Annotated in this window: 53 protein-coding genes and 1 riboswitch (2 of these 54 running past the window's edge); of the genes, 21 read left to right on the top strand and 32 right to left on the bottom strand. The window is 70.1% G+C overall.

Annotated features, from left to right (window positions below; translation table 11 throughout):
• Positions 1-1,314, top strand: partial view of a YifB family Mg chelatase-like AAA ATPase gene (locus ACYCO6_RS24505; protein WP_459764168.1) — the 3' portion only. The gene continues 225 nt to the left of window position 1, outside the view; 1,314 of the gene's 1,539 nt are visible here — the last part of the coding sequence; its start codon lies off the left edge, out of view; its stop codon occupies positions 1,312-1,314.
• A gap of 14 nt (positions 1,315-1,328) precedes the next feature.
• Positions 1,329-3,068 (top strand): protein kinase domain-containing protein, encoded by a 1,740-nt coding sequence (locus ACYCO6_RS24500; protein ID WP_459773710.1) that lies wholly within the window; start codon positions 1,329-1,331, stop codon positions 3,066-3,068.
• Between the two features lie 15 nt (positions 3,069-3,083).
• Here the strand turns inward: ACYCO6_RS24500 and ACYCO6_RS24495 are convergent, their stop codons facing one another.
• The 5 genes from ACYCO6_RS24495 to ACYCO6_RS24475 all read right to left on the bottom strand — a co-directional run bounded on the left by ACYCO6_RS24495 (position 3,084) and on the right by ACYCO6_RS24475 (position 7,837).
• Positions 3,084-3,803, bottom strand: coding sequence for a glutathione S-transferase (locus tag ACYCO6_RS24495; protein WP_459764166.1), 720 nt, complete (start codon positions 3,801-3,803; stop codon positions 3,084-3,086).
• A gap of 48 nt (positions 3,804-3,851) precedes the next feature.
• Positions 3,852-4,301 (bottom strand): hypothetical protein, encoded by a 450-nt coding sequence (locus tag ACYCO6_RS24490; protein WP_459764164.1) that lies wholly within the window; start codon positions 4,299-4,301, stop codon positions 3,852-3,854.
• Positions 4,302-4,435: 134 nt separating this feature from the next.
• Positions 4,436-4,807 carry a hypothetical protein gene (locus tag ACYCO6_RS24485; RefSeq protein ID WP_459764162.1) on the bottom strand — a complete coding sequence of 124 codons (372 nt, stop codon included), beginning with the start codon at positions 4,805-4,807 and terminating at the stop codon, positions 4,436-4,438.
• A gap of 40 nt (positions 4,808-4,847) precedes the next feature.
• A complete protein-coding gene (locus ACYCO6_RS24480) occupies positions 4,848-6,737 on the bottom strand; it encodes a methylmalonyl-CoA mutase family protein (RefSeq protein WP_459764160.1) in 1,890 nt (629 codons plus the stop codon).
• Positions 6,738-7,033: 296 nt separating this feature from the next.
• Complete coding sequence (locus ACYCO6_RS24475) at positions 7,034-7,837, bottom strand: undecaprenyl-diphosphate phosphatase (protein ID WP_459764158.1); 804 nt, start codon at positions 7,835-7,837, stop codon at positions 7,034-7,036.
• A gap of 255 nt (positions 7,838-8,092) precedes the next feature.
• Here ACYCO6_RS24475 and ACYCO6_RS24470 point away from each other — a divergent pair, with 255 nt between their 5' ends.
• The 3 genes from ACYCO6_RS24470 to ACYCO6_RS24460 are packed head-to-tail and all read left to right on the top strand — an operon-like array spanning position 8,093 to position 10,820.
• On the top strand, positions 8,093-8,785 hold the full coding sequence (locus tag ACYCO6_RS24470) for a glutathione S-transferase family protein (protein WP_459764156.1): 693 nt from the start codon (positions 8,093-8,095) through the stop codon (positions 8,783-8,785).
• A gap of 29 nt (positions 8,786-8,814) precedes the next feature.
• Positions 8,815-9,960: a tRNA epoxyqueuosine(34) reductase QueG gene (gene queG, locus ACYCO6_RS24465; RefSeq protein WP_459773709.1), complete on the top strand. Its 1,146-nt coding sequence runs from the start codon at positions 8,815-8,817 to the stop codon at positions 9,958-9,960.
• Positions 9,957-10,820 carry an SDR family oxidoreductase gene (locus tag ACYCO6_RS24460; protein ID WP_459764154.1) on the top strand — a complete coding sequence of 288 codons (864 nt, stop codon included), beginning with the start codon at positions 9,957-9,959 and terminating at the stop codon, positions 10,818-10,820. The genes queG and ACYCO6_RS24460 overlap by 4 nt, the downstream gene beginning before the upstream one ends.
• Here the strand turns inward: ACYCO6_RS24460 and ACYCO6_RS24455 are convergent, their stop codons facing one another.
• From ACYCO6_RS24455 to ACYCO6_RS24445, 3 genes are read right to left on the bottom strand one after another with little or no spacing between them, the layout of a single operon-like run.
• Positions 10,821-11,645, bottom strand: a complete 825-nt coding sequence (locus ACYCO6_RS24455) for a metal ABC transporter permease (RefSeq protein WP_459773707.1) — start codon at positions 11,643-11,645, stop codon at positions 10,821-10,823. It lies immediately after the preceding gene.
• Between the two features lie 47 nt (positions 11,646-11,692).
• Positions 11,693-12,508, bottom strand: coding sequence for a metal ABC transporter ATP-binding protein (locus ACYCO6_RS24450; protein WP_459764152.1), 816 nt, complete (start codon positions 12,506-12,508; stop codon positions 11,693-11,695).
• Complete coding sequence (locus ACYCO6_RS24445; protein ID WP_459764150.1) at positions 12,505-12,639, bottom strand: hypothetical protein; 135 nt, start codon at positions 12,637-12,639, stop codon at positions 12,505-12,507. The genes ACYCO6_RS24450 and ACYCO6_RS24445 overlap by 4 nt, the downstream gene beginning before the upstream one ends.
• A 125-nt stretch (positions 12,640-12,764) precedes the next feature.
• On the opposite strand from ACYCO6_RS24445, the gene ACYCO6_RS24440 reads away from it, so the two are divergent.
• Positions 12,765-13,250, top strand: coding sequence for a transcriptional repressor (locus ACYCO6_RS24440; protein ID WP_459764148.1), 486 nt, complete (start codon positions 12,765-12,767; stop codon positions 13,248-13,250).
• Between the two features lie 4 nt (positions 13,251-13,254).
• On the opposite strand, the gene ACYCO6_RS24435 is transcribed toward ACYCO6_RS24440, so the two are convergent.
• Positions 13,255-14,760, bottom strand: coding sequence for an undecaprenyl-phosphate glucose phosphotransferase (locus ACYCO6_RS24435; RefSeq protein ID WP_459764146.1), 1,506 nt, complete (start codon positions 14,758-14,760; stop codon positions 13,255-13,257).
• A gap of 355 nt (positions 14,761-15,115) precedes the next feature.
• The gene (locus tag ACYCO6_RS24430; RefSeq protein WP_459764144.1) at positions 15,116-15,463 is read right to left on the bottom strand and encodes an antibiotic biosynthesis monooxygenase family protein; all 348 of its coding nucleotides are present in this window, start codon (positions 15,461-15,463) and stop codon (positions 15,116-15,118) included.
• A gap of 381 nt (positions 15,464-15,844) precedes the next feature.
• Between ACYCO6_RS24430 and ACYCO6_RS24425 the strand changes: the two genes are divergently transcribed.
• Complete coding sequence (locus ACYCO6_RS24425; RefSeq protein ID WP_459764142.1) at positions 15,845-16,252, top strand: helix-turn-helix domain-containing protein; 408 nt, start codon at positions 15,845-15,847, stop codon at positions 16,250-16,252.
• A gap of 96 nt (positions 16,253-16,348) precedes the next feature.
• On the opposite strand, the gene ACYCO6_RS24420 is transcribed toward ACYCO6_RS24425, so the two are convergent.
• From ACYCO6_RS24420 to cbiE, 4 genes are read right to left on the bottom strand one after another with little or no spacing between them, the layout of a single operon-like run.
• Positions 16,349-17,668, bottom strand: a complete 1,320-nt coding sequence (locus ACYCO6_RS24420; RefSeq protein WP_459773706.1) for a cobyrinate a,c-diamide synthase — start codon at positions 17,666-17,668, stop codon at positions 16,349-16,351.
• On the bottom strand, positions 17,662-18,438 hold the full coding sequence (gene cobM, locus ACYCO6_RS24415) for a precorrin-4 C(11)-methyltransferase (RefSeq protein WP_459764140.1): 777 nt from the start codon (positions 18,436-18,438) through the stop codon (positions 17,662-17,664). The genes ACYCO6_RS24420 and cobM overlap by 7 nt, the downstream gene beginning before the upstream one ends.
• Positions 18,435-18,839: a cobalamin biosynthesis protein gene (locus ACYCO6_RS24410; protein ID WP_459764137.1), complete on the bottom strand. Its 405-nt coding sequence runs from the start codon at positions 18,837-18,839 to the stop codon at positions 18,435-18,437. The genes cobM and ACYCO6_RS24410 overlap by 4 nt, the downstream gene beginning before the upstream one ends.
• A complete protein-coding gene (gene cbiE / locus ACYCO6_RS24405; protein WP_459764135.1) occupies positions 18,836-20,068 on the bottom strand; it encodes a precorrin-6y C5,15-methyltransferase (decarboxylating) subunit CbiE in 1,233 nt (410 codons plus the stop codon). Before cbiE ends, ACYCO6_RS24410 begins: the two co-directional genes overlap by 4 nt.
• A 13-nt stretch (positions 20,069-20,081) precedes the next feature.
• On the opposite strand from cbiE, the gene ACYCO6_RS24400 reads away from it, so the two are divergent.
• Positions 20,082-20,864 (top strand): cobalt-precorrin-6A reductase, encoded by a 783-nt coding sequence (locus tag ACYCO6_RS24400; protein WP_459764133.1) that lies wholly within the window; start codon positions 20,082-20,084, stop codon positions 20,862-20,864.
• Here the strand turns inward: ACYCO6_RS24400 and cobJ are convergent.
• The 13 genes from cobJ to secG all read right to left on the bottom strand — a co-directional run bounded on the left by cobJ (position 20,831) and on the right by secG (position 34,960).
• Positions 20,831-21,592: a precorrin-3B C(17)-methyltransferase gene (cobJ, locus tag ACYCO6_RS24395; RefSeq protein WP_459764131.1), complete on the bottom strand. Its 762-nt coding sequence runs from the start codon at positions 21,590-21,592 to the stop codon at positions 20,831-20,833. The genes ACYCO6_RS24400 and cobJ overlap by 34 nt on opposite strands.
• A complete protein-coding gene (locus tag ACYCO6_RS24390; protein WP_459764129.1) occupies positions 21,589-22,368 on the bottom strand; it encodes a precorrin-2 C(20)-methyltransferase in 780 nt (259 codons plus the stop codon). Before ACYCO6_RS24390 ends, cobJ begins: the two co-directional genes overlap by 4 nt.
• Positions 22,368-23,060, bottom strand: a complete 693-nt coding sequence (locus tag ACYCO6_RS24385) for a precorrin-8X methylmutase (protein ID WP_459764121.1) — start codon at positions 23,058-23,060, stop codon at positions 22,368-22,370. The genes ACYCO6_RS24390 and ACYCO6_RS24385 overlap by 1 nt, the downstream gene beginning before the upstream one ends.
• Entirely contained in the window at positions 23,057-24,337 is a 1,281-nt protein-coding gene (locus tag ACYCO6_RS24380) for a precorrin-3B synthase (RefSeq protein ID WP_459773705.1), read from the bottom strand. The genes ACYCO6_RS24385 and ACYCO6_RS24380 overlap by 4 nt, the downstream gene beginning before the upstream one ends.
• Positions 24,338-24,417: 80 nt before the next feature.
• Positions 24,418-27,786 carry a cobaltochelatase subunit CobN gene (gene cobN / locus ACYCO6_RS24375; protein ID WP_459764119.1) on the bottom strand — a complete coding sequence of 1,123 codons (3,369 nt, stop codon included), beginning with the start codon at positions 27,784-27,786 and terminating at the stop codon, positions 24,418-24,420.
• A 73-nt stretch (positions 27,787-27,859) separates the two neighbouring features.
• Complete coding sequence (cobW, locus tag ACYCO6_RS24370; RefSeq protein WP_459764116.1) at positions 27,860-28,894, bottom strand: cobalamin biosynthesis protein CobW; 1,035 nt, start codon at positions 28,892-28,894, stop codon at positions 27,860-27,862.
• Positions 28,891-29,292: a DUF1636 domain-containing protein gene (locus ACYCO6_RS24365; RefSeq protein ID WP_459764114.1), complete on the bottom strand. Its 402-nt coding sequence runs from the start codon at positions 29,290-29,292 to the stop codon at positions 28,891-28,893. The genes cobW and ACYCO6_RS24365 overlap by 4 nt, the downstream gene beginning before the upstream one ends.
• Complete coding sequence (locus tag ACYCO6_RS24360) at positions 29,285-30,022, bottom strand: CbtA family protein (RefSeq protein ID WP_459764112.1); 738 nt, start codon at positions 30,020-30,022, stop codon at positions 29,285-29,287. The genes ACYCO6_RS24365 and ACYCO6_RS24360 overlap by 8 nt, the downstream gene beginning before the upstream one ends.
• 16 nt (positions 30,023-30,038) lie before the next feature.
• Positions 30,039-30,221, bottom strand: a complete 183-nt coding sequence (locus ACYCO6_RS24355; RefSeq protein WP_459764110.1) for a CbtB domain-containing protein — start codon at positions 30,219-30,221, stop codon at positions 30,039-30,041.
• 34 nt (positions 30,222-30,255) lie between these two features.
• A riboswitch (cobalamin riboswitch) is annotated at positions 30,256-30,450 on the bottom strand.
• Positions 30,451-30,637: 187 nt separating this feature from the next.
• A complete protein-coding gene (locus ACYCO6_RS24350) occupies positions 30,638-32,230 on the bottom strand; it encodes a S10 family peptidase (RefSeq protein WP_459764108.1) in 1,593 nt (530 codons plus the stop codon).
• Positions 32,231-32,232: 2 nt separating this feature from the next.
• Positions 32,233-32,685, bottom strand: a complete 453-nt coding sequence (locus ACYCO6_RS24345) for a DNA polymerase III subunit chi (RefSeq protein WP_459764106.1) — start codon at positions 32,683-32,685, stop codon at positions 32,233-32,235.
• Positions 32,686-32,755: 70 nt separating this feature from the next.
• Complete coding sequence (locus ACYCO6_RS24340; protein WP_459764103.1) at positions 32,756-34,384, bottom strand: CTP synthase; 1,629 nt, start codon at positions 34,382-34,384, stop codon at positions 32,756-32,758.
• Positions 34,385-34,543: 159 nt separating this feature from the next.
• The gene (secG, locus tag ACYCO6_RS24335; protein WP_459764101.1) at positions 34,544-34,960 is read right to left on the bottom strand and encodes a preprotein translocase subunit SecG; all 417 of its coding nucleotides are present in this window, start codon (positions 34,958-34,960) and stop codon (positions 34,544-34,546) included.
• A 259-nt stretch (positions 34,961-35,219) separates the two neighbouring features.
• Here secG and ACYCO6_RS24330 point away from each other — a divergent pair, with 259 nt between their 5' ends.
• Entirely contained in the window at positions 35,220-35,666 is a 447-nt protein-coding gene (locus ACYCO6_RS24330) for a nuclear transport factor 2 family protein (RefSeq protein WP_459764099.1), read from the top strand.
• A 4-nt stretch (positions 35,667-35,670) separates the two neighbouring features.
• On the opposite strand, the gene tpiA is transcribed toward ACYCO6_RS24330, so the two are convergent.
• Positions 35,671-36,432, bottom strand: coding sequence for a triose-phosphate isomerase (gene tpiA / locus ACYCO6_RS24325; RefSeq protein WP_459764097.1), 762 nt, complete (start codon positions 36,430-36,432; stop codon positions 35,671-35,673).
• Between the two features lie 187 nt (positions 36,433-36,619).
• On the opposite strand from tpiA, the gene ACYCO6_RS24320 reads away from it, so the two are divergent.
• The 7 genes from ACYCO6_RS24320 (at position 36,620) to ACYCO6_RS24290 (ending at position 44,569) form a co-directional block, all read left to right on the top strand.
• On the top strand, positions 36,620-38,521 hold the full coding sequence (locus ACYCO6_RS24320; RefSeq protein WP_459764095.1) for a peptidyl-prolyl cis-trans isomerase: 1,902 nt from the start codon (positions 36,620-36,622) through the stop codon (positions 38,519-38,521).
• A 3-nt stretch (positions 38,522-38,524) separates the two neighbouring features.
• Positions 38,525-40,045 carry an anthranilate synthase component I gene (gene trpE, locus ACYCO6_RS24315; protein ID WP_459764093.1) on the top strand — a complete coding sequence of 507 codons (1,521 nt, stop codon included), beginning with the start codon at positions 38,525-38,527 and terminating at the stop codon, positions 40,043-40,045.
• Positions 40,046-40,276: 231 nt separating this feature from the next.
• Positions 40,277-40,891 (top strand): anthranilate synthase component II, encoded by a 615-nt coding sequence (locus ACYCO6_RS24310; protein WP_459773703.1) that lies wholly within the window; start codon positions 40,277-40,279, stop codon positions 40,889-40,891.
• A gap of 35 nt (positions 40,892-40,926) precedes the next feature.
• Positions 40,927-41,964 carry an anthranilate phosphoribosyltransferase gene (gene trpD / locus ACYCO6_RS24305; protein ID WP_459764091.1) on the top strand — a complete coding sequence of 346 codons (1,038 nt, stop codon included), beginning with the start codon at positions 40,927-40,929 and terminating at the stop codon, positions 41,962-41,964.
• Positions 41,961-42,848 (top strand): indole-3-glycerol phosphate synthase TrpC, encoded by an 888-nt coding sequence (gene trpC / locus ACYCO6_RS24300; RefSeq protein WP_459764089.1) that lies wholly within the window; start codon positions 41,961-41,963, stop codon positions 42,846-42,848. Before trpD ends, trpC begins: the two co-directional genes overlap by 4 nt.
• Positions 42,849-42,851: 3 nt before the next feature.
• Complete coding sequence (gene moaC, locus ACYCO6_RS24295; RefSeq protein ID WP_459764087.1) at positions 42,852-43,343, top strand: cyclic pyranopterin monophosphate synthase MoaC; 492 nt, start codon at positions 42,852-42,854, stop codon at positions 43,341-43,343.
• Positions 43,340-44,569, top strand: a complete 1,230-nt coding sequence (locus tag ACYCO6_RS24290) for a molybdopterin molybdotransferase MoeA (RefSeq protein ID WP_459764085.1) — start codon at positions 43,340-43,342, stop codon at positions 44,567-44,569. The genes moaC and ACYCO6_RS24290 overlap by 4 nt, the downstream gene beginning before the upstream one ends.
• Positions 44,570-44,573: 4 nt before the next feature.
• Here ACYCO6_RS24290 and ACYCO6_RS24285 read toward each other — a convergent pair whose 3' ends face one another.
• Complete coding sequence (locus ACYCO6_RS24285; protein ID WP_459764083.1) at positions 44,574-46,346, bottom strand: hypothetical protein; 1,773 nt, start codon at positions 46,344-46,346, stop codon at positions 44,574-44,576.
• 163 nt (positions 46,347-46,509) lie between these two features.
• On the opposite strand from ACYCO6_RS24285, the gene ACYCO6_RS24280 reads away from it, so the two are divergent.
• From ACYCO6_RS24280 to ACYCO6_RS24270, 3 genes are all read left to right on the top strand, one after another.
• Positions 46,510-48,012, top strand: a complete 1,503-nt coding sequence (locus ACYCO6_RS24280) for an NAD(P)/FAD-dependent oxidoreductase (RefSeq protein ID WP_459764081.1) — start codon at positions 46,510-46,512, stop codon at positions 48,010-48,012.
• Positions 48,013-48,134: 122 nt separating this feature from the next.
• Positions 48,135-49,418, top strand: coding sequence for a PQQ-dependent sugar dehydrogenase (locus tag ACYCO6_RS24275; RefSeq protein ID WP_459764079.1), 1,284 nt, complete (start codon positions 48,135-48,137; stop codon positions 49,416-49,418).
• A 221-nt stretch (positions 49,419-49,639) separates the two neighbouring features.
• Entirely contained in the window at positions 49,640-49,957 is a 318-nt protein-coding gene (locus tag ACYCO6_RS24270; RefSeq protein ID WP_459764077.1) for a c-type cytochrome, read from the top strand.
• Between the two features lie 61 nt (positions 49,958-50,018).
• On the opposite strand, the gene lepA is transcribed toward ACYCO6_RS24270, so the two are convergent.
• The 3 genes from lepA to ACYCO6_RS24255 all read right to left on the bottom strand — a co-directional run bounded on the left by lepA (position 50,019) and on the right by ACYCO6_RS24255 (position 53,102).
• Entirely contained in the window at positions 50,019-51,821 is a 1,803-nt protein-coding gene (gene lepA, locus ACYCO6_RS24265; RefSeq protein WP_459764075.1) for a translation elongation factor 4, read from the bottom strand.
• A gap of 233 nt (positions 51,822-52,054) precedes the next feature.
• Positions 52,055-52,291, bottom strand: a complete 237-nt coding sequence (locus tag ACYCO6_RS24260; protein ID WP_459764073.1) for a hypothetical protein — start codon at positions 52,289-52,291, stop codon at positions 52,055-52,057.
• 25 nt (positions 52,292-52,316) lie between these two features.
• Entirely contained in the window at positions 52,317-53,102 is a 786-nt protein-coding gene (locus tag ACYCO6_RS24255) for a HugZ family pyridoxamine 5'-phosphate oxidase (protein ID WP_459764071.1), read from the bottom strand.
• Positions 53,103-53,390: 288 nt separating this feature from the next.
• Between ACYCO6_RS24255 and ACYCO6_RS24250 the strand changes: the two genes are divergently transcribed.
• Positions 53,391-54,101, top strand: a complete 711-nt coding sequence (locus ACYCO6_RS24250) for a response regulator transcription factor (protein WP_459764069.1) — start codon at positions 53,391-53,393, stop codon at positions 54,099-54,101.
• Between the two features lie 67 nt (positions 54,102-54,168).
• Positions 54,169-55,123 carry the 5' portion of a stimulus-sensing domain-containing protein gene (locus tag ACYCO6_RS24245; protein WP_459773701.1) on the top strand. 800 nt of this gene lie beyond the right edge of the window, so the window shows 955 of its 1,755 coding nt (coding positions 1-955); its start codon is at positions 54,169-54,171; the stop codon falls past the right edge of the window.

Here is a 55,123-nt window from a genome sequence, read left to right as displayed (position 1 = left end):
GAGGGCTCGCATTACGACCTGCCGATCGCGCTCGGCGTCATGGCGGCGATTGGCGCGATCCCGGCCGACGCGCTCTCCGGTTACTGCGTGCTCGGGGAGCTGGCGCTCGACGGCAGCATCACGGCGGTCAACGGCGTGCTGCCGGCCGCCATCGCGGCGGCCGCCCGCGGGCTCGGACTGATCTGCCCGGCATCCACAGGCCCGGAGGCGGCCTGGGCTGGCGGCGATCTCGACGTGCTCGCCCCGCGCTCGCTGATCCAGCTCGCCAACCACTTCAAGGGCAGCCAGGTGATGGCGCGGCCGGAGCCTTCCGTCGCGGGCCTCGCGGGTCCGTTGCCGGACCTCGCCGATATCAAGGGCCAGGAGGGCGCCAAGCGTGCGCTCGAGATCGCCGCGGCTGGCGGGCACAATCTGCTGATGAACGGGCCGCCGGGCTCGGGCAAGTCGATGCTCGCCGCACGGCTCCCGTCGATCCTGCCCCCGCTCGGGCCCCGCGAGCTCCTCGACATCTCCATGATCCAGTCGGTGGCGGGCGAATTGAAGGACGGCGCGCTCTCGAACCGCCGCCCTTTCCGGCAGCCGCACCATTCCGCCTCCATGGCAGCCCTGGTCGGCGGCGGCCTCGGCGCGCGTCCGGGCGAGGTCTCGCTGGCCCATGGCGGCGTGCTGTTCCTGGACGAGCTGCCGGAATTCGCCCCGCAGGTCCTCGACAGCCTGCGCCAGCCTATGGAGACGGGGGAGGTGATGATCGCCCGGGCCAATCACCGGGTGACGTATCCGGCCCGATTCCAGCTCGTGGCGGCCATGAACCCCTGTCGTTGCGGGCAGGGTCTGGAGCCGGGCTACGCCTGTCGGCGCGGCCCGAACGAGCGCTGCATGGCGCAGTACCAGGCGCGGGTCTCCGGCCCGCTGCTCGACCGGATCGACCTGCGTATCGAGGTCCCGGCGGTGACGGCGGCCGATTTGATCCTGCCGCCGCCCGCGGAAGGTTCGCGCCAGGCGGCCGCCCGGGTGGCGGCGGCCCGTGGACTCCAGAACGCGCGCTATGCCGGGCATGGCCTGCCGGCCTCCATCACCAACGCGACCTGCCCGGCGAACCTGATAGAGGAAGTTGCGAGCCCGGACGCGGACGGGACGGCGCTGATCCGACAGGCGGCCGAGACCATGCGGTTGTCCGCCCGCGGCTTCCACCGGACGCTCCGCGTGGCCCGGACCCTCGCCGACCTCGACGGCGAAGCGCAGGTGCGCCGGCTGCATCTGGCCGAGGCGCTCTCCTATCGCGGACGCGGCGACAGCACGGCGGCTGCCGCTTGAGCACCCGCGGAGCGATGGCGCGCGACCTGACGGTCTCGATCGGGCAGTACAGCGCGGCCGGGTTGAAGGACGCCAACCAGGACTTCCACGGCACCCTCGTTCCGACCCAGCCGGCGCTGGGTCTGAAGGGGATCGCGGTTGCGCTCGCAGACGGGATCAGCAGCAGCGCCGCCGGCGCGGCGGCGAGCGAGACCGCGGTCAAGAGCTTTCTCAGCGATTACTACGCCACGCCCGACACGTGGTCGGTGAAGAGCTCGGCACAGCGGGTGATCGCCGCGGCGAATTCCTGGCTCTACGCCCAGACCCGGCGCGGCCTCGATCCGAACGATGCCGAAAGGGGCTACGTCACCACCTTCGACGCCCTCGTCCTGAAGTCGCGCACCGCGCACATCTTCCACGTGGGCGATGCCCGGATCTGGCGCGTGGCGGGGCGCTCCCTCGAGCAGCTCACCGAGGATCACCGGTTGGTGGTGTCTGCGGCAGAGTCCTATCTCGGCCGTGCCCTGGGGGCGAGCGGCCGGGTGGAGATCGACTACCACACGCTCGGAATCGATCCCGGCGACATCTTCGTGCTCACCACCGACGGCGTTCATGAGCACGTCCGGCCCCGCGACATGGTGGCGGCGATCGCCGCCGCGGCCGACCTCGATGCTGCGGCCGAGGCGATCGGCGGGGCGGCACTCGCGGCCGGCAGCCCGGACAACCTGACGATCCAGATCGTGCGCGTCGAGACCGTGCCGGAGGGCGGGCCGGCCGACCTCCTCGGGGATGTCGAGGGTCTCGATCCCGCGCCGCTCCTCGATCCGCCCGCCGAGTTCGACGGCTACCAGATCCTGCGGATCCTGCATTCCGGCCCGCGCAGCCGCGTCTACCTCGCCGTGGACGCGGAGACCGGCGCCCGCGTCGCCCTCAAGGTCCTGGCACTCGACCTGCGCGACGACCCTGCGCAGCGGAAGCGGTTCGTGATGGAGGAGTGGATCGCCCGCCGCGTCGACAGCCCGCACGTGCTCAAGGCTTGCCCGCAGACGCGCCGCCGCAGCCACCTCTACACGGTTATGCGTCACGTCGAGGGGCAGACCCTGACCCAGTGGATGCACGACCACGCTGCGCCAGAGCTCGAGAAGGTGCGTGGCCTTGTGGAGCAGCTCGCCCGAGGCGTGCAGGCTTTCCACCGGCGGGAGATGGTCCACCAGGATCTGCGGCCCGACAATATCCTGATCGACACGTCCGGGACCGTGCAGGTGATCGATTTCGGCGCCACCAAGGTTGCCGGCGTCATCGAGGGCGATCCTCGGATCGACCCGGACGAGATCCTCGGGACGGTCCAGTATACGGCGCCGGAATGCTTTCTCGGAGAGCCGTCGACGCCCGGGTCGGACGTGTTCTCGGTCGGCGTCATCGCCTATCAGATGCTCACCGGCCGGCTTCCCTACGGCGACGCGGTGCCCCGGGCGCGCACACGCGCGGCCCAGCGCAGGCTGCGCTACGTGTCGGCGCTCAACGCGCGGCCGCTGCTCCCGGTCTGGGTCGACGGCGCACTGCGGAAGGCCGTGCACCCCAATCCATTGCGGCGCTACCAGACCGTCTCGGAGTTCGTCCAAGACCTCCGGTATCCCAATCTGGCCTTCGTGGACGGGCGCCGGGCCTCGCTTCTGGAACGCGACCCGCTGCTGTTCTGGCGGCTGCTGTCGCTGGTGCTGGGGATCGTCGTGCTGGTGCTGGCGGGCATCCTGATCGCCCACCCGCCGCATTGAGCGGCTCGGCCGAACTCAGCCGTCGAGTTCGGGATAGCGGCGGAAGATGCCGTCCTCGCCGAAGGGGATCCGCCGGTCGCTCTTCAGATAGGCCGCGATCCGCGGCCGCTGCGCCACCGTTTCGTGCAGCCGCGCCACGTGGGGCGTGACGCGCAGCGCCGCAGCCGCCGCCTTCGGAAAGGCGTAGAGCAGCCCCTCGACGAGCTGGAACAGGGACAGGTCGGCGTAGGACAGATCTGGCCCCACCAGCCGCGCGCCGCCATTGGCGGCCAGAACGCGCTCGAAATAACCGAGGAACTTCGGGATGCGAGCCTCGCGGAACTCCTTGGCCCGGCGCAGGGCCTCGGGTTTCTGCTCCGCGTAGTACAGTCCGACGCCCACGGGATGGTGTGTGTCGTGCGCCTCGTTCACCGCATCCGCGATGGTGAGCTGGAGCTGGTGCGTCCAGATCCGGTCGCGCTCGGTCTCACCGACGAGGCCCAGGCGCGGGCCGAGATACAGCAGGATCGCGGCGGTCTGCCCGATGACGATGCCGCCGTCCCGCAGGAATGGTGGCGCCAGGGGCGGCCTCGGATTGCCGGGATCGGAGAGCCGCGCGAGCATCGGCTCGATGCCGCCCGCGTCATCATCCTGGCGGGCCACATCGATGTAAACGGCGCCGGCTTCTTCCAAGGCGAGGCGAATGAACTCGCCGCGCCCCTGGATCATCGGCCAGTAGTGAAGCTCATAGGGCATCGCCGACTCCTCCGCCGAGAAGACGGTGGACTGACGGTCAGTTCCCGCTCAGTTCTCCGGCGTCCCGTCCTCGACGGCGGCCTTCTCGGCCGGCGGCTCGGCGCTGGCGACGGCCTTGCGGGCGAGCATCGGCTGGAGCCGTTCGGCGAGCTGCTGGTCGAGGTGCTTGACGTAGGCGCCCTTGAAGTAGCGCTCGCCCGCCTTCGGGCCGTAGAGCCGATCATGCGCCTGGATCATCGCGGCGACCTCCGGGCGACACAGGAAGCCCGTGATGCCGACCGCCTCATACCAGTGGCCAGCGCGGGCCTCGGCCGTGGCCTTCGGGTTCGACAGCACCGTATCGGCGAAGCATTCCGTGGCCGCCTGCCGCAGGGGCGCCAGCACCTTCTCGGCCTCGGCGGCGTTCACAGCCGGAACTGCCGGGTGACGATGCGGGCGCGCCTGCGCCGTCGAGACGAGAGCAAGGACGGCGAAAGTGGCGAGGATCGAAGTCTTCATACGGGCGGCCTCGTCGGGTGTCCGAACCGGGTTCAGTATTCCCTCATGATTGCGTCGGGAACGGGGCTGAGCGCGCGGTGTGCGTGCCCGATTCCGGGCGAGATCCGGACCGTTTCGCGACAGCGGGGCCGCATTCAGCCGCGCCGCTCGGCGTTCCAGTGGCCCCGGCACTCGAGCGCCCCGGAGGCGACCCACGTTCCGGCACCGAACCCGTCCGAGCCCAGGCGCCCGCTCACGTTGGCCGTCGAGGAGCCGTTCGAGATCGAACCCCGAACCACGCCATTTCCCGCGACACTGCCCTGGACCGTGAAGGCAGTCCCGATGAAGCGCGCCCGGCCGTGCTCGATCTTCACCGGGTAGCGATAGGCGCGGTCGCAGGTTCCGGCTTCGGTGATGATCTCGACGCTCCACGTGCCGTCGAACCGGTCCGGGACAGCCGCCCTGCGCGGAGCGGCGGATGCCGGGACCGTGCCGGCGAGGATCATGGCTGCGATGAGGCGCGTCATGCGGCTCCGGTTCGGCACGGAAGGCGGGTCCGGTGGATCGTCATGCTTCCGGCCGCGGCGCCGGCGCGCGCATGGCTGCGCGAAGCGCCGCGTTAAGCAGGGCGAGCAGGTCGCAGCCGACATGCAGGAAGGCGTGCACGCCCGCCTGTTTCAGCGGCTCGATCAGATCGGCGGGCCTTCCCGCGAGATAGATTGTGCCGGCACCGGCACGCGCCAGCGCTTCCGCTGACTCGACGGCCCGCTCCGCGTAGATTGCGTCGGTGGAGCAGATGCAGGCGAGTGCGGCACCGGAGTCCCGGAAGGCCGCCGCGAGCGAATCCGCATTCGTGAAGCCCTCGTTGGACAGGGCCTCGATGCCACCCGCCGCGAAGGCGTTGGCCGCGAAAGTCGCCCGGGCGTTGAAAGCAGCTACGCTACCGAGGTTGGCCAGGAACACCGCCGGCCGACGGCCGGTCTTGGCAATATAGGCATCGGAAGCGTCGCGCAGCGCCTCATAGGGTTCGGCAAGGCGCTGGGAGGGCAGGGCATCGCAGGCGACCGCCGAGCCGGAGCCGAAATTCGAGCCGGGCGGCGCGGCCACCCGCGGGACGTCCAGGACGGTGACCGGCTTCTCCGCAAGGTTCGGGAACTCGCTCGCACCGGTGAGCGGCTCGCGGCGGGTTGCCACTGCCTTCGTTCGGGCCTCGCGGGTCAGCTCGATCCGCCGCTGCAGCTTGCCAACGCTGAGCGAGGCGATGATGCCGCCCTCCGCCTCGATTGCCTGGAACGCCTGCCAGGCCGCCTCGGCGAGTTCACCGGTCAGAGCCTCGAACCCGCCCGCACCCGCAGCCGGATCGCTGACCCGTGCGAGGTGCGACTCCTCGATGAGGACGATCTGACTGTTGCGCGCCACGCGCCGGGCGAAGGCATCGGGCAGGCCGATCGCCTGCGTGTAGGGAAGAATGGCGACGCTGTCGGCGCCGCCCATGCCGGCTGCGGCCGCGGCCATGCCGGTGCGCAGGATGTTCACGAAGGGATCGCGCTTCGTCATCATACGCCACGCGGTCTCGGCGTGGAGGCGCAGGGGCTTCGGATCGAGGCCGCAGACCTGCTCGACCCGTGCCCAGAGGCGCCGCATGGCGCGGAACTTCGCCACCGTGACGAACTCGTCGGCATCGGCCGCCAGCAGCACCGCGATCCGGTCGCGGGCGGTTGTGAGGTCGCGACCGGCGGCCTCTTGGGCGCGCAGATAGGCCACAGCGGTCGCCAGCACGGCGCCGAGTTCGGCCGCCTCGCCGGCCCCGGCTTCGTGGTAGGGGCGCCCGTCGGCCAGGAAAGCCCGGCCCCGGAAACCCGCCGCCTCCAGATCCGATACGGTCGCCGCGAGCCGTGGGGCGATCTCGCTCCACACCGCCCCAAGGCTGCCGGTTGCGGCGAGAACGCCGATCGGGTCGATACCGAGGTCGAGATCGTAGGCCGAGAGATCCTCGCCCCGCCGCTCCGCCAGCGCCTTCACCAGCCGTGCGGCTTCGAGCCCGCGGCCGCCGGCATCCAGGCGCACGGCGATGATCGGAAGCATCACCCCGTTCAAGGCCGCGTCGAGAGCCTCGACCGTCGAGGCGGTCAGGCCATAGCCGCGGGCACCGGGCGCTCCGGCGAAGGCGAGGACCAGCGCGTCGGCGCCCCCTTCGAGATCGGTCAGCACCTGCGCATTAACGGTCGCGAGATCCGGAAGGTCGACCCTCTGGGCGATCCGCCAAGGCCCCGGCTCGCGCACCGGTTGGACCGTCGGCTCGGCCGGGCCGTAAAGCGGCTCGATCCGCAGGCCGTCCGCTGTCCGAGATACCAGCCGCTTCTCGAAGTCGGCACCCTTCAGGACGCCTTCGACAAGGCCGAGCCAGCGCGCCCGGTCTGCGGGCTCGAAGAGGTCGGCGAGCGGTCTGTCTTCCATCGGATCGTCCCAGAACGCGGCGTCTTATGCGCCGCTTTCATGGGATTGCCTCGCACGCCGTTCCGCCGGAGGCAATCGCCCGAAGGTTCAGGAAAGCTCAAGCCGCACGTGACGATATTTTGAGGGGGCAGCGCCGTGCCTGCCCCACCCGAGAGGCTCGCCCGCCTGCAGCCACACCCGATCGCGTTCAATCGATCGTGGCTCTCAGCCCTTGTTTTGACCCGCCCTCTGCCGCCGAACCGGCATCCCCTTCGGCGGAGAGCGCGCTCGCTCCGGGACCGCTGCGACGGCGCGCGTCAGCCGAGGATGATCAGACCCGCGAAGCCCAGCGCGCCGACGATGATGCGCCACCACGCGAACAGCCAGAAGCCGTGGCGCGAGACGTAGTCCAGGAGCACGCGCACCACGAAGAGCGCCGAGATGAACGACACGATGAAGCCGATGACGATCAGCCCGACATCGTTGCTCGACAGGTACTTGTAATTATCGAGCAGGTCCTTGGCGAAGGCACCAGCCATCGTGGGCATCGCCAGGTAGAACGAGAACTCGGTGGCCGAGCGCTTGTCGGCGCCCATCAGCATCGCGCCCACGATGGTGGCGCCGGAGCGCGACACGCCCGGGATCATGGCGAGGCATTGGAAGATGCCGATCTTCAGGTCCATCGGCAGCGAGAAATCGTAGACGTCGGTCTTCTTCACGCGGAGGTCGGTGTCATCGATGACGAGCAGCACCAAGCCGCCCGCCACCAGGGTCGCGCAGACGATCCACGGGTTGAAGAGGTAGGCCTTGATCATCTTCGAGAAGATGCCGCCGATGATCGCCGCCGGCAGGAAGGCGACCAGGATGCCGATCACGAAACGGCGCGCCTTCGGGTCGGACGGCAGTGCGGTGGCGATACCCAGGAGGCGGCCGAAATAGACCGCCAGGATCGCCAGGATCGCCCCGAGCTGGATCAGCACCTCGAAGGTGTTGTTGGGCGAGTGGAAGCCGATGAAATGGCCGACCAGGAGCTGGTGCCCGGTGGAGGAGACCGGGATGAACTCGGTCGCGCCTTCCACCAGGGCGAGCAGGACCGCCTTGCCGATGCTTGCCGGATCCATCGTGAAGCCTTGTTCCGCGGGTGCACGCCGGCCCGTGCCGGGCACGCCGCGAACCACATCAAGAGTTGTGCCGGACGGTTCGCCGATCAGGGTTGACGGGCGGTTACCGGGGCCGGCTGCGCGTGTTAAGGGCTCGGCAACGGTCGAGCAATAACGCTCGGTCCGAAGTCCTGCGCGCTGAAGACCGGCGCTTCGGGACCGACGACGAGCGCGGGACCGGCCGCGCTGTCAGACCGAACCGCTCCGACGGCCTCAATGGCAACGCTCTACCACTTCCCCTTCTGCGCGAATTCCCGGTTCATCCGTCTCGTGCTCGCCGAGATGGGCATGGAGCCGACGCTGTTCGAGGAGCGGCCCTGGGAGCGCCGCGACGAATTCCTTCTGATCAATCCGGCCGGATCGACGCCTGTTCTGCTGGAGCAGACCGGCCTCGTCGTGCCGGGGGCGGGCGTCATCGCCGAATACCTCGATGAGACCCGTGGGCTTGGGCTCTCCGGGCGACGCATGATGCCGGACGATACCGTGGAGCGGGTCGAGGTCCGGCGACTGCTCGACTGGTTCCTCGTCAAGTTCGAATCCGAGGTGACGGGCTACCTCGTCAACGAGAAGATCTCGAAGCGCTTCATGGCGGCTCACCAGGGCGGCGGCCCGCCCGACATGAACGCGATCCGCGCCGCACGGACCAACGTGCGTTACCATCTCCAGTATATCGGCTACCTGATCGCGCGGAGGCGCTGGATTGCCGGCGACAACCTGACCTATGCCGATCTCGCCGCCGCCGCCCATCTCTCCTGCGTGGATTACCTCGGCGACGTGCCGTGGGAGGAGGACGAGATGGCGCGGAACTGGTACGCCCGGGTCAAATCGCGGCCCTCGTTCCGCGGCCTGCTCGCCGACCGGGTGCCCGGGATGGCGCCCGCCGCCCATTACGCGGATCTGGATTTCTGAGTCAGCGACGGACCTACATCGGCGCCGAGCTGCGCCACCTCGTTGAGGGCCGTGCCCGGGATCTCGGCTTCTGCGGCCTGCGCATCACGCGGCCCGACCGCCTGCCGGACCTCCCGGCCCGCTTGTCGACCTGGCTCGGCGAAGGGGCTCACGGCACCATGGGCTGGATGGCGGAACGGGCCGATCAGCGCGCCCGTCCGACGGGCCTATGGCCCGGCCTGCGCAGCATCCTGATCCTGGCGATGAGCTACCGGCCCGAGCACGATCCGCTGGACCTTCTGGCGCGGAAGGACAGGGGCGTGGTCGCCGCTTACGCGCAGCGGCGCGATTATCACGAGGTTTTGAAGGGCAGGCTGAAAGAACTTGGCGGCTATTTGTCGGCCAAGGGCGATGTGCGCGTGAAGGTGTTCTGCGACACTGCTCCCGTGATGGAGAAATCCCTGGCTGAGGCGGCGGGGCTCGGCTGGCAGGGCAAGCACACCGTGCTGATCTCGCGCGAGCACGGCAACTGGCTGCTCCTGGGCGCCATCTACACCAGCGCCGAGTTCGATCCCGACCCGCCCGGCCGCGGCCATTGCGGCTCCTGCCGCGCCTGCCTCGACATCTGCCCGACCGACGCGTTTCCGGCGCCGTACCGCCTCGATGCCCGGCGCTGCATCTCGTATCTGACCATCGAGCATGCCGGCCCGATCCCGGAGGCATTCCGAGAGGCCATCGGCAACCGGGTCTTCGGCTGCGACGATTGCCTCGCCGTCTGTCCCTGGAACAAGTTCGCCCGCACGGCCGCGGAGAGCCGCTTGGCGGCGCGGGCGGATCTGGCCGCGCCCGCATTGGCTGAACTCGCCGCCCTGGACGATGCCGCCTTCCGCAGGTTTTTCGCGGGCACGCCGGTCAAGCGCACGGGCCGCGACCGCTTCCTGCGCAACGTGATGATCGCCCTTGGCAATTCCGGCGCACCGGAGCTAGCCCCGGTGGCCGTCGCGCGGCTCGTCGACGCGTCGCCTCTGGTGCGCGGCATGGCGATCTGGGCCTGTGGGCGGCTGCTCGGGCCGGATGCGGTCCGGGTCCTGCACCGTCAGCACGGAGCCGGCGAGACCGACGCCCATGTGCGCGACGAGTGGCGGGCCGCCGCCGGCTTGACGGAGACGCGAGCGGGCGAGACATCCACCGCATGAATCTCTTGGTCTTCGGGCTCGGCTTCACCGGCCGCCGTTTCGCCGAGCGGGCGCGCGACCGGTTCGGCACCGTGCGCGCCACCGTCACCGATCCCGCTTCCGCCGCGCGCCTCAGGGCGGAGACTGGCTTCACGATGCGCGCCTTCGGACCGGAAGCCGACGATCCCCGCATTACCGCCGACCTCGCCGACACGGACGTGCTCCTGGTGTCGGTCCCGCCCGGCGAGAGCGGCGATCCGGTGCTCGCCCGCTACGCGGACGCGATCGCGGCGAGCCGGATCGGCTGGATCGGCTATCTCTCGACGATCGGCGTCTACGGCGACCAGCAGGGCGCCTGGATCGACGAGACCACGCCGCCCGCACCGCGCAGCGCCCGGTCCAGGATCCGTGTGGAGGCCGAGGCGGCGTGGCTGGCGCTCGGCGCCGCCACCGGCAAGGCCGTGCAGGTATTCCGGCTGTCGGGCATCTACGGCCCGGGGCGAAATCCGATCGTGAAGCTGCGCGCGGGACGGTCGCAGCGCATCGTAAAGGCCGGGCAGGTCTTCAACCGCATCCACGTCGACGACATCGCCACGACCCTGCTCGCCTCGATCGACCGGCCACGGGCGGGGGCGGTCTACAACGTCACCGACGACGAGCCGACGCCGCCCCAAACGGTGACCGAGCACGCCGCGGCGCTGACCGGCCTGCCGCTGCCCCCGGAGATCGATTTCGAGACTGCCGACCTGTCGCCGATGGCGCGCAGCTTCTACGGCGAGAACAAGCGCGTGCGGAACCGCCTGATCCGGGAGGAACTCGGCGTGACGCTCGCCTATCCGACTTACCGCGAGGGCTTGGCCGCCCTGAAGGACCAGCTCTGATCAGGCTTCGAGGTGGCGGGTGCGCACGAGACGGCGGAGCAGTCCGCCGCGCGGCCCCACCAGCATCGAGGCGATGTAGAGCGCCCCGGCGGCCAGCACGATAGCAGGGCCGCTCGGGAGGTCGAACCGGTAGGACAGGCTGAGCCCGGAGACGCTTGCGATCCCGGCGATCAGAATCGAGACCGGGATGAGGCCGCCGAGATCGCGGGCCCAGAACCGGGCCGTCACCGCCGGGAGCAGCATCAGGCCGACAGCCAGCAGGGTTCCGAGCGCCTGGAATCCGCCCACGAGGTTGACTACCACCAGCGCCAGGAAGGCGAGGTGCACCGGCCCGCCACTGTGGCTCACCGTGCGCAGGAACAGCGGGTCGACGCATTCCATGACGAGGGGCCGGTAGATCACGGCGAGAGCCAGCAGCGTCAGCGTGCTGATGCCGCCGAGCAGCCAGAGGGCGGCATCGTCCAGCGCCAGGACAGAGCCGAACAGGAAGTGCATCAGGTCGATTTGCGAGCCGCGCAGCGAGACGAGCAGCACGCCGGCGGCCAGCGAGATCAGGTAGAAGGCCGCGAGGTTGGCATCCTCCCGCACCGCCGTGGCGCGGGTGACGGCGCCGGCCAGCAGCGCCACAGCGAGGCCGGCGACGAGGCCGCCGAGCGTCATCGCGGGCAGCGACAGGCCCGCGACGAGGAAGCCGGCCGCGGCGCCGGGCAGGATGGCGTGGCTCATCGCGTCGCTCATCAGGCTCATACGGCGCAGGGTCAGGAAGACGCCGATGGGCGGTGCGGACACCGACAGTGCCAGGCAGCCCGCCAGCGCCCGGCGCATGAAGCCGAACTCGACGAACGGTGCGACCAAGGACCCGAACGGATCGATCACGCAGCGTCCTCATGATGGCCGTGCGCGCCCGGGCCGTGCGCGGCGTGGTCGTGGCGGTGCTCCCCGCTGCTCCGCGGTCCGGCGCAGACCGGTGCGCCTTCGTCCCAGGCCTCGGAGAGATTGCGGGCCCGGGCGAGGTTCTCCGGCGTCAGCACCCGCGCCGTCGGCCCCCATGCCACGGGTTCGCGGGCGAGGAGCAGCGTCGTGGGGAAATGCGCGCGCACCTGGGTCAGGTCGTGCAGGGCGGCGACCACCGTGCGTCCCTCGCCATGCCAGGCGCGGATGAGCGCCAGGAGGTCGTCCACCGTGCGCGCGTCGATCCCGGTGAACGGCTCGTCGAGGAGCACCACCGGGCAGTCCTGCAGGATCAGCCGCGCGAACAAGGCGCGCCGGAACTGCCCGCCCGAGAGGGTGCCGATGGGCCGCGCCTCGAACCCCTCGAGGCCGACCGCCGCCAGCGCCGCTTCGATCGCCCGACGCTGCCGGTTCAGGCTGCGCCAAGCGCCGGCCCGCCGCCAGAGCCCCATCCCGGCGAGATCCATGACGCTGAGCGGAAAACTCCGGTCGATCTCGTCGGCCTGGGGCATGTAGGCGATGGCGCCTCCGCGGTCGATCCGCCCGTCGAGGCAGCGGATCTCCCCGGCCATGCCCTTCAGAAGGGTCGACTTGCCGGCTCCGTTCGGCCCGACCAGCGCGAGGAGATCGCCGGGCCGTACGGTCCCGTCGAGATGGTGGACCGCCGGATGGCGGTCGTAGCCCAGAGTCAGGCCGACAAGGCGGATCGGATCCGGATGCTGCGGCCGGTCACTCATGCCGCCAGCGCCCAGGCGATCGCCAGCCACACGAAGGCCGAGAGCGTTCCGGCGAGCGCAAGGCGCGGACCGATCCCGCTGCGGAACAGGGATGGTCGGGCCGCTCGTCTCGGGCTGGTGGGGATGGGCAAGGCGTCCTCGTCGCACGCGGGGCCGGCGCGGGGACCGTGCGGGGCTACTGGTGCGGTCCGGGGCGGCGGTGATACACTGTAACAAACCCGCGGGACAACCTGCGGATCATCCCGTTGGAGCAATCATGCACCGTCACGACGGTCACGAAGGGTGCCATGTCGGCGCCGGTGACATGCTCGCGCGGGCGGAGGCCGTCTGCCGCGAGCGCGGGCTGCAATTCACCCCGCTGCGTCGCGAGGTTCTGGAGGCCGTGGCCGGGGCCGGCAAGGCGCAAGGCGCCTACGACATCGCCGAGCGCCTCAGCGCGCCGGGCAAGCGCGTGGCCCCGGTCTCCGTCTATCGCGCCCTGGATTTCCTCATGGAGCAGGGGCTGGTCCACCGGATTGCGAGCCGCAACGCCTTCATCCCGTGCGCGCACGAACATGCGCCCGGGGAAGGGGTGGTCTTCCTGATCTGCCGCACCTGCGGAGTCGTCGATGAGACCTCCTCGGAGGAGATCGAGGACGGGCTCGGGCGAACGCTCAAGCGGGCCGGCTTCACGCCGACCCACAGCATCCTGGAGGTGGAGGGCGATTGCGGCGCCTGCCGGGAGCGGAAGCCGGCGCGCTGACGTCTCAGAAGGCGTTCTTGTAGGCGCGGCGCGAGACGACGGTCTGGATCATGATCTGGATGTCGAACCAGATCGACCAGTTGTCGATGTAGTGGAGGTCGCAAGCGACGCGGCGCTCCATGTCGAGGTCGGTCAGCGTCTCGCCGCGATAGCCGTTCACTTGTGCCCAGCCGGTGATGCCGGGCCGCACGTTGTGGCGGCGGGCATACAGGGCGATCCGCCGCTCGAAGCTGCGGTCATGGGCCAGTGCATGGGGGCGGGGACCCACCAGCGACATCTCCCCACGCAGGACGTTGATGAGCTGGGGCAGCTCGTCGAGGTTGGTCCGCCGGAGAATGGCACCGACGCGGGTGATCCGGCTGTCGTTGCGGGTCGCCTGACGGAACACCGCGTTCGGGTCGGCCCGCATCGAGCGGAACTTGAAGACGCCGAAGGGCTGCTGATTGAAGCCGTAGCGCTTCTGGCGGAAGAACACCGGGCCCGGGCTGTCGAGCTTGATCGCCACCGCGATGGCCGCCAGCAACGGCGACAGCGACACCAGGGCGATCGTCGCCACCGTCAGGTCGAAGGCGCGCTTGAGCACGACCTCGGCCAGGTTGAGCGGGCGGCGGCCGATATTGATCCCGGAGATGCCGCCGACCCGGGCGACCTGCAGGTCTGGAAACCGGTCGAGGACCGCGCCCGGCCGTAGATGCAGGGCCGAGGGCACCCGCAGGAAGGCGTCGATGCAGCGCTCCACCTCGGCGGTGTCGGCCCAAGGCACGAGCACGAAGACGTCGTCCGGCCGCAGGAACCGCACCACCGAGACGGCGAGGTCGAGATCCTCCTGCAGCTGGTCGTGCCGCGTCGCCGTATCAGCACCCGGATCGACGCGTCGCAGGTAGCTCGTGCCGACGATCCGGAGGCCGAGTTGATCGGCCTCGTTGCTCGCATAGAAGCGGGCGATGTCCTCCTCGTAGCCCACGAGGTGGACGCGGCTCAACGAGGCCGATCCGGCCGACAGGCGTCGGCGCACGAGGTGTGCCGCCGCCTGTCGGGCGACCATCAGAGCCGGAAGGCCCAGGACGAAGATCCCGATGGAGACCAGCCGCGAATAGTCGTTGGTCGTCTTGGTCATGAAGCTGACCACCAGCGCGGCCGCCCAGGCCACCAGCCAGAGCGAGGCCATGCGCTGGAGACTCGGCTTCTTCGTGATCATGCTGTCGAGGCTGTAATCCTCGCGCAGCGCATTGGTGGCGACGATGATCAAGCCCAAAAGCGCGGAGAGCCTCAGCCCCCGGAAGCTGCCGGCCCAGGCCGTGTCGTCCTGGCAGGCCACGTGATAGCCGAACTCGAGGAACAGGGTGGTCGCCAGGATCGCCGCAAGGTCAGTGGCGGCCAGCGCCGAAGACAGCGCGATCCGCGCCAGCGCGCGGCCACGCCGGGGCAGCACGGCCGACCAGACGCTGCGGCGGCGTTCGCCCGGAGACGGCAGAGCTTGGAACGTTTCCGGAAACCGTTCGTGAAACATCTGCCGCGCCACGTCCCGTCTTGATCGGACTTTGTACCAGTCTGAAACACAAAAGGTTTCAGTGCCGGCCTCTGCCGGTGACGGAGCAAGCGCCGGGCCCTGGGGGACCGCGACTCCTGTCGCTTCAATAAGCGGCGACCTAGAGCGAGACCTCGGCCGCGACAATACATAATTAATGCTGAGAGGCTGTTTGGCGCATCCCTCCGCGCCTGGGTTTGCCGCCCGCCCTTCTGAGGCCGGGCTATTTCAATTCACGACCGATGCTTGACGTTAGATTCAGCCGGAATCCGCGCGGGCGGTCGGATCCGTGCGCGGCTTGCGGCCGGACCGGACCACCCGGCGCAGATCATCGCTGTCAGACGGCGTCGGCGCTCTCTCGGACCACGCCCGGCCCGCCCACCTTCTGGATCGTCTCGAACCCTTCGAATTGCGGGTGGCCGAGGTAAAGGGGCTTGCTCGACGGCGCCCGGCTATGCGCCTTGCGGAACTGCTCCGAGCGGGTCCAGGCCTCGAAATCGGCGCGCGAGCGCCAGACCGTATGCGACGCGTACAGCACGTGATCCTCGTGCTCGGGCCCGCGGAGCAGGTGGAACTCCACGAAGCCCGGCATCTCGCCCAGGTGGCTGTCGCGACCCAGCCACACGGCCTCGAAGTCGGCGGTTGCATCCTTGACGACCTTGAAGCGATTCATCGCGATAAACATGCGTTTCTCCTCTGGACCAGCAAACCTACAAACCATTCCGCAGGTACGGCGAGCCCCGGCGCGGCGACAAGGCGCAGCGCAAGACTGCGCAGCGCAGTGACATCGACATTTCAGCAACAATGTTGCAAAGTTGTGTGTGCTTAAACTAGAAGCTGTAATCTTTGACTTGCGAAGCCTGACAACTTGGTGTCCTACTGCGATGCGGTTCGATTGTGTCGTAGCCGGGCCTTAACCGGCTGCGAGCCCAGAGAACCGCGAAACAGACTTGTACGACATGGGACGTAGGGGCGGACGGTGAAGCGGCGCGACGGCGAGGCGAAGACACCGCGTTCGCAGGCGGACGCGGTCCACTCTACAGAGAAGGACTCCTCGAGTCAGGTAATGCCGAAGCAGACCACCGACGTGGATCGCTTGGTCGGCATTCGCATCACCGCTCTGCGCAAGGCGCGCGGCATGAGCCAGACCGCGCTGGGCAACGCGGTGGGCGTCACCTTCCAGCAGGTACAGAAATACGAGAAGGGGCAGAACCGGGTCGGGGCCGGGCGTCTGCGCGAGATCGCGCGGCTCCTCGAGGTTCCTGTCTCGGCCTTCTTCGAGGAAAGTGAGCCGCGCGAGAAGACGCAGGAAGACGTGTTCGGCTTCCTGAGCGCGCACGGTGCCATCGAATTGCTGCGGGCCTATGCCCAGATTGAGGATGAGCAGATGCGTCGCGACGTGCTGGCGCTGGTCCGCAGCGCCGCGCGCTTGGCGCAGGCCCGTAATGCACCGTCCTCGGCCAATCCCGCCTGACCCCCGTTCCGCTTCTCGGACCCAGTCGGTCCGAACCGCGCGATCACTCTGAGCGCAGCGGAAACATGAAAGCTGACATCGCAGTCTGAGAGCGTCTCACGCCGGATCGGCGGCGATGAGGTGGAAGAAGCTGCCCGTGACCAAGCCGCGCCGGTGTCCCGCGAGTCCGAGATCGGCACCCTCTGCGTCCGTGACCCGAGCCAGGGCATCCGCCTCCGGCGACGCCGGAGACAGCTCGCTCGCGTAGTGGAACTCGTGTCCGACGAGGCGTGCGGAGCGCCGGCCCAGAAGGCAATCCGCAGACAGACGCGCGACGCGGTAGCCGAGATGCAACTTGCGATTGCGGTATGACGTCGCCACTGGCAGAAGGCCCGCCATGGCATGTGTGGTGCCCTCCGCATCCTCCAGCGTTCGTCCGAGCACCATGTAGCCGCCGCACTCGCCGTGGACGGGACGCGTGGACGCGAAAGCCCGCAGGCCGTCCAGAAACCCCGACGCTGCCGCGAGCGCGCCTGCATGCAGCTCGGGATATCCGCCGGGCAGCCAGCAGACATCACACGCCTCCGGCGGCGACTCGTCGGCCAGGGGTGAGAACGGGACGAGCTCGGCCCCGGCCATGCGCCAACCGGCTTCCAGATGCGGGTAGAGGAAGCTGAACGCCGCGTCCCGGGCGACCGCAATCCGCTGTCCCGGCGGCAGCAACGTCCCCGCCGAGGCCGGAACGGCGCCACCCGCGCAGGCAGACACGGCGTCGAGGTCGATGCTCGCCTCCGCGAGGTCCGCAAGACGGTCGAGGCGCGCCTCCAGGTCGGCGGTCTCGCCGGCCTGAACCAAGCCGAGATGGCGTTCGGGCAGGATCAGCTGCGCGTCGCGCATCAGTGCACCGAGTACCCGCAGCCCGGCGCGCTCCATCCCGGCCTCCACAAGGCGGCGGTGGCGGGCGCTCGCCACCTTGTTGAGGATCACCCCGGCCAGCTTCACCCGCGGATCGTAGTGCGTGCAGCCGAGTGCCACAGCGGCGGCCGTCTGCGCCGCGCCGGATACGTCGACGACCAGCACCACCGGCCAGCCGTAACGTGCGGCGATGTCGGCATTCGCCCCGGTCCGGCTCTCCGCCGCCCGGACGCCGTCGAACAGGCCCATGGAGCCCTCGGCGATCACGATATCGGCATCGGTGGTCGTCGCCCACGCGAGGGCGTCGAGGAGCGGCGCATCCATGGCGAAGCTGTCGAGATTGAAGCTCGGGCGGCCCGTCGCCGCCTGATGGAAGGCCGGGTCGATGTAATCCGGGCCGCATTTCGCCCCGCGCACGCGCAGGCCGCGCCGGGTCAGCGCCCGCATGAGCGCGAGCGTCACCGTCGTCTTGCCGGAACTCGACCGCGGGGCCGCGATCAGGAGACCGGGGGTGCTCACGATGTGCTGCCTACGGTTCCGCCGGGCCGGTAGCGCCGGTCGTAGTCCGGTGCGTAGAGGGCGCTCTCCCGGAAGGTCCCTGACCCGAGTGCCGGGCCGACGAGGATCAGGGCGGTGCGCTCCAGTCCGGCTTCGGCCACCAGCGCCGGCAGGGTCGCGAGGTCTCCCATCAACGCCCGCTCGTCCGGCCAGGAGGCGCGGAACACCGCCGCCGCGGGGCACGAGGCCCCGTAGAAGGGGATCAGCTCGGCCGCGACCCGCTCGACGACGTGGATCGAGAGATGGATGGCCAGCGTCGCCCCGGTCGCCGCGAAGGCCGCTAGCGTCTCGCGCTCGGGCATGGCGCTCGCCCGGCCGGAGGTGCGGGTCAGGACGACGGATTGCGCGACGCCCGGCACGGTGAGTTCGCGCCGGAGCAGCGCCGCGGATGCCGCGAAGGCCGGCACGCCGGGCGTCACGGTGTACGGGATGCCGAGACCGTCGAGCCGGCGCATCTGCTCGGCCAGCGCGCTCCAGATCGACAGGTCACCCGAATGCAGGCGCGCCACGTCCTGCCCGCGAGAATGGGCCGCTTCGATCTCGGCCACGATGGCGTCGAGGTCGAGGGGGGCGGTGTCGACGATGCGGGCGCCCGGCGGGCACCAGCCGAGGATCTCGGGCGCCACAAGTGATCCGGCATAGAGGCAGACAGGGCAGGCCGCGATGCGGTCGCGCCCGCGCACCGTGATGAGGTCTGCCGCGCCGGGGCCGGCGCCGATGAAGTGGACGGTCATGCGTCAGGATTCGAGTTCTGCCGGACGGCCAGCGCGCAGGTGGCGCCGCCGCTCGCGATTCGGGGGAGGGCGAGGCAGCTCTCCGGCCCGGCGGCGGCGAGGGCGGCGGCCTCGGCCAGCGATCCCACTCTGCGCAGCCCCTCGATGCGCGTCGAGCGGGTCACCACCTGTGCGTCGCGGGCCTCCAGGGCCTGCGCTTCGACCGGCCGGGGCGACAGGCCGAACGATGCCGCCGCTTGGGTGACCGCCGGTTCGAAGGCGCGATCGGCAGCCGTGGCCACGGCGGTGAGATCCGCCCGGGCGGCGCCGATCTGTCCGAGGGCGCGGGCTATCAGTGCCGCGATCTCATCTGCGCCGGTGCCGCGGCGGAACCCGATTCCGGCGACGAGCAGGCGGCTCATGGCTTGCTCCAGGCCCACTGGGTGACGGGCATCGCCGGCCGCCAGCCGTGCAAGCCACCCACCGGGCTCGCCCGATCGACCGAGAAGCGCCGCAGGCTCCCGCCGTGATCCGCGAAGGTCGCGAGCAGTGCGGCCTCGCCCTGGAGCGTCACCGCGTTGGCGACGCAGCGCCCGCCCGGCCTGAGCGCCGCCAGCGCCGCCGCGAGGACACCTGGTTCCGATACGCCGCCGCCGATGAACACCGCGTCCGGTGCGGGCAGGCCGACGAGCGCCGCCGGTGCCGCGCCGGTGAGGACCGTCAGATCCGGCGCGCCGAGCGTCTCGGCGTTGCGCCGGATGCGCGCGGCCCGGTCCGGCTGCGCCTCGATCGCGGTGGCGTGCAGGCTCGGATGCCGCAGCATCCACTCGATGGCGATCGAGCCCGCGCCGGCTCCGATGTCCCAGAGGTGCAGGCCGGGGTGGGGGCGTAAAGCCGCGAGCGTGAGCGCGCGGATCTCTGCCTTGGTGAGCTGACCGTCATTTTCGAACAGGGAATCGTCGAGACCGGGTGCCAGCGGCAAGGCGCGGCCCGCGCCGGCGACGGCGATGCCCACGGTGTTGAGCGGATCGATGGACCTGAGATCGAAAGCGTCGGCACGCGCCGCGCGCACCGTCTCGCGCGGGCCGCCCATCGCCTCCAGTACCGTCAGCGTGGAGGCGCCGAAGCCCCGCTCGGTGAGCATCCGCGCGATTGCGGCGGGCGTCGCGCCGTCCCAGGACAGGACGAGGAGCCGGGCCCCGGGTTGAAGATGCGGGACGATCCGGGCGAGCGCCCGACCGTGCAGGGTGACGAGGCCGCACTCGGCCAGAGGCCAGCCGAGCCGGGCGCAGGCGAGACTGAAAGCGGACGGAAGCGGGAAGGCGCGGATCTCGGACGGCGGGATTAGGCGCGCGATCTCGGCGCCGATGCCGTAGTGGAACGGGTCGCCGGTGGCGAGGATGCAGGTCGGCTCACCCCTCCGGGCAAGGATCTCCGGATAGGCATCATGGATCGGGCTCGGCCAGGACCGGGTCTCGGCCTGGAGCGGGCCCGCGAGGGCGAGATGGCGCCGGCCGCCGTAGACAACGCGGGCGGAGTCGAGCGCCGCGGCGGCGGCCGGCACGAGCCCGGCCCGGCCATCCTCGCCGATCCCGACGATTGACAGCCACGGCCCCCGCTCCGGCCGGCTCGACAGGGACTCAGCGCTCATCGACAAGGCGCCTATGACGAACGACGCGATGCGGATCCTGATCCTCGGCGGCACCGGGGAGGCGAGTGCCCTGGTGCGGGCGCTTGCCGGACGGCAGGACATGTCGGTGGTGCTCTCGCTCGCCGGCCGGACCGCCGCCCCGAAGGCCGAACCCGTGCCGACCCGGATCGGTGGATTCGGCGGGTCCGAAGGCCTCGCGACCTACCTGCATTCCGAGGGCATCCATCGCTTGGTGGATGCGACCCACCCGTTCGCCGAGGTGATCTCGCGCAATGCCGCGCGCGCGGCGGCCCTGGCGGGCGTGCCGCTGCTCGCGATCCGCCGCCCGGCCTGGAGCCGTGAGCCCGGCGACCTCTGGACCGAAGTCGAGACCATGGAGGAGGCCGTCTCGGCCCTCGGTGCGCTGCCCCGCCGGGTCTTCCTGACGATCGGCCGACAGGAGGCCGGTGCCTTCGCGTCGGCACCGCATCACGCGTACCTCGTGCGTACCGTCGAGCCACTGGGCGAGATTCTGCCGGTGCCGCATCTCACGACCCTGGAATCCCGCGGCCCCTTCGACGCCGCCGCCGAGGCGGCGCTCATGCGCGAGAACGGCACCGAGGTCGTGGTCAGCAAGAATTCCGGCGGTGCGGCGACCTACGGCAAGATCGCGGCGGCGCGGCGCCTCGCGATCCCCGTCATCATGGTGCGCCGGCCAGAGAAGCCCGACGTGCCGAGCGTCCCCGATGCCGCGGGTGCGCTCCGCTGGCTGGATACAGGCGATCACGTCGCCTCCGCGACTTTGCGCGACGTATAAACGAAGGGCGGGCGGCCTTTCCGGGGAATCAGCCGCGTGTTCGAGGCACCCAGGATGACCACGGTCGCCATATCGGCCGGCGCGTCGCGCGCCTCCGCGAGGGTGACCACCCGGATCGCCTCGTCCGGCCGGCTGATCGCGCGGGCGAACATGACCGGCGTCTCGGGGGCGCGGATCCCGGCCGCGATCTCCAGAGCCGCGCCGAGCTGCCAGGGCCGCGCTGTGGAGATCGGGTTGTAGAGCGCGACGACGAAATCGGCGCGCAGCACCGCCTCAAGCCGGGCGGTTACCACCGGCCAGGGCTTCAGGTTGTCGGAGAGCGACAGGGCGCAGAAGTCGCCGCCGAGGGGAGCGCCCAGCCGTGCGGCCGCCGCCAGCATCGCGGTGATCCCGGGCTCGACCGTGATGGTCAGGTCACGCCAGCCGGGCTCGCCGTGCTCCACCGCCTCGAACACCGCCGCCGCCATGGCGAACACCCCGGGATCGCCACCGGAGACGACCGCGACCCGCCGACCGGAGGCGGCGAGCTGCAGGGCATGGCGGGCGCGGTCGACCTCCACCCGGTTGTCGCTGGCATGACGGATCAGGCCCGGGCGCTCGGGCACGCGCGCGACGTAGGGGTAGTAGCCGACGAGGTCTTCCGCTGCGTCCAGCGCCTGTCGGGCGGATTCGGTCAGCAAGCCCGCGTCACCCGGGCCGAGGCCGATGACCGTGAGGCTTCCGGTCAAGGCCGCCGCCCCTCGCCGGGCAGGAGCACCATGGAGAAATAGGGGGCGGTATCGTCCGCCTTGTCGGCCAGCATCACGACGCGCTCGCCCGCCATCGTGCCGCGCTCGACATAAACCGCCCGATGCAGCAGCCCGGCCGCGGCCAGAGCCGCGCGCACCTTCGGCAGGTGACGCCCGAGTTTCATCACGACGGCGGCATCCGTGCCGCGCAACCGCTCGGTCAGTGCGTCCTGCGGCAGGGTCGCCGGCAGGACGGTGAGGACGTCGTCGCCCCAGGTGATCGGCGTGCCGGCCCGGGTCCAGCAGCCCGACATCCCGGTCACCCCCGGCACCACCTCCACGGGGAAGCGGTCCTTCAGCCGTCGCCACAGATGCATGAACGAGCCGTAGAAGAACGGGTCGCCCTCCGACAGGATCGCCACGTCGCGCCCGGCACCGAGATGGTCGGCCAGCTGCCGGGCCGCGTCGTCGTAGAAGCCCGCCAGGGCGGCCACGTAGTCCGGGTGCTCGGGGTGGATCTCGGTGGTGTAGGGATAGGCCAGCGCCATTTCGCGGTCCGGGTCGCGCAGGATCGCGTCCGCGATGGTGCGGGCATTGCCGCGCTTCCCGCGCTTGCAGAAATGCACCAGCACCGGCGCGCGCATCAGGATTCGCTGCGCCTTCACGGTCAGCAGCTCCGGGTCGCCCGGGCCCATCCCGACGCCGTAGAGCGTGCCGGTCATCACGGCAGCAGGGATCTCCTCGGCGGGGCTTCCGAGGCGTTCGAACCCGTCCATCACTCGACCTCGCTGGCGAGCGCGTTGACCGCGGCGGCCGTCATGGCACTGCCGCCGCGTCGTCCGTGGACGACCACGAACGGGACGCGGCGGTCCCGGGCGAGCGCCTCCTTGGATTCCGCTGCCCCGACGAACCCGACCGGGATGCCGATGACGGCCGCTGGGGGTGCAACGCCCGCATCGAGCAGTTCCAGAAGGCGAAACAGGGCGGTCGGCGCGTTGCCCACGGCCACGACGCTGCCCGGCAGGTGCTCGCGCCACAGCTCCATGGCGGCGGCCGACCGGGTGGTGCCGAGGCTCTTGGCGAGATCCGGCACCCGCGGGTCGCCGAGCGTGCAGATCACCGGATTGTCGGCGGGCAGACGTGCCCGGGTGACGCCGTCGGCCACCATACGGACATCGCACAGGATCGGCGCGCCGGCCTGAAGCGCCGCGACGCCCGCCTCGGCGAAATCCGCCGACATCTCCACATCGGCCGGCAGATCGGTCATCCCGCAGGCGTGGATCATCCGGACGACGACGCGCTCGGCGGCCCCGGACCAGCGCGCGAGATCGGCCTCGGCGCGGATCATCGCGAAGGAGCGCGCGTAGATGGCGCCGCCGTCGCGGACATAGTCGTAGCGTGACGGGGATTCGTGCGCCGCGGCCGGCTCCGATTCTGTCTGGCGCAGGGCGTTCTGGCTCGCGCTCATGCCGGTCTCCTAGTCCCCCCGCATTCCGATCGAGCAGTCTCCGGCGCGAAGGCAGCCGCAAGCCCGACACTCTCGGCCCTTCCTAAACGCTCCAGCACGGCCTCGATAGGGAGGTAGATCGTCGGCTCATCGCTGGGGGCGCCCCCGATGACCGCCCCGTAGACGCCCTCTCGACCGACGAGGGTCACGTCGGCCGGACCCGGCCGTGCGCAGCCCTTGGCGCAGCCGGAGACGTGCGCGGAGGATCCCGCCATCGCCAGGGGCCGGAACACCTCCGCGAGGCGTGCCGCATCCGCGAGCGTCGGCGTCGATCCGGACGCGCAGCCCGGCGCACCCGTGCAGGCATCGATCCTGCGCCGGGGGTCGTCGGATGCGACGATGAAATCCGCTGCGAGATCCGCCAGGACCGTCGCCGCCAGTGCGCCGGCCGTCGCAAGCAGGACGAAGCCGCGCGTCGGTGAGAGGCGAATCTCGTCCGCGCCGATCGTTTCAGCCGCGGCCGTGATCCGGTCGAGGGCGTCGGCGGCGCAGCGGCCGAAGGGCGCGTCGATGGCGAGAATCTGAAGGCCGGCTTGCGTCCGGAGGCCGGCCGAGGGTGCGAATGACATCAGGCTCGGGGAGGCACTGCACGGCCCCGCCTCCCGCGCGAGAGTGGGAACATGCGTCCCGCCTTTGGAGCGCAGCGCTTCGGTCAGCGCGGTCAGCTCGTCTTCCGGAACATCGCGGATCCGGCGCTGGCCAGTTCGCGCGAAGGCGGCGAGCAGCGCGGCCACGGCCGCAGCGGCCTCACTCTCCCCGCAGGTCAGGAGTTCGCGCTGCCCCTGACCGGAACGGATCGCGATCACGACGCCCGATCCCCGGGCGACCAGGGCGCAATCGGCTTCCGGCATCGCCACGTCGCGGCGGCCCTCGATCACGACCAGCGACTTGGCCGGCAGCCCTGGGATGCCGAGCCCCGCCGACTCGACGGCGTGGGCGAGCGCCGGCACGTTGATCGTCTCGGCGGGATCGCGGCCGGCCAGGGGGCTCGTGAGGGTCAGGCGTTGCGGGCCGCCATCGGCGCGCACGTCGCCGAGGCCGACATCCTCCAGCAGACGGGCGAGTGGCGCGCGGCTCGCCGCGGTGACACCCCGGATCTGGAGATTGGCCCGGGCGGTGATGTCGAGATGCCCGTTTCCGAACCGGCGTGCCCCGCCCGCGACGGCGCGGGCTTGGACGCGCGTGAGGATCCCGAGGGGCGGGTGTACCCGAACCAGAAGCCCGTCCCCCGTGGGCATCGGGCGAGCGAGTCCCGGGCACCAGCCCCGGCGGGTGGGGGCCTCGGGCAGGGCGCGGCGACGCGGGTGCTCCGGTGCGGTCACGCGGCCGCCTCCGGCATCAGCGCGTCGGCCGGGAGCGCGTTGCGCCGGCTGTGCCACAGTCCGCGGTCGCGGGCCTCGTCGAAGCGCTCCAGGATCGCCCGAGTGGCCGCGGGGTTGGCGGCCCGGAGCTTGTCGAATACCTCGGGATCGGCGACCCAGGCGACGTAGAGACTGTCGAAGCCGGCATCGGTCACGGCGTCGCTCGTGGCGGCGAGCACGAAGACCGCGTCGAGCCCCTGCGCCAGCTCCTGTGCGCCGCGGTAGCCGTGACGGAGCTGGGCGGCGATCCAGCGCGGATTGGTCAGCCGTCCGCGGATCAGACGGGCGGCGTCCTCCCGGGCAGTGCGGGCCTTCGGCCGCTCCGGCACGGAGACATCGAGGCTGTAGAGCGCGGGGTTCGCCCCCTCCAGAGCTGCGGCGGCCGCGAAGCCGCCCATCGCGTCCACGGCCGCGTCGCCATCGAACAGGTCGCGCTCGGCCACGTCGAAAGCGTGCAGATAGGCGTCGGCTGCCGCCACACGGGCCGCGAAATCCGCATCCGGCCCTGCGCGGTCGCCATAGGCATGGGTGCTGGCCGCCAGATAGGCGCGCCCGAGATCGGCTCGGGCGTCCCAAGCACCGTCGAGGGCGAAAGCGGCCGTGCCGGCTCCGTAGCGGCCGGGCGCCGCGCCGTAGACTCGGATGGCCGCCTCGCCGCGTCGCCGGGCGGCCGCCAGCGGATTCTCGTCATCCGCCTCGTCCCGATCCGCCACCGCCCGGGCGGCACGATCGATCAGCGTCAGGGTCTCGGGAAACGTGTCGCGGAAGGCGCCGGAGACCCGCACCGTCACGTCGATGCGCGGCCGGTCAAGCATCGCCAGCGGCAGCACCTCGAAGCCGGTGACGCGGGTGCTGGCATGGTCCCAGACCGGGCGCACGCCCATCAGCGCCAGGGCATGTGCCACGTCCTCCCCGCCGGTGCGCAACGTCGGCGAAGCCCAGAGGTCCATGACGATCCGGGCCGGATAGGCGCCCTCGTCCTGAAGGTAGCGGGTGACCACCGCCTCCGCGGCCTTGGCGCCCAGGAGTGCCGCGGCGCGACTCGGGATGGCCCGCGGATCGAGCGTCGCGAGGTTGCGTCCGGTCGGCAGCACGTCGGCGCGCCCCCGGGACGGCGAACCGGCCGGTCCGGGCGGAACGAACCGGCCATCGAGCGCGGCCAGCAGGCCCATCCGCTCTCCTGCCGCGCTCGCGGCGCGTTTCTCAGCTGCCCCATCGGGCGCGCGGCCGAAGACATGCAGGCCGTCGCGGAACACGGTTTCGCCGAGATCGCAGAGATGGGCGTCGAGCCGGGTCAGCGCCTCGTCCATCGGGGTATCGAACCCGATGCCGGCGCCGTCGAGCAGGCCGGCCGCCTCGGCTTCGTCGAGGATGGCGCGGGCGATCAGCCCGGCCCGGCGCGGGTCGAGAACGCTGGCGGCGGCGTATTCCTCCACCAGCTCGCGCAGGCGCGCGGCCTCTGGGGGCAGATCACGCGCGACGGCGTCCGGCGTCAGGTGGCCCAGGGCGATCCCGCCAAGGCGCCGCTTGAGCGGCGCGGCCTCTCCCGGATCGTCGACGATGAAGGGGTATATGACCGGCAGGCCGCCCACGCAGAGCGCCGGGAAGCAGCCGGGCGACAGCGCAACCGCCTTGCCGGGCAGCCACTCGGTCGTCCCATGAGTGCCGAGCTGCACGAGCGCGTCGAAATGCTGCCGCAGCCCCAGATGGAACGCCAGATAGGCGTGAGTCGGGACGCGCTCCGGATCGTGGTAGCCGGATTTCCGGTCGGCATCGCGTCCACGATCGGGTTGGAGGAAGAGGGCGACTGTCCCGCCCGCCTTCCCGGCAGGGCAGGGGGGCGTCTCGCGGCAGCTTTCAACCCTCCGAAACCGGAATGCGCCGTCGATGCAGGCGCTGTCGGATTCCGGCGCCCCCCAGGCCGCGTCCAGGGCTGCACGGATCTCTTCGGGAAGCTCTCCGAGCCAGGCGACGTAGTCCGCCAGCGGCACGCGAAATCCCGGTTCGCCCTCGGTCAGGAGACGCATCAGCTCCGCCGAGTCCGGCAGGGTCTCGATCGCGTAGCCGGAACCGGCGAGGTCGGCGCCGATCGCGCGGGCGCTCTCGGGCGTGTCGAGGCCGACCGCGAAACCGGCCCGGCCGCCCCGCGCCGGATAGTCGGACAGGACCACGGCGATCCGCCGGTCGGAGCGGGGCAGGGCGGCGAGACGCAGCCAGCCGGCGGCCCGCTCCGCCAGGGCTGCGATCCCGGGCGCATAGGGCACCGCCCAGCGCTCGGCGAAGCCCGCCACCTCCGGCGCCTCCTCCTTGAAGGAGATCGGGAAGCCCGAGAGCCGGCCGTCGAATTCCGGAAGCGCCACCTGCATGGCGAGGTCGGCCGCGCCCAGGCCCCGGGCCGAGGCCTCCCAGGCCGTGCGCGGCGCGCCGACGGTGAAGGCCTGGAGCACCGGGCGATCGACGCCGTCGAGAACGAAGTCGATCCCGTCCTCGCGGGCCGAGAAGGCGGTGGCGGCGATCACGAGATCTGGCCTGCGCTGCCGCACGGCCCCGGCGACCGCGGCGGCGGCCTCCGGTTCCTTCAGGCTCGACACGGCCATCGGCAGAACCCCGATCCCGCGGCTGCGCAGGGCCGCAATCAGGGCGACGAACGGCGCCGTGTCGCCGCTGAGCACGGCGGACCGGTAGATCAGGAGCAGGACCAGCGGCTCCGTCCGCGTTCTCGATTCCGCGAGCGGGACCGCACTCCCGGCCGCCGCGACGGCCGTGTCGAGCGCGAGCACGCCGCAGCTCGGACACCAGGGAAAACCGCGCGGCAGCGGCTGGGGCGGTTCCACCCTGAAGTCGGCGCCGATCCGGGCGGCCAGCAGCCGCAGCATCTGCCGCAGATTCTCCGGGCCGCCGGCGCGGAAATAGGCGTCGAGGCGCTCGGCGAGGTCGGGGTCGGTCGAGTAGGCCGCGAGCCGTGGGTCGGGCCGGTCGTCGCCCGGCAGCACCACCAGCACGATTCCGTGCGCCCGGGCGGCCTCCGCGCAGCGCTCGACCCCGTAGCGCCAGTAATCGAGCCCGCCGAGGCAGCGGATCACCACGAGCTTCGCCCGCGCCACCACGCGCTCGACATAGAGGTCTACCGAGAGCGGATGCCGGAGCTTCGCGAGCTTGGCGAGCCGCAGGCTCGGGAGGCCCGGCTCCGCGGCCTGCGCCTGCCCGATGCCGGCGAGATCGCTGTCCGTGAACGAGAGCACGACGAGGTCGCCGGGATCCTGCCCGAGATCCACGGCCGCCTCGCCCTCGTCGAGGGAGACGGCATCGATGCGCACCAGATGCATCGCGGCGATCCTCAGACCGTGGGCCGGCGCGCGGTCGAGCCGCCGCCGGCCGAGAGGACGCGCGCGGCCGCCTTCATCCCGCGAGGGCCGCGGCGACCGCGCGCTGATCGAAACCCTTCAGGCCGATCACCACGAGCTTGCCGTCGCGGCTCTCGCCCGTCCGCCAGGGTCGGTCGAAATGGTGGGTCACGCGCCGGCCGACACCCTGCACCACGAGGCGCATCGGCTTGCCTTCGACCTCGGCGAAGCCCTTGATGCGCAGGACACCCTCGGCCTCGGCCGCCTTCTCGACGCGGGCAGCGAGATCGCCGGCCGTCGCGGCCGGGCGGACCGGCAGCGCAACGGTCTCGAAGTCATCGTGGTCGTGATCCTCACCCTCGCCGTGGTGCGAGGGGCGGGAGGCGAGGTCGTCCTCAGCGGCGGCGCCGAGACCCAGCAAAACGAGCGGGTCGATGGCACCGTTCTCGGTCTCCACCACCTTCACGGCCCGGGGCAGATGGTCTTCCACCTCGGCGCGGACCCGGGCGCGGGTCGCGGCGTCGATCAGGTCGGCCTTGTTGAGCACCACGAGATCGGCGCAGAGCAGCTGGTCCTCGAACACCTCTTCCAGCGGGTTGTCGTGATCGACCGACTGGTCCGCTGCCCGCTGCGCTGCCAGCGCCTCCGGATCCTCCGCGAAGGCGCCCGTGGCTACCGCCGGCCCGTCGACCACCGCGACCACGCCGTCCACGGTCACCCGGGAGCGGATCGCCGGCCACTGGAACGCCTGAACCAGGGGCTTGGGCAGGGCGAGGCCGGAGGTCTCGATCAGGATGTGCTCCGGCGGCTCGGCGCGGCCGAGCAGGGTCTCCAGCGCCGGCACGAAATCGTCCGCCACCGTGCAGCAGATGCAGCCGTTTGGCAGCTCGACGATCGCCTCCTCGGTGCAGCCCTCGATACCGCAGGCGGCCAGGAACGACTTGTCGAAGCCGACATCGCCGAACTCGTTCACCAGGATGGCGAGGCGGCGACCCTTGGCGTTCTCCACCACGTGCCGGACCAGCGTCGTCTTGCCGGCCCCGAGGAAGCCGGTGACGATGGTGCAGGGGATCTTGTTCACGAGGGTCATTCCGCGGCCTCCAGGGTGCCGGCGGGGAGCGGGCGGGGTTCGGGAAAAGGGGGAATCCGCGCGATCACGCCGGTGCGGAATGCGGCCGGGCGCTCGCGCCAGGGCACGACGCCGTCGGGCGTCACTGCATAGGCCGCAAGCCCGCTCAGGATGGTCTCGGCCGAGGCGGCCGGATCCATGTCGCCGTACACGTAGGTCCAGCGGTCCGGGGACGCGACCGCCACGGTGCAGGGTCGCTTGCACACGGACAGGCATTCCACCGGCTCGATCCGCAGCCCGGGCGCGTCCGCGCTCCGGGCCCGCAGCGCGTCGAGGAGCCGCGCTCCGGCGCGAGGCCCGTCGGGGTCGTCGCCCGCGCGCCGGCAGGTGGTGCAGACGTAGAGGACGGTTTCAGGCACGGGCCGGCCCTCGGGACGTCTCGCGCGCAAAGGCCTGCCACGCCCAGCCGAATCCCTGTCCGATCAGCATCCAGAACACGAAACTGATCGCCAGCGAGCGGGCCGCGAACTGTGCGGCGAGCGCGGCCGGAAGTTCGGAGGCCCCCGCTGGCGCCTGTGGCGCTCCGGCCAAGTGCGGCGCGATGATCAGGATGAGGCCGCCCAGTATGGCGATCAGCGAGCGGCGGATTCCGATCAGGTAGAGCCCCATCCCGGTTGCCGCTGCGGTCACGACCCACCACGCCTGACGGGCCGCCAGCGGCGCGGCCTCGCTGCCGGGCAATTGCGGCGGGAGGCCGAGGCCCGGTGCCAGAGCGACGCTGGCAAAACCCGCCACCGCGAAGGCGAGCCCGAGCTGCGGGGTCGGATCGCGCCCGCAGGCGAGCATCACGGCGCCGAGCAGCAGTGCATAGCCGACGCCGCCCACCAGGGTCGCCAAGGCCGTGAAGGCCATCCGCGGCAGACCCTCGCCCGGTTGCCATTCCGGTGCAGCCTCGGGCGCGGCGTGATCGTGTCCGGCATGGGCCAGGACGATCGGCAGCCTCTGCTCAGCCTGATGCGTCGGTTCCTGATGCTCGTAGCGCTCGGCGGCCAGGATCAGCGGGGAGGTGAGCGTCAGCTCGAGGCCTGTCACGACCGCAGCCGCGAGGAAGCCGGCGGCCAGCGCCGCCGACAAAAGCCGGATGATCATCCCTGAGTCGAGGGCGTCAGTGACAGGGGAAGTTCTGGGTGTGGCGGAAGTCGTGCGCCGCGTTGTGCAGCGCGATCGCCGGCGAGAAGCCCGCCATGAACAGCAGGCCGAGGCCCAGGAAGGCTGCGAGCGCGACTGCGAGGGGGCGCTCGGCGGAACGGGTGCCGGCGGCGACGAGGGCGAGGGTCGAGGTGGTCATCAACGTGTCTCCAGCCGCCCCACCGGCGGCATTGCGGGATTCTGTCGTGACGGCAGGTCTCCTGGCTCGCGGCTCGGCGCGCCTGCCGCCTTCCCGGAACGCTCCGGTGGCCGTCTGGCAGGCGCTTGCCGCTCACAGTTGCGGGGGCAGCCGCGGATTCGAGGCTTGCGCCCCTCACCGCATTCCCTTTTCACCCCGTGGCCGGGGCACCGTCACGCGGCCGTTGTAGACGCATGCCGGCTTGCGCACAACGGAGAGCCTGCAGGGATTTCACGGCCGGCTGGAGGCCTTCTTCGAGGCTTGCGCACTGCGCAAGCACCTCGGGATGAGGGGTTTGGTTGGACAGCTCCTGTAAGACGTACTCCGCAACATTGCACGTCGAGAGACCTGCTCCCGCCCTTATCCCGCCGGTGCCCTCAGGGTGTCTCCTTGAGATGCTCGGCCGGCGCCCCGGCTGCCGGTGCGGGGCCGGCGTCGCGCGCCTTCAGGGCCTCCGTGAACAGCCGCTCGACATCCGTCCTGAACGCCGCCCGGGAATCCGGCCGCGTATAGAACATGTGGCCACCCGGATAGACCGCGAGGTTTAGGCGATTCGCCCCATAGGCGGGGACCTGCGCCAGCAGGAGCTTCGAGGCGTAGTAGGGCGTCACGAGGTCGGTGAAGCCGTGCGCCACCATGACCCGCAGGCGCCCGTCCAGAGCCAGCACGTTCTTGAGGTTCGAGAGTGATTCGGGTGCCTGACGGCCCGAGCCCCAGCTCCAGCCGCGGTTCACCGCGCTGTTCAGCAGCTCGTAGCGCATATTGGGCACCGGCCACTTCAGTGTGCGCGCGTAGAGGTCGATCATCGCGCTGGTCAGGGGTGCCTGAAGCGCCGTCAGCTGGGGATCGTCGAAGCTCGACTGTGCGGCATCCGGGTTCGGATCCCAGCCGGTGATGCCGGTGTCGTAGGCGCTGGTGACGCGGCCTTCCGAACGGTCGATCTCGCGCTGGACGCTGCGGGTAGAAAGGCGCGCGGCCTGGGCGCGCACGAGGGCGACATCGAGCCCGACGAGGGGTGCCACCTTCTCGGTCATCCGCGCCACCGCCGCCGCGTCGCCCGGTCCCTTGAGCAGATCCGCCAGATAGGCACCGGACGCGTAAGCCTCGGCATCCCCCAGCAGCGCCGGCGTCGGCACGGTGCCTGCCCGTTCCAGCGCGCTCGCCGCAAGCGAGGGCAGCTTCAGCACGTACCCCCACGGATTGGTGCGCGGCGTCTCAAGCCAGCCGAAATCCAGTACCGGCGAGAGCAGCACCATCCCGGAGAGGCCGACGCCGATCTCCTGCTGCAGCTTCTCGGCGATCAGGGGCCCGCGGAATCCGCCATAGCTCTCGCCGACGTAGAATTTCGGGCTCGCCATCCGGTCGTTGACCCGGAGGTAGCGAGCGATGGCCGCCGCCAGCGTCGACGCGTCGGTATCGATATTCCAGTACGTCTTGCCGTTTCCGTCCGCCGCGCGGCTGTAGCCCGTGCCCACCGGATCGATGAAGACGAGGTCGGTGAAGTGGAGCCAGGTACCGTCATTGGGCGTGAGCGCCACCGGCTGCGACGGGCTGATGCTGTCCCCACCGACGGGCAGCCGCCAGGGGCCGATGGCCCCGATGTTCAGATAGGCCGAAGACGCGCCGGGGCCGCCGTTCACCGCAAAGGTGACGGGGCGCTCACGGCCGGCCTCGGGTGCCACCGTGTAGGCCACGTAGGCGATCTCGGCCTGCAGCTTCCCGGCCTCGTCCACCAAGGGGAGGGCGCCGGCCGTGGCGGTGAAGTCGAGGGTCTTGCCGCTCGGGAACGTCAGACTGTGCCGCGTCGTGGAGTCGGGCGGCAGCTTTCGGCCCTCCGGGCCACGCGGCGCCTGCCGGGCTTCCGAGTCGGCATTGCCGTGCGGCGCGTCCTGCGCACTGACGGGCACGGACCCTCCCAGCAGGAGGGTTGCCGCGAGGGCCACACGTGCGAGACGTTTGCTGAGGGCCACGGTCAAGCCTTCTTGTTCCACCGACCTGAATCGTCCTGCTGCCAGTAGGCCAAGGCGTGACCCGCCTCCTTGGCTTGGCGCCACTGCTCGCGCGCGCGGAGCAGGGCGTCCTGATCGGTCCCGTCGAACAGAATGCAGATCCGCTCGTACTGGCCGGCATCCGGAGGCAGGTCTGCTCCCTCGACCAGGAAGCGGATCGAGGCCGCATTGGGGTTCACGTCCCGGAGCGTCAGAACCACGGGCTGGCTCGCCGCATCGGGCTCACGGTCGGTGCCGTGCGGTAGGAAGCTGTCGTCGGTATAGGTCCAGAGGTGATCGTCGAGCGCCTGTAGCCGCTCCTCGGTGGCGGCCTGGATCGCGGCCTGCCAGCCCCGGTCGAGGGAGCGCTCGACGAGGTTCGGCAGCACCTTCTCCAGGGGCTGACGCTGCATGTGGTAGAAGAGGATCTCGGTCACGGCACCGGGAATATAGGGTCCCGGACCGCGACGCGAGGAGCGGCGCGCCGCCGCGGCTCAGACCACGCCCTCAGACCAGCCGGCTCTGCTCGATCGCCGCGCCGACGAATCCCTTGAACAGCGGATGCGGCTCGAAGGGGCGCGACTTCAGTTCCGGATGGAACTGCACGCCGATGAACCACGGGTGCCCGACATGCTCGACCGTCTCGGGCAAGAGCCCGTCCGGCGAGACACCGGAGAAGCGCAGGCCCTTGGCCTCCAGCCGCTCGCGATAGGCCATGTTGACCTCGTAGCGGTGGCGGTGGCGCTCGGAGATCCGGTCGGATCCGTAGATCTTGGCGATCTTCGACTCGGGGTCGAGCTTCGCCTCGTAGGCGCCGAGTCGCATGGTGCCGCCGAGGTCGCCCGCCACCGCGCGCCGCTCCAGCTCGTTGCCTCGCAGCCATTCCGTCAGCAGGCCGACAACGGGCTCGGACGTGTCACCAAACTCCGTCGAGTTGGCCTCCGGCATGCCGGCAAGGGAGCGGGCGGCCTCGATGACCGCCATCTGCATACCGAAGCAGATGCCGAGATAGGGGATGCGCTTCTCGCGGGCGTAGCGGGCCGCGCGGATCTTGCCCTCGGCGCCGCGCTGACCGAACCCACCCGGCACCAGGATGCCGTTGAGACCCTCGAGGAACGGCGCCGGGTCCTCGCGCTCAAACACCTCCGCCTCGATCCATTCGAGATTGACCTTCACCCGGTGGCTGATGCCGCCATGGGTCAGGGCCTCGATCAGCGATTTGTAGGCGTCCTTCAGCCCCGTGTACTTGCCCACGATGGCGATGGAGACCTCGCCCTCGGGGTTGCGCACCCGCTCGGCGATCGTCTGCCAGCGCCCGAGATCCGGCTCCTCGCCATGCTCCAGACCGAAATGGCCGAGCACCTCCCGATCGAGGCCGGCGGTTCGGTAGGAGAGGGGCACCTCGTAGATCGAGGCGACGTCGAGGGCCTCGATCACGGCGCTCTCACGCACGTTGCAGAACAGCGCCAGCTTGCGACGCTCCTCGACGGGGATCGGCCGGTCGCAGCGGCACAGCAGGATGTCGGGCTGGATGCCGATGGAGCGCAGCTCCTTCACGGAGTGCTGCGTCGGCTTGGTCTTCAGCTCGCCCGCGGACGGAATGTAGGGCAGCAGCGTCAGGTGCACGTAGCAGCAGGTGCCGCGGGGCAGCTCCTGGCCGAGCTGGCGGATCGCCTCGAAGAAGGGCAGCCCCTCGATGTCGCCCACCGTGCCGCCGATCTCGACGAGCACGAAGTCGAACGACTCGTTGCCCTCGAGGACGAAGTCCTTGATCGCGTTGGTGACGTGCGGGATCACCTGGATGGTGGCGCCGAGGTAGTCGCCCCGACGCTCCTTGGCGATGATGTCTTGGTAGATCCGGCCCGTCGTGATGTTGTCGGCGCGGCTCGCCGGAACGCCGGTGAAGCGCTCGTAATGGCCGAGGTCGAGGTCCGTCTCGGCGCCGTCGTCCGTGACGAAGACCTCGCCGTGCTGGGTCGGGCTCATCGTGCCCGGGTCGACGTTGAGATAGGGGTCGAGCTTGCGCATCCGGACCCGGTAACCGCGGGCCTGAAGCACCGCCGCGAGAGCCGCCGAGGCGAGCCCCTTGCCGAGTGAGGAAACCACGCCGCCGGTGATGAAAACGTACCGCGTCATGGGCCTCGGTCCATAAAGAAGGTGCTGACGTTTGCCAAACGACGATTGCCCCGGCCCGTGTAGGGCCTGGGGATCGCGCGACGCATGGGAAGCGGAACGGCCGGGCGGCCGGTCCGTCGGGGATGGTAGAAGGCGCTGCGCCGTGGACGGCGCGCGCCGTCAGCGCGACTGCGGCGCGTCCGGAACCGCCGGCTGGGCCGGGACGGGCTGAGCCGGTGCGGTGGCAGGCGCCCGATCCTGCTGCTGGCGCAGCGTGTCGAGCAGGTTGTCGGCACCGGTCGGCTGCTTGGCCGGCTGACCGGAGGTCTGCGGTGCACCGGTGTCGAGGATCGATTTCGGCGCCTGCGACCGATGCGAGAGCACCGCGAGCAGCATGCTGGTGGCGAAGAACAGGGCCGCCAGGATCGCGGTGGCGCGCGTCAGGGCGTTGGCCTGGCCCCGGCCGGTCATGAAGCCGGCGACGCCGCCGCTGCCTCCGCCGCCGAGCCCGAGACCGCCCTCCGAGCGCTGGAGCAGCACGACGCCGATCAGCGCGAGCACGATGATGAGGTGGACGACGATCAGGACGGTCTGCATCGGTGTTCCGAAAACGTCTTCAGGTTCGCGCGTCGATCCCGGAAGGCCGATCCCGGGAATCGGCGAGGGCGCGCGGCGGCCGGTGCCCCGGGCAACGGCCGCAAATCTGCGCCGGCCATACACCACTCGTGGTCCGGCGCCAACTTTATGATCCGGTCTCGCCTGTTTGCCTCAGCCCTCGTACGGGCCGCCGGCCTGTGCTCTGTCTCGGATCGTGGGACGGCTCACCCAATCGGCCGTCCCGTTCGGGAAGGAAGCCATGCCGTTCTCACGCCGCGCAGCGCTGGCCGCTGCCCTCGCCACGCCCATCCTGCTGCGGATGGGACCCGGAACCGCCGCCAGTCCGGACGCCGCCGCCGTGGAGCAGGCGGTCGATGCGCTGACACAGGCCCTGCTTTCTGGGGACAGGCAGGCTCTGGATTCCCTGACCCTCGACGGTCTGAGCTACGGCCATTCCAGCGGGCTGGTCCAGGACAAGGCGGCCTTCATCGAGCCGCTCGCCACCAAGCGCGCGACCTTCCCGAGCATCACCCTGTCCGACCGGTCGGTCTCGATCGTGGGCGACGACGCCATCGCCCGCCACATCTTCACCGGCGAGACCACCTCGAACGGCAAGACGTCGCCGGTGCATATCGGCGTGATGCAGGTCTGGCACCGGGACGGCGGGCGCTGGCGGCTCCTTGCGCGTCAGGCGTTCAAGATCTGAGCGCTCACACGTAGGCGGCGCAGATCCCCAGGAAATCCTCGGCCACGAGGCTCGCGCCGCCGACCAGGGCGCCGTCGACATTGTCGACGGACAGAAGCTCGCGGGCGTTCCCGGGCTTCACCGAGCCGCCGTAGAGGATGCGGATCTTCTGCGCCTCGTCGCCCACGAGCTTGTCGAGCATCTCCCGAAGAGAGGCGTGGACCTCGGCGATGTCGCGCGGGGTCGGCGTGCGGCCGGAACCGATCGCCCAGACCGGCTCGTAGGCGATCACCGTGTCGGCGGCCGTGGCGCCCTTCGGCAGACCGATGGCGAGCTGGGCGCGGACGATGTCGAGGGCGCGGCCCTGCTCGCGCTCCTCGATAGTCTCACCGACACAGATGATGCCGCACAGGCCCGCGCGGCGGGCGCCCAGCGCCTTGGCGTGGACCCCGTCGTCGGTCTCGTGATGATAGGCGCGCCGCTCGGAATGGCCGACGATCACGTATTTCGCCCCGAGGTCGGCCAGCATCTCGGCCGAGATCGAGCCCGTGAAGGCGCCGTTCGGGCGGGCATGCAGGTTCTGCCCGCCGATGGCGATGGGCGAGCCCGCGGTCGCCGCCACGCAGGAGCCGATCAGGGTTGCGGGCGGGCAGATCAGGACATCGATGCGGGAGGCGAGGTCCGGCGAGAGGCGATCGCGAATCGCCTCGACCACCTGGATCGACGCCCGCGTGCCGTTCATCTTCCAGTTGCCGGCGACCAGCGGCCTGCGCCCCGACTGCGTCATTCCCCGCCCTCACTCCGCCGCGGCTGTTTCGACGTTGCCGGGGCCTACCAGAGCGAGCTTAGGCGTGCAAACGGGTCGGAGCCGCCGAGCCTTTGCCTGTGGACGCGAATGGTCTATCGCGGTCGGCTCTCAGGGATGGTGCCGGCCCGGTGACGGATCGGCCGCCGAAGGTATTCGATCACAGACCATGCTCCAGGGCATTCGAAACGCCAGCCAGCACTGGCTCGGTAAGATCGTCTTGACGGTCGTCTTCACGCTTCTGATCGCCGGTGTCGGCATCTACGGCGTCGAGGAGTTCTTCCGCGGCGGCGCCAGCAACAACGTGGCGACCGTCGGTAGCACGCCGATCACCACCGAGCAGGTTCGGCAGGCCTATCAGAACCAGATGCAGCGCTATCAGGCGCAGCTGAAGCGCGCGCTCACGCCCGATCAGGCGCGGATGCTTGGCCTCGACCGGCAGGTGATGTCCCAGCTGATCACCGAGGCCGCCCTGGACCAGAAGACTCACGATCTCGGCCTCGCGGTGCCGGATTCCTCCGTGATCAAGGCGATTCACGAGGAGAAGAGCTTCCAGAACCAGCAGGGCCAGTTCGAGCCGCAGCTGTTCTACCAGACCCTTCAGCGGGCCGGCCTGAACGAGGGGATGTTCGTGCGCGAGCAGCGCGCGGTGATCGCCCGGCTGCAGCTCGCCGAGGCCGTGTCGTCCGACCTGCACGTGCCCGTGGCGCTGCGCGAGGCGGTCCATCGCTACACGACCGAGCGACGCGCGGCGTCCTACCTGATGCTGACGCCCTCGACGGCGGGCCAGATCCCGGATCCGACCGACGAGGAGCTGAAGACCTGGTACGAGGCCAACAAGTCCGGCTTCCGCGCGCCGGAATTCCGGGCTGCCAATCTCCTGGTGGTGGATCCGGAATCGATGGCCAAGCCCGACGCGATCAGCGACGCCGACGCGCGCGCCGCCTACACCCTGAACAAGGACCGTTTCGGCGCGCCTGAGAAGCGCACGATCCAGCAGATCGTGTTCCCCGATGCCGCCGCCGCCGAGGCGGCTCGCAAGGCCATCGAGGACGGCTCCAAGACCTTCGAGGCCGTGGCCGCCGAGCGGGGCACCGACGACAAGGACCTGACGCTCGGCACGCTCACCAGGAGCGAGCTGTTCGACAAGGCCGTGGCCGATGCCGCCTTCGCGCTGCCGGAGGGAGGGGTGAGCCAGCCGGTCCAGGGCCGCTTCGGCACGGTGCTCCTGCGGGTGACCAAGATCGAGCCGGGGACCGTGAAGCCGTTCGAGCAGGTCGAGGGCGAGATCCGCAAGGGCCTCGCCCTGACCCGCGCCCGCGACGCCATGGAGACGACCCGCGACGCCATCGAGGATCAGCGCGCCGGCGCCAAGCCGCTCGCAGACATCGCGGCCGAGCGCGGGCTCAAGATCGTCACCGTGAAGGCCGTCGACGCCAACGGCAAGGATCCCGAGGGGAAGAAGGTCACCGACATCCCGGATCCGGACACCACCCTGCCGGCCCTGTTCCGAGCCGAGATCGGCGGCGACAACGAGCCCCTGCGCACCAAGGCTGGCGGCTACGTCTGGTACGACATCACCAACATCGACCCCGCGCACGACAAGCCGCTCGATCAGGTCAAGGACGGCGTGAAGGCCGGCTGGACCGCGGCCGAGATCGCCAAGCGCCTCCAAGCCAAGGGGCGTGAGCTGGTAGAGAAGCTCAACAAGGGCGAGTCGATGGAGGACGTCGCCAAGGAGGTCGGCGTCAACCTGCAGGAGGCAGACGATCTGTCCCGCAACCAGGCCAAGGACATGCTGACCGCGGACGACGTGAACCTGATCTTTGCCACGCCCGTGGGCAAGGCCGGGACCGCGGCGGCAAACGATTCCCGGGCGGTGTTCAAGGTCACCGCTGCGACGATGCCGGCCTTTGTCGCCGACAGTCCGAGCGACAAGACGATCAAGCAGAACTTCCAGGCCGCGCTGGCCGATGACGTGCTGTCCCAGTACATCGCCGAGGTTCAGAAGAACGCAGGCGTGAAGGTCGACGCGGCGGCTCTGCGCCGCGCCATCGGCGGCGAGTACTGAGGGATGGCCGAGGCTTCCGATTACGCGGCCTTCGCGGGGCGTTACGAGGCCGGACAGGCGAGCTTTGTCGCCCTGAGCCTCGTGGCCGACCTGGAAACGCCGGTGGCGGCGTTTCTCAAGTTGCGCGCCCGGCATGCGGGTTCGGCCTTCCTGCTTGAATCGGTCGAGGGCGGTGCGGTCCGCGGTCGCTACTCGATGATCGGCCTGGATCCGGACCTGATCTGGCGCTGCCGGGACGGCATGCCCGCCATCGCGCGCGGCGCCGATCTGACACGGTTCGAGCCCGACGACCGGGCGCCGCTCACGAGCCTGCGTGCCCTGATCGCCGAGAGCGCCATCGGCGCGGCGGATGGCGAGGACCTCCCGCCGATGGCGGCCGGCCTGTTCGGCTATCTCGGCTATGACATGGTCCGCGCCATGGAGCGGCTGCCGGAACCCAATCCGGATCCCCTCGGCGTGCCGGACGCGATCCTGATCCGCCCGCGGGTGATGGTGGTGTTCGATGCCGTGCGCGACCTGATCACCGTGGTCACGCCGGTTCGGCCCCTGGCCGGCGTCCCGGCGCGGGCGGCCTACGAGGACGCGCTTCAGCGCCTTGACCGGGTTGCGGCGGCCCTCGAAGGACCGCTGCCGATCGAGGCACGGATCGACCTCTCCGCGGTCGCCCATCCCGCGCCCGTTTCCAACACGTCGCCGGAAGATTTCTTCGCCATGGTGGCGCGTGCCAAGGAGTACATCGTCGCGGGCGATGTCTTCCAAGTTGTTCTGTCTCAGCGTTTCTCGGCGCCCTTCACGCTGCCGGCCTTCAGCCTGTACCGGTCGCTCCGGCGCACCAATCCGGCGCCGTTCCTCTGCTACCTCGATTTCGAGGCCTTCCAGATCGTCTGCTCGTCCCCGGAGATCCTTGTGCGGGTGCGCGAGGGCAAAGTCACGGTCCGGCCGATCGCCGGGACGCGCCGCCGGGGCGCGACGCCGGCCGAGGACGCGGCGCTGGCGGAGGAACTCCTGGCCGATCCGAAGGAGCGGGCCGAGCACCTGATGCTGCTCGACCTCGGCCGCAACGACGCGGGCCGCGTCTCCCGGATCGGCAGCGTTCGGGTGACCGACTCGTTCTTCATCGAGCGCTACAGCCAGGTCATGCACATCGTGTCGAACGTCGAGGGCGACCTCGATCCGCGTCACGACCCTCTGGACGCCTTGGCGGCGGGTTTCCCGGCCGGCACGGTCTCGGGCGCCCCCAAGGTGCGGGCCATGGAGATCATCGACGAGCTGGAGCGCGAGAAGCGCGGGCCCTATGCCGGCTGCATCGGCTATTTCGGCGCGCGTGGCGAGATGGACACCTGCATCGTCCTCCGCACCGCCGTGGTGAAGGACGGGCGCATGCACGTCCAGGCCGGCGCCGGGATCGTCTACGATTCCGATCCCGCCTCCGAACAGCAGGAATGCGTCAACAAGGCCAAGGCGCTGTTCCGGGCGGCCGAGGAGGCGGTGCGGTTCGCTGCGCAGGCGAAGCGCGGGCAGTAAGCCGAGGCGCGCTCCGGGCTCTCCCAGACACGACCTCATCCTCGGGTGCTTGCGCGAGAGCGCAAGCGTCGAAGGAGCCCTCCAGAAGGCGCGCGGTTCCTGAAAAACTCCTTCGCCGCGGCTTCGCGGCCCCTCAGGATGAGGGGGTGGGATCGGAACGGCGCTCCGCGCACGGTTGACCGCTTCGTCGCGAGCCGTCACATCGCGCTCATGCCCGAGCGTGCCGCCGCGATGCCCAACGTCCTCGTCATCGACAACTACGATTCCTTCACGTGGAATCTGGTCCATCTGATCGGCCCGCTCTGCGGGACGATCGATGTCGTGCGCAATGACGCGCTTACGGTTCCGGAGATCCGCGCGAAGGCACCGGACGCGATCGTGCTTTCGCCGGGCCCCTGCACGCCGAACGAGGCCGGCGTCTGCCTCGACGTAGTGCGGGACCTGTCCGAGGAAATTCCGATCTTCGGCGTGTGCCTCGGCCTCCAGGCGATCGGGCAGGCCTTCGGAGGTGACGTGGTGCGGGCGCCGTTGCCGCTGCACGGCAAGGTCTCCACCATCCGCCACGGTGCGAGCGGCCTGTTCCGCGGCTTGAACGACAATTTCGAGGCGACGCGCTACCATTCCCTGGTCGTCGATCGCGCCACCTGTCCGGCCTCCCTGCGCGTCACCGCCGAGGCGGACGGACTGATCATGGGCCTGGAGCATGCCGAGCGCCCGCTCCACGGCGTGCAGTTCCATCCGGAGAGCATCCGCTCCCAGCACGGGACCGAGATCGTGAAGAACTTCCTGGATCTCGCCGCGGCGTGGAACGCGGCGCGTGACAGGACCCGCGCCGACGTGCATTGACGCCTGGAGGCCGGGGCGGCCCTCCGACAGAACGCATGGACAGTTTCAGACCCCATCTCGCGAAGGTCGCCGGGGGCCTCGCCCTCGACCGTGCGGAAGCGCGTGCGGCCTTCGATGACCTGCTGTCGGGCGAGGTGACACCCGTCCAGGCAGGCGCCTTCCTGGTCGCCCTCAAGGTGCGCGGCGAGACCGTCGAGGAGATCGTGGGCGCCGCCGAGGCGATGCGGGCCCGCATGACCCGCGTTGAGGCCCCGGAGAACGCCATTGACGTTGTCGGGACCGGCGGCGACCATTCCGGCAGCGTGAACGTCTCGACGCTCGCGGCCATCTTGGTCGCGGCCTGCGGCGTGCCGGTGGCCAAGCACGGCAATCGGGCCGCTACTTCCCGCTCCGGCGCTGCCGACGTGCTGGCGGCGCTGGGTGTCCGGATCGGCCTCGACCCCGAGAGCCAGGCGCGCTGCCTCGCCGAGGCCGGGCTGTGCTTCCTGTTCGCCCAGGCCCACCACCCGGCGATGCGCCACGTCGCCTCGGTGCGCTCGGAACTGCCCGTGCGAACGATCTTCAACCTGTTGGGCCCGCTCAGCAACCCGGCCGGTGTCGCCTATCAGCTCTTCGGCGTGGCCCAGGAGGCGCTCGCCGAGCCGCTCACCCGTGTGCTCGCGGAACTCGGCAGCCGCCGCGTCTGGACCGTCCACGGATCCGATGGGCTCGACGAGATCACCGTCACCGGTCCGACGCGGGTCGTGGCCCTGGAGGATGGCTGCCTCTCTCGCTTTACCATCGAACCCCGGGACCTCGGGCTGCCCCTGCGCGCGCCCGAGGAGCTGCGCGGCGGCGATCCCGCCGACAATGCCCGTGCTCTCGAAGCCGTCCTCGCGGGGGCACGCAACGCCTACCGCGACATCGCGGTTCTCAATGCGGCGGCGGCACTCGTCGTCGCGGGGGCTGTGCCGACCCTGGCGGACGGGCTCGCGCGGACGCAGGTTGCCATTGACTCCGGGGCGGCCCGGGCGACGCTCGCCCGCCTCGTGAAAGCCTCGAACGAACGCGCGAACGAGCAGGAGTGCCGATGAGCTCGCTCACCCAAGAGGCGGCCCAGGCGGGCACTACCGAGGCGCCGGCCGAGCGGCCCAACGTGCTCGCCCGGATCGAGGCGTATAAGCGCCGCGAGATCGCCGAGGCGAAGCTGCGCGTCCCGCTCACCAAGCTCGAGAAGCGGGCCGCGCAGGCCGGGCCGGTGCGCGGCTTCTCGGCCGCGATTCGGGCGCATCTCGCCGAAGGGCGTCCGGCTCTGATCGCGGAGGTCAAGAAGGCCTCCCCGTCGAAGGGCCTGATCCGGGCCGACTTCGATCCCGCCACCCTGGCGGCGGCCTACGAGGCCGGCGGCGCGACCTGTCTCTCTGTGCTCACCGACGAACCCTCATTCCAGGGGCGGCCGGAATATCTGACCCAGGCGCGGGCCGCCTGCGGACTACCGGTCCTGCGCAAGGATTTTCTGTTCGAGCCCTACCAAGTCTACGAGGCCCGTGCCTGGGGGGCGGATTGCATCCTGGTGATCATGGCCTGCCTCGATGACGACGAGGCTGTCGCGCTGGTCGAAACGGCCCACCTCCTCGGCATGGACGTGCTCGTCGAGGTGCACGACGAGGCCGAGCTGGCGCGGGCGGTTCCTCTCGGGACGGCGCTGATCGGGATCAACAACCGCAACCTCAAGACCTTCGAAGTCTCGTTCGAGACAGCGATCCGGCTCAGCCCGGGCATCCCGGCGGACCGGATCGCCGTGGCCGAGAGCGGGATCGGCGGCCATGCCGACGTGGAGCGGCTCCGCCAGCACGGGCTCGGCGTCGTGCTGGTCGGCGAGAGCCTGATGCGGCAGGCGGATGTCACGAAGGCGACCCAGACGCTGCTCTTCGGCGACGCGGAGGCCAAGCCCGGCAAGCCCCGGAAGAAGGGCTGAGCGATGCAGCCGGGCTCCACGCTCACGCATCTCGACACCAGCGGCGCGGCCAACATGGTCGACGTCACCGACAAGCCCGCAACCGACCGGACCGCCCGGGCCGAGGGATGCGTCGTGATGGAGCCCGGGACCCTGGCGCTGATCCGTGAGGGCGACGCCAAGAAGGGCGACGTGATCGGCACCGCACGGCTCGCCGGGATCATGGCGGCCAAGCGCACACACGAACTGATCCCGCTCTGCCATCCGCTGCTCCTGTCGAAGGTGCGGGTGGAGATCGAGGTCGACGATGCGCTACCCGGCCTGCGAGTGGCCGCCGAGGTCCGGGTCCAGGGCCCCACCGGCGTCGAGATGGAGGCGCTCACCGCCGTCTCGGTGGCGTGTCTCACGATCTACGACATGGTGAAGGCGGTGGACCGCGGCATGCGGATCGAGGGCATCCGGCTGACCGCCAAGGACGGCGGCCGCTCCGGCGCCTATCGGGCGCCGGCGGCATGAGCGGCCTGATCCCGGTCTCCGAAGCCCTGGCGCGGGTCCTGGCGAGCGTCGCAGGGCCCGTCGAAGCAGAGACCGTGCCGCTGGCCGTGGCGGCCGGGCGGACGCTCGCCGCCGACGTCGTCGCCTCCCGCACGCAGCCGCCGTTCCCTGCCTCCGCGATGGACGGCTATGCGGTGCGCAGCGCCGATGCCGGGACTCCGGGGGCCAGCCTGCGGTTGATCGGCACCAGCGCCGCGGGACATGGGTATTCGGGCCGCGTCGGGCCGGGCGAGGCGGTTCGCATCTTCACTGGCGCCCCGGTACCCGAGGGCGCGGACGCGATCCTGATCCAGGAGGACGCGGACGCTGAAGGCGGAAGCGTCCGCGTCGTGAAGCCGGTCGAGCCGAACCGCTTCATCCGCCGCGCCGGCCTCGATTTCACTGCGGGCGAGACCCTGCTCACGGCCGGGATGAACCTCGACGCCCGGCGCTTGGCTCTGGGTGCAGCGGCCGGCCGCCCGCACCTGACCGTCCGCCGCAGGCCCCGGGTGGCGATCCTCGCCACGGGAGACGAGCTGGTTCAGCCAGGTGCCCTGCCGGCCTGGGACCAGATTGTCGCCTCGAACAGCCTCGCCCTCGGCGCGCTGGCCGCCGAGGCGGGGGCCGAGATCGTCGATCTCGGCATCGCGGCGGACGATCACGACGCTCTGGAGGATGCATTTCGCCGCGCCCGCGAGGCACGTGCCGACCTGCTCGTCACCCTCGGAGGAGCGTCGGTGGGCGACCATGACTTGGTTCAGGCGGCGCTCGCCAAGGAGGGGTTGGAGCTCGGTTTCTGGCGGGTCGCGCTCCGGCCCGGAAAGCCGCTGATGCACGGCCGCCTCGGCGACATGTTGGTGATGGGGCTGCCGGGGAACCCGGTCTCATCGATCGTCTGCGGCTTGCTGTTCGTCGTCCCGGCGATCCGTGCGCTCCAGGGCGATCCCCAGGCGGGCGCCGACCGGAGCGAGCCGGCAACGCTGGGCCGCGACCTCCAGGCCAATGACGGCCGCGCCGACTACATGCGCGCGAGCCTCGCCGTCGAAGCGGGGCGGCTTCCGGTGGTGAGCCCGGAGCAGCGCCAGGATTCCTCGATGCTGGCGGTGCTCGGGCGCGCCGAGGCCCTGCTGGTCCGCGCGCCGCACGCGCCGCCTGCCCGGGCCGGCGATCCCTGCCGGATCATCCGGCTCGACCGCCGCCTGCTCTGACGTTTCAGCGCAGCACCCGCCAGACCTTCAGGGGGCCGGGCAGATCGACGGGTTCCAGCCGGTCGGATCGCGCCGCGCCGCGGGCGAGCCGCGTCGCGAAGGCCGGCTCGGCCTGGAGGTCGTCGGCCGGCCGAGCCGGGCAGGCTACGAGATAGCGCACGTCGAACGTGCTCAGGACATGGTCCAGATCCGCCTCGGTGCCTCCGAGGCCTTCGATCGCGGCGGTGAGCCCCGGAACGGCGCGGTGATACGGCGCGGCGACGATCCGATGCGGCGTGCGCAGCAGGATCGATGGCCCCATGAAGATCGGCGCCAGTACGGTGCCCTGCGGGAGGGCCGCGAGCGGCCGCACAGCGGCGTCGCTCTGGCACGCGATCGCGCCGGCAGGATCGGGCGCCGTCCGCGAGCCCGGTGCGAGCATTTCGGCCAGGGCTGCGGGCGCCAACCACAGCGTGCTCACCAGGCAGCCGCCCAGAGCCGCGACGCTCCAGCGACGCGCGCCGGGGGTCGCCGCAAGGGTCAAGGCGCGGTCGAGGACCACGCCCGCTACCAACGGCACAAATCCGGAGGCAATGTAGAGGCCGCGGAACTGGAAGATCCCGAGGATCAGCCCTGGCCACAGGAACAAGGCCGCCACCGACCAGGCGCGCCGCTCCGGCCCGTGCCAAGCCATCCAGGCCGCGGTGAGGCTCGCGAGCAGTGCCACCGGATAGAAGACCAAAGCCTCCCACTGCGCTCGCGCGATGAATTTCGGCACCGAGGCCATCTCGTTGACCGTCAGGAGCCAATGATCCCGCACGAGCGTCGGCATGTCCGGGAAGGGGCCGCCGAGACAGATCGGGAAGGCCAGAGCGAAGCCGGCCAGGATGGCGGCGCCGCCCAGACCTGCGACGGCGCACCGCCGCCGGGGCGTCGCCAGACGGCCGCCGAGCGCCGCAGCAGAAAGGATAAGGATCAGTCCGCCCGCGCCCAGCCAGAGCCAGGGCGGCGAGAGCGCGTCGCAGCGCGCGACGGTCCAGAGCGCGGGTGCTGTCTGCGCGGCGAACAGAACCGGTGCGACAGCCCCGAGCCCCAGGCCGAAGCCCGCCAGCACCGGAAGCGCTGGGCGGCCGCGCAGGCACCAATCGCCTGTAAGATACAGCGCAGCGAGGGTGATCGAGGGCAGCCCCTCCAGCCCGACCGCCAGCGAGAGGGCCGCGAGGCTGCCGCCGACCAGGCCGCTGCGCAGGCCGCCGCGGATCATGCAGAAGGCGAGGCCGAGGATGGCCAGGATCTGCACATTGTGGTGGTCGACCCGGCCCGGCTGGAATTGGATGGTGACGCCGAAAGTCTGGGTCGCCGCCAGGATCCCCAGGATCGCCGCGCGGCTCCCGAAGTTTGCCCGCACGCCGCGGTAGAGCACGCAGCAGAACAGCGCGAACAGCAGGACGGGCCAGAACGCGGCGGTGAGGCCCTCGGCAAACGCCCGGCCGAGGAGGGGTGTGAGCGCCAGGATCAGCCCGGCGATCGGTGCGTCCACGAGACGCGACCAGTGGCTCGGTACGCCGTCGGGAGCGAGGAAACGGTACTGAACGTTGTCGTACCAGCCCTGGCCAGCCAGGAGGTCACGGACCTCTCCGAGGCGCATGGCGTCGTCCGTATCCGGCACACGCAGATGCCGGATCGTGTCCCAGACATCGAGCGGCGCGTTCATCGTGGCGAGGCACAGCGCGACGAGCACCCACAGGAGGGTGCGGAATTCGATCCGTGCCGGCGAGACGGCGGCCGCGGGCGGCATCGGCTGAGTTTCCCAGAGGCGCCGCGGGCAAGCGGCCGGCGAACGTCGCCCGAATAGACTTAAGGCCCGGTCAACCGCCCACGTTCAGGTTCCTTAACTATCCTCCTCCAATATCCGCGCGAGCCGGCAAGCGATCCGGCCGCGATGCCAGCCGGAGCAGGGGATGAGCCACCACACCGAGACGCTGGTAATCGGCGCGGGGCCTGCGGGCCTGACGGCCGCCTACCTGCTGTCGAAGCAGGGGCGGTCCGTCACCGTCCTGGAGCGCGACCCGGCACAGGTCGGCGGCATCTCGCGCACGGTCTCGCACAACGGCTACCTGTTCGACATCGGCGGCCATCGCTTCTTCTCGAAATCCAAGGCGGTGGTCGATCTCTGGGACGAGCTCCTGCCGAACGACTTTATCGAGCGTCCGCGGTTGTCGCGGATCTACTATCGCGGCCGGTACTACGCGTATCCGCTCAGGGCCTTCGAGGCGTTGAGGAATCTCGGCCTCATCACCAGCACGGCCTGCGTCGCCTCCTACTTCTACGCCCGGATGCGACCGGTGCGCGATCCGAAGAACTTCCACGCCTGGGTGCGGAACCAGTTCGGCGAGCGCCTGTTCTCGATCTTCTTCAAGACCTACACCGAGAAGGTGTGGGGCATGTCCTGCGACGCGATCTCGGCGGACTGGGCGGCGCAGCGCATCAAGGGCCTGGATCTCGGTGGGGCGATCCGCGACGGGCTGAAGCGCTCGCTGGGCCTGCACAAGCCGGCCAAGGCTGGCGGCCCAGTCATCAAGACGCTGATCGAGTCGTTCCGCTACCCGCGCCGCGGCCCCGGCATGATGTGGGAGGAAGCCGCCGCCAAGGTCCAGGCGCAGGGCGGCCGCGTCGTCCTCGACCGGGACGTCGACTCGCTCAGCTATGATCCCGGGACCGGCATCTGGACCGTGGCGGCCCGTAGCGCCGACGGCAGCCGCGAGACGTTCACGGCCCGCCACGTAATCTCTTCCGCCCCGGTGCGGGAACTGGTGGATTCGATAAGACCGCGCCCGCTCAGCACCTTTAACGCTCGGGCATTGAAGTACCGCGACTTCCTGACGGTCGCGCTGATCGCCAAGTCGCAGAAGAATTTCCCCGACAACTGGATCTACATCCACGATCCGTCGGTGAAGGTCGGGCGCGTGCAGAATTTCCGCTCCTGGTCGCCCGAGATGGTGCCGGACGAGGACCATACCTGCCTCGGCCTCGAATATTTCTGCTTCGAGGGGGATGGGCTCTGGAATGCCACGGATGACGATCTCGTGGCGCTCGCCAAGCGCGAGATCGGCCAGATTGGCCTGATCGACCCAGCCGACGTGGTCGATGCCTGCGTGGTCCGGCAGCCCAAGGCCTATCCGGTCTACGACGAGGATTATGCCGGCCACGTCGCCACAGTGCGGCGGGAACTGGAGCGTGACTTCCCGACCCTGCACCTCGTCGGGCGCAATGGCATGCACAAGTACAACAACCAGGACCATGCGATGATGACCGCCATGCTGACTGTGGAGAACATCCTCTGCGGCCAGCGCCGGCACGATGTCTGGCAGGTCAACGAGGACGCCGAGTACACCGAGGCGGGCGTGTCGGGTGCCCAGGCCGCCCTCGGAAGCGAGCGCCTCGTTCCGCGCAAAGTGGCCTGAGGGGCGACGGGCGACAGGCATGGCACCGCGTCACCGGCGCGGCTTGCCGGTCGATACCGCGGCTCTATCGTTCCCTCCCGGGTAATGCCCAGTTTCAAGGGCAGCCGGGAGGAACTCCAACGATGCGATCACTGATAGTCGCCGCGCTCTTGGCGGGTGTCGCCATGCCGCCACTCGCGGTTTCCGCTCAGGCGCAGGGGGCCGCCCCCGCCGAGACGAAGGCCAAGACGGACGACCTGGAGAAGCTCGAAGGCTTCCACAGCACGAACACGCAGGCCGCCCCCGAGATCCCGCAGACCGGCCGGCGTGCCGACGCGATCCGCAAGAATCTGTCGAAGATCAAGCTGCCCGACGGCTTCAAGATCGACCTCTACGCCGTGGTGCCGGATGCCCGCGCCATCGCGGTCGGCCCCAATGCCGGGGTGCTGTTCGTCGGCACGCGCAAGAGCAAGATCTATACGGTGACCGACCGCGACAAGGACCGGGTCGCCGACGAGGTCCGCGCCTTCGCGCTGGGCATCGCGTTCAAGATCCCGAACGGCGTCTGCTTCTCGAAGGACGGCGTGCTCACCGTGGTGGAGCAGAACCGGGTGCTGGCCTTCCCGGCCGCCGAGTTCTTCTACGAGAACCCGGATGTGGCCGCCGGCGTGCTGGTCAAGCAGGGCAATCTGATCCCGACCTCCGAGGAGAGCTTCAACCACACCGCCCGGGTCTGCCGGGTCGGGCCGGACGGCAAGACCTACATCGCGCTCGGCCAGCCCTACAACGTGCCGCCGCCTGAAAAAATGGATCTCTACAAGAAGACCGGGATCGGCGGCATCATCCGCATCGACGCCGACGGCAAGAACCGCGAGGTCTACGCCACGGGCATCCGCAACTCGGTGGGCATGGACTTCAACACCGACAAGACCCTCTGGTTCACCGACAACCAGGTCGATGGAATGGGCGACGACAAGCCGCCGGGCGAGTTGAACCACGCCACCAAGGCGGGTGAGAATTTCGGCTTCCCCTGGTTCGGCGGCGGCTCCGTGCGAACGGCCGAGTACAAGGACCAGACGCCGCCGGCCGACGTGGTCGCGCCGATGGCCGAGCTCGCGCCGCACGCTGCCGATCTCGGCATGACCTTCTACAACGGCAAGCAGTTCCCGGCCTCCTACAAGGGCGGGATCTTCATCGCCGAGCACGGCTCCTGGAACCGCACCGAGCCGGTGGGGGCCCGGGTAATGTTCGCCAAGCTCGGGGCCGACGGGAAGGTCGAGTCAGTCAAGCCCTTCGCGGAGGGTTGGCTCACCGGCGACGGCGAGTATCTCGGTCGCCCGGTGGATGTGGCGGTGATGCTTGATGGCTCGCTGCTCGTCTCGGACGATTCCGCCGGGGCGATCTACCGGATCTCCTACGAGAAGTAGGTTTTCGTGACTAAGCGCCTCTCCCTCGGAGAGGTGCCCCCGTTGCGGATAGCCGCGGCGCTCCCTCTCCCGTGCGGGAGAGGGTTGGGGTGAGGGATCAGGTCTTTCCGGTGAAGTCGCATCCTTCACCCTGTCCCTCTCCCGCACGGGAGAGGGGACCCGCGCTCCGTTCGGCGGCGCGCGGGCCAGTCTCCACCGGTCCGAGAGTTCGAGCCCGCCCGATGATCCGCCCGCTTCTCATCCTCGCCGCCACCCTCGTCCCGCTCTCGGCGCAGGCCGGCGACGCGGCCGCGGGCAAGAAGCGGGCGACCGCCTGCCAGACCTGCCACGGGATGGACGGGCTTTCAAAGCTGCCGGAGGCGCCCAACCTCGCCGGGCAGGTCGAGCCCTACCTCGTCAAGCAGCTCACCGAGTACCGCGACGGCAAGCGGCAGAACGAGATCATGAACGTCGTCGCGAAGGAGCTGTCGGACGCCGATATCGCAAATCTGGCGGCGTATTACTCAGGTATCCAGATCGACGTGCTGCCGCCGGGCTGACCCGCATCGTCCTCGCGATTGCAGCTGGATCGCTCCGCTGCACTCGCGAGGACGGCGTGGCTCAATCGTCCATCTTCAGGGCGGCGATGAACGCTTCCTGGGGGATCTCGACGCGCCCGAACTGGCGCATCTTCTTCTTGCCTTCCTTCTGCTTGTCGAGGAGCTTGCGCTTGCGCGAGATGTCGCCGCCGTAGCACTTGGCGGTGACGTCCTTCGACAGCGCCCGGATGGTCTCGCGGGCGATGATCTTGCCGCCGATCGCCGCCTGGACGGGGATCTGGAACAGGTGGCGGGGGATCAGGTCCTTCAGCTTCTCGCACATGGCCCGGCCGCGCGACTCGGCGCGGGTGCGGTGGACCAGCATCGAGAGGGCGTCCACCGGCTCGGCGTTCACCAGGATCGACATCTTCACGAGGTCGCCCTCACGATAGTCCGAGACGTGGTAGTCGAAGGAGGCGTAGCCCTTCGAGATCGACTTCAGCCGGTCGTAGAAGTCGAACACCACCTCGTTCAGCGGCAGGTCGTAAACCACCATGGCGCGCTTGCCGACGTAGTTGAGGTCGATCTGCACGCCGCGGCGGTCCTGGCAGAGCTTCAGCACGCCGCCGAGATATTCGTCGGGCGTCAGGATCGTGGCGCGGATCCAGGGCTCCTCGATCGATTCGATCTTCATGATGTCCGGCATGTCGGCCGGATTGTGCAGTTCCTTGGTCTCGCCGTCGCGCATCTTGAGGTGGTAGACCACCGAGGGCGCCGTGGAGATCAGGTCCAGGTTGAACTCGCGCTCCAGCCGCTCCTGGATGATCTCCAGGTGCAGGAGCCCCAGGAAGCCGCAGCGGAAGCCGAAGCCAAGCGCCGCCGACGTCTCCATCTCGTAGGAGAACGAGGCGTCGTTGAGCCGGAGCTTGCCCATGGCCGAGCGCAGGTTCTCGAACTCGGCCGCGTCCACCGGGAACAGGCCGCAGAACACCACCGCCTGAACTTCCTTGAAGCCCGGCAGCATCTCGGTGGTCTGGCGCTTGTCCTCGGTGATCGTGTCGCCGACACGGGTGTCGGCCACCTCCTTGATCGAGCCCGTAAAGAAGCCGACCTCGCCCGGCCCGAGCGCGTCGATGTCGGCCATCTTCGGCCGGAACACGCCGATCCGGTCGACGCCGTAGACCGCGTCGGCGCCCATCATGCGGATGGTCATGCCCTTCTTGAGCGTGCCGTCGATGATGCGCACCAGCACCACGACGCCGAGATAGGCGTCGTACCAGCTGTCCACGAGGAGCGCCTTGAGGGGTGCCTCGCGGTTGCCCTTCGGCGGCGGCAGGCGCGTGACGATCGCCTCCAGTACCGCCTCGATGTTGAGGCCGGTCTTGGCCGAGATCGGCACGGCGTCGGAGGCGTCGAGGCCGATCACCTCCTCGATCTGCTCCTTCACCCGGTCCGGCTCGGCGGCCGGCAGATCGACCTTGTTGAGGACCGGGACGATCTCGTGGTTGGCATCGAGCGCCTGGTAGACGTTAGCCAGCGTCTGCGCCTCGACGCCCTGCGAGGCGTCGACCACCAAGAGCGAGCCCTCGCAGGCGGCGAGCGAGCGCGAGACCTCGTAGGCGAAGTCCACGTGGCCGGGCGTGTCCATGAGGTTCAGGACGTAGTCCTTGCCGTCCTGCGCCTTGTACTCCAGGCGCACGGTCTGCGCCTTGATGGTGATGCCGCGCTCCTTCTCGATATCCATCGAGTCGAGCATCTGCTCGCTCATGTCGCGGAGCGCGACGGTGCCGGTGGCCTGGATCAGCCGGTCCGCCAAGGTCGATTTGCCGTGGTCGATATGCGCGACGATCGAGAAGTTGCGGATGGATTCGATCGGGGCTGTCATCGGCATTCCGTTCGGGCGCGCGCCGGCGCGCACCGTCTGACGTCGGGGCGTATTCGGATGGATCGGCTCCCGCGCGAGATAGCAGCGCCGCGGGGAGGCGCCAAGCGCGGCCGCGCCCCGCGTGCCATCCTGTCACCGGGCGCCGGATCGAACGGGCTTATGGACGACGGGGGCCGGAACACTCCGGCCCCCGGGTCAGGGACAAGCCCGGCGCCGAGGAACGGCCGGTCCGCTCAGCGGCCGCGGTCGCGGATCAGGCGCTCGATTTCGGCCTCGCCGTGCGAGCGCGCCTTGGCCTCGGTGGGGTGCTTCCGGTCCGAGCGCTGGTGCAGCTTGCCGTGCTTGCGGATGCTCCACTGAAACAGGGAGCCGCTCTCGCCGACCGGTTCCACGTCGAGGCTGAAGGGGTAGGTGTCTGTCTGGGTGTCGCTCATGCTGCCGATATGGGGCACCCAGCGACCTTTCGCCATGCCTGATCGCGAAGTCCTTGCACGCTCACGTGTCCGCGCCGCTCGCGCGCGCCTGCGCGGCCATGGCAACGAGGCTTCTGCGCAGCGCACCCATGTCGGAGACGCGCTCCGGATAGAGCACGCGGGCGGTGCGCTCGCCCGCCATCAGGTCCATCCCCTCGGGGTCGAGACCGGTGAGTCGCCAGGACAGCCCGGCCTCCGCGCCGGCGCCGGACGCGTAGAGCGCGAGCGCGTCGGCGTGGTCGGCGTTCATGTGCTCCACGGCGCCACGCTCGCCCGCCACCACCGCCTCGGCGCCGGCCAGGTCGAGCAGCAGCTGGTCGCGTGTCAGCGTCGCGGCCTTGGCGAAACCGCCATTGAGGTGGCCGGCCTCGGGATCGAGGGCGAAGAAGCCGAAATCCGGGAAGTCGGCGTAGAGCTTGGCCTTCGGGTGCCGGGCCAGGAACCGCTCCCGCGCCCGCGTCTCCGTGGTCTGGACGGCGCGGCCGACCACAGTCAGCCGGGGGTGGGCGAGGGGATCGCCCTTGCCGGTCTGCGCGAAGAGCAGCGAGCAACGCGGCGAGGCCAGCAGGTTGCGGGTGTGGGCCGAGAGCCGCGACAGCAGCATCAGCGGGGTGCCGTCCGTGTCGGTCGCCATGGTCACGAGCGAGGCGAAGGGCGTCCCTTCGGAATCGAGGGACGCGAGTGCGCCGGAGCGGATGCTCCGCAGCAGGTGTCGCGACAGACCGATGGCATCGAACGGTGCTTCCTCGGCCGGAAGGGGACGCGCCGGCCCGCGCGGTCCGGATCCGTCCGTGATCGTCTCGTCCATGGGTTTCCTCCCGTTCCGGAATGCCGCCGCAATCGCCCACCAGGTTAGCGGGGCGGCGGCCGGCACGCGAGGAGCCCGGACCGCGTCAGATGTGCCGTTACGGCCAAGCTATGACCGCCGCTCGCTTTTTCCGATCGGCCGTACTAAAGCACCTGTCCCTTTGCGCGCGCCGGGCTGCGCCGAAACCGCCCGGTTCGCGTTTTTGTCTGCCCCTCAGGGGCCGGGACGCGGCGCGGCCTGCGCGTAGAGCCGGGACCGCGCCTGAGCCCGTTCAGTCAGGGACCGCGCATGCCGACCATCGCCCTCGTCGACGACGACCGGAACATTCTCACCTCTGTGTCGATCGCGCTTGAGACCGAAGGCTACCGCATCCAGACCTATACGGACGGCGCCTCCGCCCTCGACGGTCTGCGGCATTCGCCGCCGGACCTCGCCATCTTCGATATCAAGATGCCGCGTATGGACGGGATGGAGCTTCTCAGGCGCCTGCGGCAGAAATCGGACCTTCCCGTGATCTTCCTGACCTCGAAGGACGAGGAGATCGACGAGCTGTTCGGCCTCAAGATGGGCGCCGACGACTTCATCCATAAGCCGTTCTCGCAGCGCCTGCTCGTGGAGCGCGTCAAGGCCGTGCTCCGGCGTTTCGCCAAGGAGGCGCCCGGCGGCGCGCCCCGGGGCGAGGCCGAGGTGGCAGCCCGCTCGCTTGAGCGCGGCGCGCTGATGATGGATCCGGAGCGCCACACCTGCACATGGAAGGGCGAGCCGGTGACGCTGACCGTGACGGAGTTCCTGATCCTCCAGGCGCTCGCCCAGCGCCCGGGCGTGGTGAAGAGCCGGAACGCCCTCATGGACGCGGCCTATGACGATCAGGTCTATGTCGACGACCGGACCATCGACAGCCACATCAAGCGGTTGCGCAAGAAGTTCAAGGTGACCGATCAGAGCTTCGACATGATCGAGACACTCTACGGCGTCGGCTACCGGTTCAAGGAGGCGTGATCCAAGGATCCGCCGCGTGACCGTCCGTACACCCGCCCAAGCCGAGGATGCCCAACCTCGCACCTCCCTGGCCCAAGCCCTTTCCCGGCCTCTCGCCTGGCCGCGCGCCCTGTGGGACGCGATCGGCCAGCGCGCCTCGTCGAGCCTGACGCGCCGGATCGTCGTCCTCAACCTCGTCGGGCTGATCGCGCTGCTCGTCGGGTTCCTCTACCTGAACCAGTTCCGTCAGGGCCTGATCCAGGCCCGGATCCAGAGCCTCGCCATCCAGGGCGAGATCATCGCCGGCGCGATCGCCGCCTCGGCTTCGGTCGATACGGACACGATCCGCATCGATCCCGACAAGCTCCTGCAGCAGCAGGCCGGCGAGACCGCCGAGGAGGAATCGCAGCCGCTCGCCTTCTCGCTCAACCCCGAGAAGGTGGCGCCGCTGCTCTCGCGTCTCGTCACGCCCACCGGGAACCGCGCCCGCGTCTACGACCAGGAGGGCGGCCTCCTGTTCGACACCCGAACCCTGTTCAAGCGCGGCGATGCCGGGCGGCCCGACCCGCTCGAGCCTAAGCCGCACAAGCCCGGGATGCTGGAATCCGCCTTCCAGACCGTCCAGAGCAAGCTGAGCGGCCTGTTCGGCAGCCGGACCGAGCAAGTCGAGGAGACTGGCCCCGTGAACGGCCATTCCCTCCGGGAAGTCCAGGCGGCGCTCGGCGGCAACCGCGGCAGCCTCGTGCGCCGCAACAAGCTCGGCGAGACCACCGTCTCGGTGGCCGTGCCGATCCACCGCGCCGGATCAGTGCGCGGTGCCCTGCTGATCTCGACCCAGGGCGACGCCATCGACCGGGTGATCGCCTCGGAGCGGTTCGGGCTGCTGCAGGTCTTCCTCGTCGCCTCGGCCGTGATGGTCGTGCTGTCGTTCCTGCTCGCGGGCGCCATCGCGGGTCCGGTGCGGCGGCTCGCCGAGGCCGCCGAGAAGGTGCGCATGGGCATCAAGACCCGCGAGGAGATCCCGGACTTCACCGAGCGCACCG

This window comes from Methylobacterium sp. CM6257, from assembly GCF_054611515.1.
The sequence above is the reverse complement of the archived record's forward strand: the minus strand, read 5'-3'. Positions and strand labels throughout refer to the sequence as shown.

Excerpts from the sequence above, each read along its gene's own strand:
- ACYCO6_RS24485 (WP_459764162.1), bottom strand. The coding sequence starts at position 4,807 with ATGACGCGCCTCATCGCAGCCATGATCCTCGCCGGCACGGTCCCGGCA.
- ACYCO6_RS24255 (WP_459764071.1), bottom strand. The coding sequence starts at position 53,102 with ATGGACGAGACGATCACGGACGGATCCGGACCGCGCGGGCCGGCGCGT.
- ACYCO6_RS24500 (WP_459773710.1), top strand. The coding sequence starts at position 1,329 with ATGGCGCGCGACCTGACGGTCTCGATCGGGCAGTACAGCGCGGCCGGG.
- lepA (WP_459764075.1), bottom strand. The coding sequence starts at position 51,821 with ATGACAGCCCCGATCGAATCCATCCGCAACTTCTCGATCGTCGCGCAT.
- cobW (WP_459764116.1), bottom strand. The coding sequence starts at position 28,894 with ATGACCCTCGTGAACAAGATCCCCTGCACCATCGTCACCGGCTTCCTC.
- ACYCO6_RS24340 (WP_459764103.1), bottom strand. The coding sequence starts at position 34,384 with ATGACGCGGTACGTTTTCATCACCGGCGGCGTGGTTTCCTCACTCGGC.
- ACYCO6_RS24310 (WP_459773703.1), top strand. The coding sequence starts at position 40,277 with ATGCCCAACGTCCTCGTCATCGACAACTACGATTCCTTCACGTGGAAT.
- ACYCO6_RS24380 (WP_459773705.1), bottom strand. The coding sequence starts at position 24,337 with ATGCCCACGGGGGACGGGCTTCTGGTTCGGGTACACCCGCCCCTCGGG.
- ACYCO6_RS24425 (WP_459764142.1), top strand. The coding sequence starts at position 15,845 with ATGCCGAAGCAGACCACCGACGTGGATCGCTTGGTCGGCATTCGCATC.
- ACYCO6_RS24460 (WP_459764154.1), top strand. The coding sequence starts at position 9,957 with ATGAATCTCTTGGTCTTCGGGCTCGGCTTCACCGGCCGCCGTTTCGCC.
- trpC (WP_459764089.1), top strand. The coding sequence starts at position 41,961 with ATGAGCTCGCTCACCCAAGAGGCGGCCCAGGCGGGCACTACCGAGGCG.
- ACYCO6_RS24480 (WP_459764160.1), bottom strand. The coding sequence starts at position 6,737 with ATGGAAGACAGACCGCTCGCCGACCTCTTCGAGCCCGCAGACCGGGCG.
- ACYCO6_RS24490 (WP_459764164.1), bottom strand. The coding sequence starts at position 4,301 with ATGAAGACTTCGATCCTCGCCACTTTCGCCGTCCTTGCTCTCGTCTCG.
- ACYCO6_RS24385 (WP_459764121.1), bottom strand. The coding sequence starts at position 23,060 with ATGAGCGCGAGCCAGAACGCCCTGCGCCAGACAGAATCGGAGCCGGCC.
- ACYCO6_RS24450 (WP_459764152.1), bottom strand. The coding sequence starts at position 12,508 with ATGAGTGACCGGCCGCAGCATCCGGATCCGATCCGCCTTGTCGGCCTG.
- ACYCO6_RS24355 (WP_459764110.1), bottom strand. The coding sequence starts at position 30,221 with ATGACCACCTCGACCCTCGCCCTCGTCGCCGCCGGCACCCGTTCCGCC.
- ACYCO6_RS24410 (WP_459764137.1), bottom strand. The coding sequence starts at position 18,839 with ATGAGCCGCCTGCTCGTCGCCGGAATCGGGTTCCGCCGCGGCACCGGC.
- ACYCO6_RS24400 (WP_459764133.1), top strand. The coding sequence starts at position 20,082 with ATGACGAACGACGCGATGCGGATCCTGATCCTCGGCGGCACCGGGGAG.
- secG (WP_459764101.1), bottom strand. The coding sequence starts at position 34,960 with ATGCAGACCGTCCTGATCGTCGTCCACCTCATCATCGTGCTCGCGCTG.
- ACYCO6_RS24430 (WP_459764144.1), bottom strand. The coding sequence starts at position 15,463 with ATGTTTATCGCGATGAATCGCTTCAAGGTCGTCAAGGATGCAACCGCC.
- cobN (WP_459764119.1), bottom strand. The coding sequence starts at position 27,786 with ATGCATCTGGTGCGCATCGATGCCGTCTCCCTCGACGAGGGCGAGGCG.
- ACYCO6_RS24260 (WP_459764073.1), bottom strand. The coding sequence starts at position 52,291 with ATGGCGAAAGGTCGCTGGGTGCCCCATATCGGCAGCATGAGCGACACC.
- cbiE (WP_459764135.1), bottom strand. The coding sequence starts at position 20,068 with ATGAGCGCTGAGTCCCTGTCGAGCCGGCCGGAGCGGGGGCCGTGGCTG.
- ACYCO6_RS24390 (WP_459764129.1), bottom strand. The coding sequence starts at position 22,368 with ATGGACGGGTTCGAACGCCTCGGAAGCCCCGCCGAGGAGATCCCTGCT.
- ACYCO6_RS24250 (WP_459764069.1), top strand. The coding sequence starts at position 53,391 with ATGCCGACCATCGCCCTCGTCGACGACGACCGGAACATTCTCACCTCT.
- ACYCO6_RS24495 (WP_459764166.1), bottom strand. The coding sequence starts at position 3,803 with ATGCCCTATGAGCTTCACTACTGGCCGATGATCCAGGGGCGCGGCGAG.
- ACYCO6_RS24455 (WP_459773707.1), bottom strand. The coding sequence starts at position 11,645 with ATGCGCCGGGCGCTGGCGGGCTGCCTGGCACTGTCGGTGTCCGCACCG.
- ACYCO6_RS24475 (WP_459764158.1), bottom strand. The coding sequence starts at position 7,837 with ATGGATCCGGCAAGCATCGGCAAGGCGGTCCTGCTCGCCCTGGTGGAA.
- ACYCO6_RS24470 (WP_459764156.1), top strand. The coding sequence starts at position 8,093 with ATGGCAACGCTCTACCACTTCCCCTTCTGCGCGAATTCCCGGTTCATC.
- ACYCO6_RS24285 (WP_459764083.1), bottom strand. The coding sequence starts at position 46,346 with ATGCCGCCCGCGGCCGCCGTCTCGCCGGCACGGATCGAATTCCGCACC.
- ACYCO6_RS24275 (WP_459764079.1), top strand. The coding sequence starts at position 48,135 with ATGCGATCACTGATAGTCGCCGCGCTCTTGGCGGGTGTCGCCATGCCG.
- tpiA (WP_459764097.1), bottom strand. The coding sequence starts at position 36,432 with ATGACGCAGTCGGGGCGCAGGCCGCTGGTCGCCGGCAACTGGAAGATG.
- ACYCO6_RS24440 (WP_459764148.1), top strand. The coding sequence starts at position 12,765 with ATGCACCGTCACGACGGTCACGAAGGGTGCCATGTCGGCGCCGGTGAC.
- moaC (WP_459764087.1), top strand. The coding sequence starts at position 42,852 with ATGCAGCCGGGCTCCACGCTCACGCATCTCGACACCAGCGGCGCGGCC.
- ACYCO6_RS24290 (WP_459764085.1), top strand. The coding sequence starts at position 43,340 with ATGAGCGGCCTGATCCCGGTCTCCGAAGCCCTGGCGCGGGTCCTGGCG.
- ACYCO6_RS24270 (WP_459764077.1), top strand. The coding sequence starts at position 49,640 with ATGATCCGCCCGCTTCTCATCCTCGCCGCCACCCTCGTCCCGCTCTCG.
- trpE (WP_459764093.1), top strand. The coding sequence starts at position 38,525 with ATGGCCGAGGCTTCCGATTACGCGGCCTTCGCGGGGCGTTACGAGGCC.
- trpD (WP_459764091.1), top strand. The coding sequence starts at position 40,927 with ATGGACAGTTTCAGACCCCATCTCGCGAAGGTCGCCGGGGGCCTCGCC.
- ACYCO6_RS24280 (WP_459764081.1), top strand. The coding sequence starts at position 46,510 with ATGAGCCACCACACCGAGACGCTGGTAATCGGCGCGGGGCCTGCGGGC.
- cobM (WP_459764140.1), bottom strand. The coding sequence starts at position 18,438 with ATGACCGTCCACTTCATCGGCGCCGGCCCCGGCGCGGCAGACCTCATC.
- ACYCO6_RS24435 (WP_459764146.1), bottom strand. The coding sequence starts at position 14,760 with ATGTTTCACGAACGGTTTCCGGAAACGTTCCAAGCTCTGCCGTCTCCG.
- ACYCO6_RS24320 (WP_459764095.1), top strand. The coding sequence starts at position 36,620 with ATGCTCCAGGGCATTCGAAACGCCAGCCAGCACTGGCTCGGTAAGATC.
- ACYCO6_RS24360 (WP_459764112.1), bottom strand. The coding sequence starts at position 30,022 with ATGATCATCCGGCTTTTGTCGGCGGCGCTGGCCGCCGGCTTCCTCGCG.
- ACYCO6_RS24330 (WP_459764099.1), top strand. The coding sequence starts at position 35,220 with ATGCCGTTCTCACGCCGCGCAGCGCTGGCCGCTGCCCTCGCCACGCCC.